We start from the raw sequence: 56239 nt of genomic DNA, 5'->3' as shown, positions 1-56239 counted from the left end.
CACCTCGACGATGCTGCGCCAGCTGTTGTGGCGGACGCGGCCGTCTGTCGCCGCCCAGATCATTTCGCTGAAGCCGCCCGGCTCGCTCTCCATGATCGCAAGCCAGCCCTGCGCGTTGCGAATGGTGCCCTCGATCTTGGCCCGGTTGCGGACGATCCCGGCATCCGCCATCAGGGCGGCGACCTTCGCCGCGTCATAGCGGGCGATCAGCTCCGGCCGGAAGCCGTCGAAGGCATGGCGGAAATTCTCCCGCTTGCGCAGGATGGTGAGCCAGGACAGGCCGGCCTGGAAACCGTCCAGGATCAGTTTCTCGAACAGCGCCCGGTGGTCGCGCTCGGCGACGCCCCATTCGGTGTCGTGATAGGCGACATAGTCCGGCGTCTCGCCCGGCCAGGGACAGCGGCAGACTCCGTCGGCATGTGTCCGCGCCCGGCCTTCCGTCGCAACGGGACCTGCCGCCGGTTCCCCCACCGCCATGCGCTATCGTCCCCCAGAGCCACTGCCGGCCGAATCGCTGCCGGCATCGCCGGGCCGCAGCACCGATTGCGGCAGATAGGCCGGCTGCACCGGTTCCAGGACCGCCTCGCCCGCGGTCAGCCGGCCGCCCTGCTCGAGGCTGGCGCGCAGCTTGTCCAGCCGCAGCAGGGCGAGGCCCCGGCCGTCGCGGCTGGACGCCATCTGGCCGGCATCCTGGCCGTCCAGCACGATCGGCGTGCCGGCCGGCGGCAGCGCCGGCCCGCCGGCATGGCGGATGCCCCACAGCCGCTTCTTCACCAGCGCCCGGTGCTTGGTCCGGGCGGTCAGCTCCTGGCCGACGAAGCAGCCCTTGTGGAAATCCACCCCGTGCAGCTCCTCGAAATTGCTTTCCAGCAGCAGGCCGCGGCCGGATTCGATGTCCTGCTCGCCATCCGGGACACCAAGGGCCAGGCGGAAGCGGTCGTAATCCTCCGGCGCGGCGTCGATCGCGCCCAGCAGGTCGCGCCTGTCCGCCGGCACGATGGCGCGCCAGCCGAGGTCCGGCAGGCGCGGGTCCCGATAGGCCAGGGCTGTGCCGCCGGGCTCGGCGGGCGCCTCCGCCGGCACCTCGCCATCCGCCGGGAACAGCGCCAGCACGGCCAGGTCTTCCCGCCGGGCCAGGGTCACCTTGGCCCGCAGGCGATACATCGTCAGCCGGCGCAGCAGTTCGTCGGCATGCGCCGCCGCGCAGTCCAGGAACAGCCGCTCGCCGTCGGTCGCAAGCAGCATGTCGTACAGGAACTTCCCCTGCGGGGTGAGCAGGGCGGCATAGAGCGCGCCGTCGGCCAGGCGCCCGACATCGTTGGAGAGCAGCCCCTGTAGGAAGTCGCGGGCCTCCGCCCCGGCCACCTCGATGACGGCGCGCTGCGGCAGGTCCGTGATGCGTAGCCCGGTCATGCTCCACCTCCGTTCGGCATGCAGCTGAAATAGGCGACCGTCCGGTCAGGACAACAGGGGGCCGCCCGGCCGGCCGCAACCGGCCGGAGTTGGCAATATCCCTGTGCCCGCCGTATAAGCCCGCGAACGGCCATGTTCCACCATTCCCCGTCACGTTTCAGCCGGTATCCGGCAACCGGTCCGGCATGCACCGGCCTCGCCGCCGGCCTGCCGCGGCCTTCGGTCCCGGCCGGGAGGTCCGCCCCGCAGAGATGAAGGTCCTGTTCATCACACATACGCGCATCGGCGACGCCGTCCTGTCGACAGGCCTGCTGGACCTGCTGCGCCGGCAGTATCCGCGCCTGCGGGTGACGGTGGCCTGCGGCCCGGCCTGCACCGGCCTGTTCGAGGACATGCCGGACGTGGAGCGGGTGATCGCGATGCCGAAGCGGCCCTGGGGCGGCCACTGGTTCCGGCTCTGGCGCCAGGTGGCGGCGACCCGCTGGTCCCTGATCGTCGACCTGCGCGCTTCGCTGATCTCCTGGTGCCTGCTGGCGCGGCGGCGACGCTCCCACTGGGTGCCGCCCAGCGGCGGCCACAAGCTGCAGCAGATGGGGATGCTGTTCCGCCAGCTGCAGCCGCCCGCCCCACGGCTGTTCCCGGCCGCCCGCCACCGCACCGCGGCGGAAGCGGCGATGACGGTGGCCGGGTCGGTGCCCGCGCCGGTTCTCGCTCTGGCGCCCACCGCGAACTGGGGCGGCAAGGTCTGGCCGGCAGAGCGGTTCGTCGCCGCCGCAGAGCGTCTCTGCGCACCCGGCGCGCTGCTGGACGGCATTGGTGCCATCGCCGTCTTCGGCGGCCCGGGCGAGGAGGCGATGGCCCGCCCCGTGGTCGAGGCGCTGCGGCAGAAGGGTTTCACCGTCCTGGACCTCTGTGGCCGCCTGGACCTGCTGTCCGCCTATGCCGCCCTGGAGCGCTGCGCCTTTTTCATCGGCAACGATTCGGCACTGATGCACATGGCCGCCGCCGCCGGCATCCCGACCCTGGGCCTGTTCGGACCCAGCCGGGAGGAACAGTACCGCCCCTGGGGGGCGCATGGCGCGGCGGTGCGCACGACCCTGTCCTATGACGAGATCCTGCGCCAGCCGGGCTATGACTATCGCCGCGCCGACAGCCATATGGAGAGCCTGAGCGTGGAGGCCGTCGTGACGGCGGCGGAGCGCCTGGCGGCGGACCTGGTCGACAGCGACTGGCAGCCGCCGGCACCCGAAGCGGCAGGGGCGCGGCCATGAGCGGCGGGCCGCGGCTTTCCGCCCTGGTGGTCTGCCACAACGAGGAGCGGCAGCTGGCCGACTGCCTGGGGCCGCTTGCCTTCGCGGACGAGATCGTCGTGGTGCTGGACCGCTGCACCGACGGCAGCGAGGCGATCGCCCGCGCTGCCGGCGCGCGCTGCATCGCCGGCGCCTGGCCGCTGGAGGGCGATCGCCGCAATGCCGGCATCGACGCCTGCAGCGGCGACTGGATCGTCGAGGTGGATGCCGACGAGCGGATGCCGCCCGACCTGGCGGCGGAGATCCGGCGCACCATCGCCACCGCCGCGCCCGGCTATTTCCTGCTGCCGTTCGACAATTATGTCGGCAGCCGGCTGGTGCGACACGGCTGGGGCGCCTCCTGGGGCGTGATGGCCGCGCCGCGCCTGTTCAGCCGGGGTGCGAAGCGCTGGGGGCGGGAACGGGTGCATCCCTCCCTCACCCTGCAGGGACCGAAGCGCTGGCTGACCGCCCGGATGATCCATCATGTGGACCGCGACATCTCCGACATGCTGCGCCGGCTGGACAGCTATACCACCGCGCGGGCGGCGGACCTGCGCGACAGCGGCGACATCGGCAGCTTCGGCCGCGCCCTGCGCCGCATGCCGACCCGCTTCCTGAAATGCTTCGTCGGGCGGAAGGGCTACCGGGAGGGCTATTACGGCTTCCTGATCGCGGTGATGGCGGCGCTCTACCCGATGCTGTCGCATCTGAAGGCCCGGCTGGAGCCGCAGTCGGAGGCCGCGCAGCGTCAGGTCAAGAGCCGGGGGGAGGGCTAGCTATGCGCATCCTGCAGGCCATGGCCGGTGCCGAGCGCGGCGGCGCCGAGATGTATTTCGAGGCGCTGGCCGCGGCGTTCGAACGGCTCGGACTGCAGCAGCGGGTGGTGATCCGGCGCAACCCGGAACGGCTCGCCCGGATGCGGGCCGAAGGGCTTTCGCCCGTGCAGCTGCCGTTCGGCGGGCCGCTGGAACCGTTCACGCGGATGGCGCTGAGCGTCCAGCTCGCGCGGTTCCAGCCCGACATCGTGGTCACCTGGATGAGCCGGGCCAGCGCGAAGATGCCGCCCACCAGCGCCTTCCATATCGGCCGGCTGGGCGGCTACTACGACCTGAAGTACTTTGCCGGCTGCGATCTCCTGGTCTGCAACACGGTCGACCTGGTCGATTTCTGCATCGATGGCGGCTGGTCCCGCCGCCGGGTGCAGTATCTGCCGAACTTCGTCAGTCTGCGGCCTGCCGCACCGGAGGACCGCGCCCGGCACGGCACCCCGGCGGAGGCGCCGCTTCTGCTGGCGATGGGCCGGCTGCACGAGAACAAGGCCTTCGACGTGCTGCTGCACGCGATGCCCCAGCTTCCCGATGCCTGGCTCTGGCTGGCCGGGGAGGGGGCGCTCGCGGACGAACTGGCCGCGCTGGCGACGGAACTCGAGGTGGCGGACCGGGTTCGCTTCCTGGGATGGCGCGACGACAAGGAGGCGCTGCTGGCGGCGGCCGACATGGTGGTGGTGCCGTCGCGGGTGGAGCCGTTCGGCAACGTGATCCTGGATGCCTGGGCGGCGGAGCGGCCGCTGGTGGCCGCCGCGGCAAGCGGCCCGGCCGCGCATGTCACCGACGGGGAGAATGGCTTGCTGGTGCCGATCGACGATGCCGATGCGCTGGCGGCGGCGGTGCGCCGGCTGCTGGCGGAGCCGCAGCTGTGCCGCGACCTGGTGGCCGGCGGCCAGGCCAGCTTCACCGAGGGCTATACCGAGGCCGCCGTGACCGGCCGCTGGCTCGACCTGTTCCGCGCGGTGCTGCGCTGATGTGCGGGATCGCCGGCATCATCGCCGCGCCGGGGACGGAGGTGAACCTGGACGCGGTCTACGCGATGCGAAAGGCATTGAAGCATCGCGGGCCCGACGGCGACGGCCTGTATGTCAACGGCTCGATCGCCCTGGCACAGACCCGGCTGGCGATCATCGACCTGGCGACCGGCGACCAGCCACTATACGCGCCCGGCGGCATCGCCCTGGTCGCCAATGGCGAGATCTACAACTATCTCGAACTGAAGCAGGAGATGGCGGAGGCGCATTTCGCCACCGCCTCCGACTGCGAGGTGCCGCTGCATCTCTACCGCCGCGAGGGGCCGGACTTCGCGGAGCATCTGCGCGGCATGTATGCGATCGCCCTGCACGACGCGGCGGAAGACCGGCTGCTCCTGTCGCGCGACCCGTTCGGCATCAAGCCGCTGTACTATGTGGCCGGGCCGGCGGGCCTGGCCTTCGCATCGGAGCCGGGCGCCCTGCTGGATGCCGGCCTGGCGCCCCGCCGCATCGTGCCGCGGTCGCGGGACGAGCTGCTGCAGCTGCAGTTCACCACCGGCCGCGACACGATCTTCGAGGGGATCCAGCGCCTGCTGCCGGGGGAGACCCTGGTGGTGAGCCGGGCGCGCATCGTCGAGCGCCGCCGGATCGATCCGCTGCCGGCCCTGCCGCCGGTCCAGATCGGCGAGGCGGCGGCCCTGGCGGAGCTGGATAAGGTCCTGCTGGAGAGCGTCACCCTGCACCAGAGATCGGACGTGCCCTACGGCATGTTCCTCTCCGGCGGGGTCGACAGTGCGGCATTGCTGGCGGCGATGGCGCGGGTCAACGACCGGCCGGTCCTGGCCTATACCGCCGGCTTCGACCGTGGCGAGGTCAATGACGAGCGCGCCCATGCCCGCGCCGTCGCCGGCGCGCTGGGCGCGGAACATGTCGAGGTCGAATTCGGCGAGCAGGACTTCTGGGACCTGTTGCCGCGCATCGCCGCGGCGGTGGACGACCCGGCGGCCGACTATGCCGTGCTGCCGACCTGGAAGCTGGCGGAACGTGCCGCGCAGGACGTCAAGGTGGTGCTGAGCGGCGAGGGCGGCGACGAGATCTTTGCCGGCTATGGCCGCTATCGCAGCGCAATCCGGCCCTGGTGGCGCGGCGGACGGGCGATGCGGCCGCGCGGCATCTTCGACGGCCTGGGCGTACTGCGGCAGGAACCGACCGGCTGGCGCGACGGCATCGTCGCGGCCGAAAGCCTGTCGGGCGGCAAGGACCGCAACCGGCTGCAATCGGTGCAGGCGGTGGATTGCGCCGACTGGCTGCCCAACGACCTTCTGACGAAGCTCGACCGCTGCCTGATGGCGCACGGGCTGGAGGGGCGCACCCCCTACCTGGATCCGGCCCTGGCGGCCTTCGCCTATCGCTTGCCCGACGGGCTGAAGATCCGCGGCCGGCTGGGCAAGTACCTGTTGCGGGCCTGGCTGGACAAGGCGGTACCGGTGGCCGGCGCCTTCACCCGCAAGCGCGGCTTCACCGTGCCGGTCGGCAGCTGGATCGCCGCCCGCGGCGACCGGCTCGGCCCCCTGGTGGCGGCACAGCCCGGGGTGGCGGAGGCCTGCCATCCGGACGCCGTGCGGCGGCTCTACGGCGCTACCGGCAAGCATGCCGCCTTTGCCTGCTGGACCCTGCTGTTCTATGCCCTGTGGCATCAGCACCACGTGGTCGGCCGGCCAGCGGAGGGCGACGTCACCGCGATGTTGGAATAGGGTCCGGCCCCACTGCACCGGGATTCGACCGGACCGGGATTCAGAAGGGGAGAGAGAAGATGGGCGACAGCTTCCGTGCCATCGTGATCGAGGATGTCGAAGGCAAGCAGAAGGCGGCGCTGAAGGACCTGACCCTCGCCGACCTGCCGGACCATGACGTGCTCGTCGACATCGCCTATTCGACGCTGAACTACAAGGACGGGCTGGCCGTGTCGGGCAAGCGCATCGCGCGCTCGGTGCCGATGGTCGGCGGCATCGACCTGGCCGGCACGGTGGCGGAATCGCGAAGTGCCGACTGGAAGCCCGGCGACAAGGTGATCGTCAACGGCTACGGCCTGTCGGAAAGGCATTGGGGCGGCTATGCCCAGCGCCAGCGCCTGAAGCCGGAATGGCTGGTGCCGCTGCCCGCGGCCTTCGACATGCGCCAGGCGATGGCGATTGGCACGGCGGGCTATACCGCCATGCTGGCGGTGATGGCGCTGGAGGATGCCGGCCTGACGCCTGAGGCGGCCGGCGATCGCGAGGTTCTGGTCACCGGCGCCGCGGGCGGGGTCGGTTCGGTCGCGATCGCCGTCCTGTCCAAGCTCGGCTACAAGGTCGCCGCCGCGACCGGCCGGCCGGAGACGCACGACTATCTGGGCGGCCTGGGTGCCACCAGCTTCGTCGCGCGCGAGGAACTGGCGGAGGATGCCAAGCCACTGGAAGGCGAGCGCTGGGCCGGAGCGGTCGATTCCGTCGGCTCCAGGACCCTGGCCAAGGTGCTGGCGCAGACCGCCTATGGCGGCGCGGTGGCGGCCTGCGGCCTGGCCGGCGGGGCGGACCTGCCGACCACGGTGATGCCCTTCATCCTGCGCGGCGTGAAGCTGCTGGGCATCGATTCCGTGATGGCGCCGCAAGCGTTGCGCCGCCGCGCCTGGGAGCGGCTGGGCAAGGACCTGTCGACGGAAAAGCTCGCCGCGATCGGGTCGGAGACAGCGCCGCTGACGGCTGTGCCGGAGCTGGCCGGCAAGATCCTGAAGGGCCAGGTCCGCGGCCGGGTCGTGATCGACGTCAACGCCAGCTGAACGGGTCGGCCGCAGGTCGCAGCCGGTCGTCACTCCGCGTGCAGGATGCCGTCCGGCCGGAACGACCGGAAGGCGAAGGCGAAGGTGACGTCGTGCACCGCGTCGGCCAGGCTGCCATCGGCCTGCCGGCGCTGCACGACCACATTGCCGACATCCTGGCCCTCGGCCACCAGCCCGGCATCCAGGGCCGATGCCTGGCCCGGCTCCCAGCTCAGCACCAGTTCGCCGGCTTCGATGCGGCCTTCCGCCTGCAGCCGGGCCAGCGGCCAGGCCTGGTTCCCGACCGCCACCACCCGGGCCAGGGGCGGCACCGGGTCCTCGTAATAGCCGTAGGGGAAATAGGGCTCCGCCCGGCTGTCATAGCCGGCATAGGGGTTGCGGCCATAGGCCCGGCCGCTGCCCTCGGGCGGCCGCATCACCAGCCCGTCCGGAAAGCGCTCCCGGAAGCGGGCGAAGGACTCGATCCGCACCGGCAGCATGTCGAGTCGGGCACCTGTCAGTTCGCCGACGATCGCCTCGCCCAGGAACTGCTGCCACCAGCTTTCCGTCTGGCGGTCGTACATCACCATGTCGGAATGCCGCAGCAGGCCGCTGACGCCGAAATCCAGCACCCGCGTGCCGCCGGGTCCGGGAAGCCTGCGGTCGAAGGCGATCGCCGCGTTGCAGAGCGGGCAGTAGGTGACCGTGACCGGCACGCCGGCCAGGCTGTCATTGGCGATCTCGTGCCACATCAGCACCTGCAGGGGATAGGCCTTGGCCGCCCCGTCGATCTCCAGCGCGATGACCGGTTCCCGGTCGGCCAGGAAGCCCGCCCCGGCGACGGGGACGAATGCCGGGTCGTCGATCGCGGGAATGCCGTCCTTCGGCGGGCCGCCGAACATGATCTCCCGCAGGTCGATGGCGCTGCGGGAGAAGTCGGTCTCCGGCCAGGCCTGGCCGAAGCGCTGCGCGACATAGCGTTCGCTGTTCTGGGCCGCGGCCGGTGCGGCAGGGGCGGTCAGCGACAGGAGCGCGGCGATGGCGGCCAGCGCGGGCAGCACGGCATGGCGGAACTGGAAACGCGGCAAGGACACCTCCCTGGTCTGCGCACCGGACGGCCGGTAACCGACAGGGAACAGTGTGCGGCTGCGCGATCGCCCGCGCCATCGCGGGGGCGGCCGGCTCACGCGGCCGTGAGGCAGGTTCGCGCGCTTGTGTCCGGCGGGCGGGTCAGCCGGCCTTCAGCCCTTCCAGCCCGGCGCCATAGGCCAGGAAGCCGCCGTTGCGATAGTCGGCCTTGCCGTACAGGAACGGGCTGCCGTCGGGATTGGTGACGGTGCCGCCGGCGGCGGCCAGCACGGCATGGCCGGCCGCGGTGTCCCATTCCATCGTCGGGCCGAAGCGGGGATAGAGATCGGCGCCGCCTTCCGCCACCCGGCAGAACTTCAGGGAGGAGCCGGCGGGCACCAGGTTGCGCACCTGCAGGCCCGACAGGAAGGCATCCGTCGCTTCGTCCCGGTGGCTGCGGCTGGCGACCACGTCCAGTGCGTCCCGGTCGGCGCGGCGTACGGCGATGGTCTCGCGCTCGCCGTCCTTCTCGCGGCTCGCGCCCTGGCCGGCCACGCCGGCATAGAGCAGGTCCTGTGCCGGCAGGTAGACCACGCCGAGGACCGGCCGGCCGTTCTCCACAAGCGCGATGTTCACCGTGAACTCGCCGTTGCGGTTGATGAACTCGCGGGTGCCGTCCAGCGGGTCGACCAGCCAGAAGCGGCCGGCCGGCGGCGGCGCACCGTCACGGGCGACGGCCTCCTCTGCCACGATCGGGGTTTCGGGAGCGCAGGTGCGCAGCGCCGCCAGGATGATCGCCTCCGCCGCCTCGTCGGCATCGGTCACCGGGCTGGAATCCGACTTCTGCCGGGCATCGAAGTCGGAGGCATAGACCGCCATAATCGCCTCTCCCGCGGCGCGTGCGGCATCGGCGATCAGCGGGCAGAGGGCGGTCGCATCGAGAGGGGGCATGGCAAAGACATTCCGGTCGGCAGGGGGAGGGCGCGTTATGGCTGCCTCCGGTGATGGCGGTCAAGGCGGCGGGGCGCCCGGGGGTCCCGTTGCGGTCATTCTGGCCGGCGGCCGGGGGGAGCGCATGGGCGGCCAGGACAAATGCCTGCTGGAGGTCGGCGACCGCACCATCCTGGCGCGCATCCTCGACATCCTGCGTCCGGATGTCGACGAAGTGCTGATCAGCGCCAACGGCTTCCGCCCCCGCTTTGCGGCCTATGGCTGCCCGGTGCTGCCCGACTCGCCGGACCTTGCCGGCCAAGGCCCGCTGGCGGGCCTTGCCGCCGCCGCCGCAGCCCGTCCGGACCGCGCGATCGTCAGCGTGCCGGGCGACGCGCCGTTCCTTCCTGTCGGCCTCGCTGCCGCGCTGCTCGACGCCGCCACCGACCGGCCTGTCTTCCTCCGCTATGCCGGCGACGATCATCCCACCATCGCGGCCTATCCCGCCGGCACCCTGGACGGCCTGCCAGCCTGGCTCGCCGATACCGGCCGCCGCGCGGTGAAGGCCTGGCTGGAACAGCTGGGCGCGCTGCCGCTGGACTGGCCGCAGGGTCCGAAGGAGGAGGTGGCCGACCCGTTCCTCAACGTGAACCGCCCGACCGACCTCAATGTGGCGCGGAAGATGGCCTTGCCCTTGCCGGCCGGCCCCGGCAGGGGATCGGCCTGATCGACCGGCGGTGCGCCTGCCCTCCTACACCGCCCCCTGCAGCGCCGGCGCGGACACCGCGCCCAGCCGGGCGGAGATCCGCGCCGAGACCCGGCCCAGATCGTCCAGCGCACGGTGGCGGACGCCGGTGAACTCGGCCGCGCCGTGGCAGGCGAGGGAGATGGCGGCGATCACCTCGCCGCGGCGGTCGCGCACGGGCACGCCGATGGCGAAGATGTCGTCGATATTCTCCTCCAGGCAGGTGGCCCAGCCTTCGCTGCGGGCGATGCGGACCTCCTCCGCCAGGCGCGCGCGCTCGGTATTCGTGGCGCGGGTCAGGCGCGGCATCGGCAGGTTGTCGAGCAGCGGCGCCAGTTCCTCGTCGGAATAGCAGGAGAGGGCTGCCTTGCCGAGCGCGGTGGAATGCAGGTGGGCGCGCTTCCCCGGCGGGGTGTAGGTGGCGATGTTCCGCCCGGGGATCGACAGGATGTAGACGAATTGGTCGTCGTGGATGACGCCCAGATAGGCCGCCATCTCGTAGTCGCGGCTGACCTGCTGCAGTTCCTCGAAGGCGGAATCCGCCAGGGTGCGCTGCGCCAGATAGCCCTGGCCCGCCTCGAACAGGCCGAAGCCGATGCGGTAGCGCATGGTGCGCAGGTCCTGCTCGACGAAGCCGTGGTTGCGCAGGGTGGTCAGCAGGCGGTGGACGATGCTGGGCGCCATGCCCAGCTCGCGGCCCAGTTCCCGCACCCCCATATCGCCGCCGGTGGCGCCGAGCGCCTGGATGATGCCGAGCGCCTTGGAAAGCGACTGGTTGGGGTCCAGGCCGAAGTCCCGTTCGCGGGACGCGGCATCCCTGGATGAACCTTCCTTCGCCGTGCCAGCCATAGGCGCCCCCTTCAATCCTGCCGTCGAATGCCCACCATGTTCCGATGCACGCTGTCGATCGCCGGATCCTCGAAAGGCCGTCCGGACAGGGCCGGGCGCCGCCGGGTTCTGCGCCCGACCTGTGTATTGCAGCACAGTGACGTACCGCGGTGCAACATCCCTGGGTATGGGCGGGCGAGAGCCGTCAGGCGGGGCGGCCGAGATGGCGCAGCAGGGGTTCCAGGTCCGGGGATTGCGAGACGCCGGAGAGGACCAGCCGGTCCAGCCCGACCTCCTGGTATTCCGCCATGCGGGCGCGAACCTGCTCCGGCGTGCCGCTTGCGGCATGGCGGGCGACGATCTCGTCGCTGACCAGCCGTTCCACCGCAGGCCAGTCCTCTGCCGCATAGGCCTTGGCCAGGGCGGCCTGGTCGAGGCTGGAGCCGCCCAGTTCGATGTTCCTGGCATGGTGCGCGCCGCGCAGGATGAAGCCCAGCATCCGCTTCAGGCCGGCATGGGCGGCGGCCTCCTGCTCCGCCACCGCGGCATAGAGCAGGCCGATGCGGCGGATCCGCCGGCCGGCCTTCGCCTCGCCTTCGGCGACTGTTTCCAGGCAGCTCTGCAGGAAAGGCACCGACGCCGCGGCGCTGATCAGCACCGCATCCGCCGCCTCGCCCGCCAGTTCCAGCATCTTCGGGCCGGACGCGGCCAGCGCCACCGGCACCGCGCAGGCGCCGGTTTCCAGCCGCCGGCCCCGCACCGAAAAGGCGGTGCCGTCATGATGCACCGTCTCGCCCGCGAACAGGCCGCGGGTGACCGCGATCGCCTCGCGCAGGGTGGCGAGCGGCTTCGGTGCCTCGACGCCTGCGGCCTCCAGGTCGCGCGGCGCGCCGACACCCAGGCAGAGGGTCACCCGGCCGGGGAACATCTCCTCCAGGGTGGCGGCGGCCATGGCGGCATAGACCGGGTGCACGGTGTAGGGGCTCATCGCCATCAGCGCGATCTTCAGGCTGTCGCTGGCGGAGAGCAGGGCGGCGGCCCGCGCGATCGGCTCGCGCTGGAACAGGTGGCAGGCGAGCCAGACCGTGTCGATGCCGTTGCGCTCCATCACCGGGAGTATCGCGCGGACCTCCGGCCAGGGCTCCTTGCCCTCCAGGCTGATGTCGATCATGGCGCCCCCGTTTCCCCCTCTGCCTGCAGCCGGGCGATCAGTGCCTCGACCTCTTCCGCGGCACATACGGGCACGTCGGACACGTCCATCGGCCCGTCCTTCAGGCCCGTGGAGGTCAGGATCGCGACCACGATCCCGTCCAGCTTCTCCCCGCGGGCGATCACCTCCGCCCCGGCGGCGAGGCCCGCCGCACCGGAAATCTCCTGGTAGTAGCCGTGCCGCGCAAGCCGCGCCTGCATCTCTGCCATGCCGGCCTCGCTGCAGGTCAGCGCCCGGCCATGGCTTTCCTGCAGCGCCACGATGCCGCGATAGCCGCCGACGGTGCAGGCGATGCCGGCGGCGGCCGACGGTTCCGGCGCCACCTCCATCGCCGCGGCATTGGAGCCCGCCGCCCGGGCCAGCGGCCCGCGCGCGGCCGGTTCCGCCGACAACAGCTGCGGCACCCGGTCCGCCAGGCCCAGCAGGCGCAGCTCGCGGAAGCCCTTGGCGAGGCCGTAAAGCAGCTCCGCATAGCCGGTCGGCACCAGCACCGAATCCGGCACCCTGCGGCCCAGCTGCAGGAACAGCTCGTAGGCGATGGTCTTGTAGCCCTCCGGCCCGTAGGGATTGCCGGTATGGAAGCGGGTCAGGTTGCTGGCCGGCATGAAGCCCGTCGCCGCCACGATCCGCCGCAGCACCGGCCAGCGGTTGTCGGCGTCGGTCAGCACCACATGGGCGCCCAGCGCCGCCAGCAGGCGGCGGAACGACGGCTGCGGCCCCTCCGACGTCACCACCACGCAGGGCAGGCCGGCGCGGGCGGCGAAGGCGGCCGCCGCCGCGCCGTGATTTCCGGAGGAGGCGACGGCGATCCCCGGTGCGCCGGACAGGATCGCCGTCGACACGGTGCAGAGGTTCAGCCGGTCCTTGTGGCTCCAGGTCGGGTTGCGGCTCTCGTCCTTCAGGAGCAGCCGGCCGGTGAAGCCCAGCGCCCGGCCCAGATCGTCGGCCGGCACCAGCGCGGTGCCGCCCTCGCCCAGGTCGAGGCCGGGGGCGAGCGGCGGCAGCAGCGGCGCCCAGCGCGCCAGGCCGGGCAGGGGCGGCTGGTCGAACAGGGCCGGATCGACCCTGTCATAGGCATAGTCGATCTCCAGCGGATACTGCATCTCCGCGTCGGAGGTCGCCGGGCAGCCTTCGGTCAGCACCGGCAGCAGCGGGAACAGCTTGCTGCGATCGCCCAGCGAGCGCTGGCCGATGGCCAGGCTGGCGCCCGCCATTGCCGATGCCGCTCCCGTTCCCGCTGCCGCCGCCATGCTCAGGACCCCAGGTGGGGGATGACTTCCTCGGCGAACAGCTGCATCTGGTCCAGCAGCTCCTCCACCGTGTTGACGGCGAAATAAAGCCCCAGCAGATGGGTCACCCCGGCCGCCTGCAGCTTCTTCGCCTTCTCCACCACCACGTCGGGGCTGCCGATCAGGTTGATCTCCTCGTGGCTGACCTTGCCCTGGTCCTTCAGGGTCGACTTGCCGAGCGAGACCAGGTGCGCGTGCATCTGGCTCTGCTGGAAGCGGGCGACTGCCTCCTCCTGCGTCTTGCCGACATGGACGACGAACTGCGGTGCGATCTCGACCTTCATCGGGTCGCGGCCCTCCTCCGCCATGAACTCGCGCAGCTGGCCCACCATGGCGGCCAGGCGCTCGGCCTGCATGCCGGCCGGGATCCAGCCGTCGGCATGCTTGGCCACCCGGCGCAGATGGTTCTGGTTGTTGCCGCCGAAATAGATCGGCAGCTTTTCCTGCGCGGTCTTCGGATACAGCTCCACGTCGCGGAACTGGTAGTACTTGCCGTCGAAGCTGGCCACCCGCTCCGAGAACAGCAGGTTCAGCGCCCGCACCCCTTCCTCGACCATGTCGCCGCGATGCGCGCCCGAATCCGGCCAGAGCGCATCGAACTCCTCGCGATAGGCGCCGACGCCGACGCCGATCTCCACCCGGCCGCCGCTGAAATGGTCCAGGGTGGCGATCTGCTTTGCCGTCACCACGATGTCGCGGCGCATCGGCAGCACCAGGATGCCGGTGCCGAAGCGCAGGGTCTTGGTATGGGCGGCCAGATAGGCATAGGTAACCAGCGGCTCCCAGAACCGCGGCGGCACCGGGAACTCCTCACGCACATAGTGCTGCGTGGTCATGTGGTCGTTGCCCCAGACCGAGTGGTAGCCCAGCTTCTCGGCATGCTGGGCGATCCGCACCAGGGTTTCGGGGGAGGAGAAGGGGATCGGATAGGTGAGACCTTCCATCCCCGTGGGCAGGCCGGCGCTGACGATCATCGGGCAGGTTCCTCTATGCTGAAGTGGATGCGGGGGCCCGGCGGGTCTCGGCGCGCAGCGCCGCCGTCGCCTCCGGATCGGGAGTGAGGTCGTCGCGCAGCACGACGCCGTAGTCGCTGCGTGCCGCGGCGGCGGAGACCATGCCGGTGCGGACGTCCTCCGCCACCAGGGCGGGATCGCGCAGGAACGGATCGCCGATGCCGCCGCCGCCCGGCATCTCGATCACCAGGCGCTCGCCCTTCGGCACGGTCTGCTGGCCCTTGCCGCGCAGGCGGGTGCCGGAGGCCAGCCGCAGGATGCCGCGCGCCCCGTCGCGGCCGCCGTCGCGGCCGCGCGGCGGAAAGTCGACCCGGTCGTAGTTTGCGCTGATCGCGAACGGCGCGGTGTCCAGGGTATCCACCTCCATCACCTGGCCCAGTCCCCCCCGATGCAGGCCGGCGCCGCCGGAATCGGTGCGGTATTCCTTGCGCAGCACGATGATGGGGGAGCCGGCCTCGGTGATCTCGATCGGCACGTTGCGCACGCCGGAAGGGAAGGCGGTCGCCGACAGCCCGTCCTTGCCGGGCCGCGCGCCGGTGCCGCCGGAATGGAACGACATGACGTTGAAGCTTTTCGCGCCGGCGACCTCCTCCGGCGGCGCGTCGACCCGGCCGGGCCCGCCCATGGCGAACAGGTTCCACAGGCAGGAGGTGCCCTCCGCCGGCACCGGCAGCGGCCGCCCGTCCCGGTAGCGCGCCTGCGACAGGCAGCCGAAGGTGACGTCGGGCAGCAGCTGCCCGGTGATGTGGCGGGTCGCCACCGGCAGCGGATGCTCGGCGCTGAGGATGGTGCCGGGCGGCGCGGTCACCTTGATTGCCGACAGAAGCGCGGCGTTGTTCGGCACCGTCGGCGCGACGATGCACTTCACGCCGAAGCTGGTATAGGCCTCGGTATAGCAGAACGGCACGTTGATGCCGAAGGCGGAGGGGCCGGAGGTGCCGGTGAAGTCGACCTCGATATGGTCGTCGGCCACCGTCAGGCGGGCATGGATGTCGATCGGCCGGTCATAGCCGTCCACCCGCATGTGGGTGGTGAAGCTGCCGGGCTCGATGGCGGCGATCGCCTCCTTCACCGCCAGGTCGGTGCGCTCCAGGATATGGGCGCCGAGCCCGTCCAGGTCGTCGATCTGGAATTCCTGCATCATCGCGACCAGCCGCCGCCCGCCGATATCGTTGCAGGCGGCCAGCGAATAGAGGTCGCCGATCACCTGGATCGGCTCGCGCACATTGCCGCGGATGATCTCGATCATCGTCTCGTTGACGGTGCCGGCATCGGCGAAGCGCATCAGCGGGATCAGGATGCCTTCCTCGTAGACCTGCCGCCCGTCCGGGCCGATGCCGCGGCCGCCGATATCGACCACATGGCTGGTGCAGGCGAACAAAGCCACCGGCCGGCCGTCGCGGAAGGTCGGGGTGACCACCGTGAAGTCGTGCAGATGGCCGGTCCCCTTCCAGGGATCGTTGGTGATGAAGGCATCGCCCTCGCGCATTGTCTCCAGCGGGAAGCGGTCCAGGAAATGCACCACCGCGCGGGCCATGGAGTTCACATGGCCCGGCGTGCCGGTGACCGCCTGGGCGAGCATCTCGCCGCGCGTGTTGAAGACCCCGGCGGAGAGGTCGCCCGCCTCCCGGGTGGAGGTGGAGAAGCCGGTGCGCATCAGGGTCTGCGCCTGCTCCTCCACCACCGAGATCAGGCGATCCCACATGATCTGCTGGTGGATCATCGCCAGCGGATTGTTTGCTGGCACAGTGCTCACATTGCTCATGCCTTTGCTCCCCGTTCGAGGACGATATGGCCGAGGCCGTTGATGGTGGCGGTGAAGCGCGGGCCGACGACGGTCGTGGTCTCGTCCTCGACGATGAGGCAGGGACCGGCGACCGAGGCGCCAAGGGACAGGCTCTCGCGTAAGTAGACGGGCACCTCGCCGCGCTCGGCACTGGCCGGGTCGACGAGCTTCGCCGTCCGGACCGGCGCCGGCGCCGGCGCCGGTACCGTGGGCGGGCAGGGCTCCGGCGGCGGCACCTCCGTCGCCAGCCGCAGCGACCAGCCGATCGCCTCGACCGCGAGGTTGGGGATCGAGCGGCCGAACTGCTCCTCGTAGCGGGCGACGAACAGGGCGGCGAGCCGCGCCTCGTCGCCGGCGGCGAAGGGTTCCGCCGGCAGCGGCACGACGATCTCGTGGCCCTGCCCGGCATAGCGCATGTCGGCGGTCCAGGTGGCGACCAGGGGCGCATCCGGCGCGCCGGCGCGGACCACCGCCTCGGCCGCCTGGTACATCTCCGCCCGCAGCGCGTTCATCGCCGCCGCATCGAACCCTGCGTCGATCGGCATGAAGCGGCTGCGCGCGATCTCGTAGGCGACCGGCGCGATCAGGAAGCCGACGGCGGAGCCGACCCCGGCGCCGCGCGGCACCACGATGCGGTCGATCGACAGCTTCTCCGCCAGCCGCACCGCATGCAGCGGCGCCGCGCCGCCGAACGCCACCATGGTGCGCTCGCCCAGCGCGCTGCCCAGCTCGATCGCATGGACTCGCGCGGCATTGGCCATGTTCTCCTCCACCACCTCGGAGATGCCGAGCGCGGCCTCCACCTGCGGCAGGTCCAGCGGGGCGCCGATCGCCGCCGCGACGGCGTCGGCGGCGCGGTCGCCATGCAGGGTGAAGCTGCCGCCGGCGAAATGCTCCGGGTCGATGCGGCCCAGCACGACATCGGCATCGGTGACGGTGGCGGCGGTGCCGCCGCGGCCGTAGCAGGCCGGCCCGGGCTGCGAGCCCATGCTCTGCGGCCCGATCTGGATCCGCGACAGTTCGTCGATGGAGGCGACGGAGCCGCCGCCGGCGCCGATCTCCACCATGTCGATCACCGGGATGCGGATCGGCAGGCCGCTGCCCTTCAGGAAGCGGTATTCGCGGGCCACCTCGAAATTGCGGGAATAATGCGGCTCGCCGCCGTCGATCAGGCAGATCTTCGCCGTCGTGCCGCCCATGTCGAAGGACATGATCCGCCCATAGCCGCATTGCCGCGCGACATGGGCGGCCAGGATCGCGCCGCCGGCGGGGCCGGATTCCACCAGCCGGATCGGGAAGCGGCGCGCCGTCTCCACCTCCGTCAGGCCGCCAGCGGAGGTGATCATGTAGAACGGGCAGGCGATGTCGCGGGCGCGGATCTCGTCCACCAGCCGCTTCAGGTAGCTCGCCATCACCGGCTGGATATAGGCATTGGCCGATGCGGTGGACCAGCGCTCGTATTCGCGGATCTCCGGGCAGACCTCGCTCGACAGGGTGATCGCCATCCCGGGCAGCGCGGCCTGCAGGACCTCGCGTGCCCGCTCCTCGTGCGCGGCATTGGCATAGGAATGCAGGAAGCAGATCGCCACCCCGCCGACCTGTTCCGCCTTCAGGGTGCCGGCGATGCCGGCCAGGGCCGCCTCGTCGAGCGGAACCACCACATTGCCGCGGGCGTCCATCCGCTCCGGCACCGGCAGGCGCAGTTCCCGCGGCACCAGCGGCGCCGGGCGCTCCATCATCAGGTCGTACTGCTCGAAGCGGTTCTCGTAGGCCATGGCGATGGAATCGCGGAAGCCCTCCGTCACCAGCATCGCGGTACGGGTGCCCTTGCGCTCGATGATCGCGTTGGTGGCCAGGGTGGTGCCGTGGATGATGATGGCGAGGTCGCGCGGATCCAGCCCGGCGCGGCCCAGGATCAGGTCGATCCCCTCCAGCACGCCGCGCTCCGGCGCATCCGGGGTGGTCAGCACCTTGGCCGCCACGCTCCTGTCGCCGTCCTGCAGGGCAAGGTCGGTGAAGGTCCCGCCGATATCGACCGCCAGGCGTGCCGTTCCGCTCATTCCGTTTCCCCAGGAAGCACTTCGGTTTCTTCGCTCAGATTGCCGCCCAGATAGGCGTGGCGGATGCGCGGGTCGGCCGCGACTTCGGCGGCCGGCCCCTCCATGAACTTGCGCCCCATCTCCAGGACGATCGCGGTGTCGGAGACCAGCAGCGCGCCGTGCACGTTCTGCTCCACCACCAGCACCGTGACCCCGGTCGCGGCGATGCCCTTCACCACCGCGAACACCTCGTCCTGCATCTTCGGCGACAGGCCGAGCGAGGGTTCGTCGAGCAGCAGGAGGGAGGGTTCGGACAGCAGCACCATCGCCGTCTCCAGCACCTGCTGCTCGCCGCCCGACAGGTTGCCGGCGCGCTCGCCCAGCTTGCTGCGCAGCACCGGGAAGGCGGTCATCACCTTCTCGATGCGCGCCGCATGGACGGCCCTGGCGAGGGTGTAGCAGCCGAGCTTCAGGTTTTCCGCCACGGTCATCAGCGGGAAATTGCAGCGCCCCTGCGGCACGAAGCCGATGCCGCGCTGGAAGCGCAGCCAGGGATCCAGCGCCTCGATCCGCTCCCCCTTGAAGGTCAGGCTGCCGCCCAGATGCTGGCAGGAGCCGTAGACCGCGCGCATCAGGGTCGACTTGCCGGCGCCGTTGCCGCCGATCAGGGTGGTGATCGAGCCGCCGGCCAGGACGAAGGAGACGTCGTGGACGATGGCATTGCCGCGATAGCCGGCAGTCAGGCCGTTTGCCTCGAGAACCGGGGACGTGTCAGGCGCGGATGCCAAGATAGGCCTCCAGCACGCGCTCGTCGGACTGCACCGCGGCGGGATCCCCCTCCATCGTCTTCGCGCCCTGCACGAAGACCAGGATGCGCGAGCAGAGCCGCATGATGAACTCGACATTATGTTCGACGATCACGAAGGTCTCGCCCGCTGCGTGCAGCCGCAGGATCACCTCCTCGATCTCGCGGATCCGGGTCGGGTTCACCCCGGCGACGGGTTCGTCCAGCACCACCAGGCGCGGCCGCGGCATCAGCGCGGCGGCCAGTGCCACCAGCTTCTTCTGGCCGTAGGACAGGATCACCGCCGGCGCGTCGCGGTAGCGCTCCAGTCCGATCATCGCGATCAGCTCCTCCGCGCGGGCCTCCGCCGCGTCCACCGCGCGCCGCATCGCCGCCGTGCGCAGGAAGTCGGCGACCCAGCCGACCTGCTGGAACGGGCGCGCGGCCTGCAACAGGTTCTCGCGCACCGACATCTGGTCGTAGAGGCGCACCGCCTGGAAGGTGCGGATCAGCCCGGCGCGGGCGATCGCGTCCGCCGGGCGGCCGGTGATGTCGGCGCCGTCCAGCAGCACCCGGCCGGCATCGGGCCGCTGGAAGCCGGAGATGCAGTCGATCGTCGTGCTCTTGCCGGAGCCGTTCGGCCCGATGATGCCGGTGATGGTGCCGTCGGCGATCGCAAAGGAGACGCCGTCGACGGCGCGCAGCCCGGCGAAGTTCTTGGTCAGGCCCTCGACCGCCAGAAGGGGGGGCGCGGTCATTGCCGCAGCTCCAGGCGCAGGCGGCGGTTGCGGCGTTCCCGCAGCCAGCCGGCGAAGCCGGCGGGGGCGACGGAGACCACGGCCAGCAGGATCAGGCCGTAGACCACCATCCGCAGGTCGCCGGAGACGCGCAGCAGTTCCGGCAGCAGCGACATCGCCGCGCCGGCGGCCAGCACCCCCCAGAAGCTGCCGCGGCCGCCGACGATCACCATGATCAGGAAGGCCTGCATGTAGAAGAAGTCGAAGATCAGCGGGTCGATGATCCGCACATGGAACACCAGGATCGCCCCGGCCATCCCGGTGAACACCGCGGATATGAAGAAGCCCAGCAGCTTGTAGGGGGTGGGGTTGATCCCCTGCGAGCGGACCAGCGGCTCGTTCTGGCTGATCGCCCGCATGGTGGCGGCGATGCGCGAGGTGAAGAAGGCGTAGAAAAGCGCCAGGGTCGCGACCAGGAAGGCCAGGGCGAGATAGTAGAAGCCGGTCGGACCGTCGATCGGCACCCCGAAGAAGACTGGCGGCGGCAGGCCCGGCATGCCCATCGGGCCGCGGGTCACCGACATCCAGTCGCGCGCCACCAGGAAGGTCAGCAGCGAGAAGACCAGGGTCACCACGACGAAGGAATGACGGTTCAGGCGCAGCGCCGGATAGCCGATGACCAGCGCCACCAGGCCGGCGAACAGGCCGCCCGCCGGCAGCGCCAGCCAGAAGCTCCAGCCCAGGTCCACCACGGTGACCGCGGTGAAATAGCCGCCGATCCCCCAGAACGCGGTATGGGCGAGCGACAAGAGCCCCAGCAGGCCATAGACCACGTTCAGCGACAGGGCGGCGACGATGAAGACGAACACCGTGACGCCGACGCCGGCGACATAATTCGACACGCCGAGGAGCGGCAGGACGGCCAGCAGCACGACCGCGCCCGCCGCCGCCATTGGCACTGGAACCGCCGGCCGCATCATCCCACCCGCACCCCGCCGCGGCTGAAAAGCCCGTTGGGGCGCAGGACCAGCACCGCGATCATGACGATGAAGCCGGCGGCTTCCTGCCAGATCGCCGGGAAGAAGCCGCCGATCCAGCTCTCCAGGATGCCCAGGCCGATCGCTGCGGCGATCGCGCCGCCGATGCTGCCCATGCCGCCGATGATGATGATCGCCAGCGCCTTGATCACCAGGAACTGGCCCATATGCGGATGCACCAGCTGGACCGGGGCGATGGCGGCGCCGGCGATGCCGCAGAGCGCGGTGGCCAGCACCACCGCGTTGCGGGCGACCCGCACCGGCTTCAGGCCGACCATCAGCGCCGCCTCCCGGTTCTGGGCGACGGCCCGCATCGCGCGGCCGAGCTGCGTGCGGTTCAACACCAGGAACAGCACCAGGAAGGCCGCCACCGCCAGGATCGCCGCGGCGACCCGGGTCCAGGCCAGGCGGATATCGCCGATCTGGATGCCGGCGAAGCCGAACTGGGTCTGCACCATCATCGGCGTCGCGGTGAAGGCATATTGCATGCCGTACAGGATCACGATCGACAGGCCCATCGTGATCAGGATGCTGCGCTCGAACTCGCCGCGCTCAAGCCGCGACAGGAAGACCTCGTAGGCGACGAGGCCCACCGCGACGGCGGCGATCGTGGCGACGATGACGCCGGGGATATAGCTGAGGCCGAAGCCGGGCAGGGCGAAGGCCATCGCATAGGCGCCCACCATGAGGAACTCCCCATGGGCGAAGTTGACGATCTCCAGCACGCCGAACATCAGCGCCAGGCCCGCGGCGATCAGGGCATAGATCAGGCCGAGGGTCAGGCCGTTCGCCGTCAGCTGAAGGAAATAGATCCAGTCCATGTGGTGATGCGTCGATCCGGAATGGTGACCCGACAGACCGCAATCACGGGACGCGCGCTGTTCGGCCGTTCGGCCGCGCCTGTTCTTCGGGCCGATTGGGCGGAATGTCGGACAGGCACAGGGCGACTGCCCGCAATCCATACGCAAGTCGCGACGTCGTGATGGCGAGGTCTGACCACATATTTTTGGCTCACGGCGAAGCACATGCCAACATAAAAATGGTGTATCGCCGATTATTTTGTCAGTATAACTCGTGCGAACCGGACTCACCCAGTGTTCCGATAGGAGGAACAGATGAAAATACTAGCGCCTATCCTGACTATTGCTTGCGCGTTGGGCGTTCCGCTTGCGGCTGCCCAGGCGGCCGATCCGATCAAGGTGGGCGTCAGCGCCCCCTATTCCGGGCCGGCGGCCGCGCCGGCGGAGTGGGAGCGATGGGGCATCGACCTGGCGGTCAAGGAGATCAACGAGGCCGGCGGCGTGCTCGGCCGGCCGATCGAGATCGTGGCCGAGGACAATCGCTGCAACCCGTCGGAGGCGGCCAACGCCGCCAACAAGCTGGTGGCGGAAAAGGTGGTCGCGATCCTCGGTGCGCACTGCTCCTCCTCCACCCTGGCCTCGATGCCGATCATCGAGCAGGCCGGCATTCCGATCCTCACCGGCGTTTCCTCCAGCCCGAAGATCACGGAGCTGAGCGGCACCGGCGGCAACAAGTGGACCTTCCGGCTGAACCCGTCGGATTCCGCGATGATGAGCACGCTCGTGAACTACATGGGCGAGAAGAAGCTGTTCTCGAAGGTCGCGATCATCGCCGAGGATACCGATTTCGGCCGCGGTGGAGTCGCCGCCTTCACCCCGCTCGCCGAACAGGCGGGGATCGAGATCCTGTCCACCGATTTCGTCGCCCAGAACACGCCGGACTATACGCCGGTGCTGACCCGCGTTTCCCGCGCCAAGCCGGATGCTATCGCCACCTTCCTGCTGGCGGCCGACCAGCTCAGCCTGCTGCGCAGCGCGATGCAGCTGGGCCTGCAGATTCCCTATACCGGCCGCGCCGAGCTCGGCGGCAAGAACATGGAGATCATCGAGGCCGGCGGCATGGACGGCTCGGTGAGCGCCTGGACCTATTCCAACGAGATCGACGACCCGCAGAACAAGGCGTTCGGGGAGAAGATCAAGGCCGAGCACGGCGTGCTGCCGGTGCTGCAGACCTGGGCCGGCTATGACACGATGCGCATGGTCGCCCAGGCCATCAAGGAGGCCGGCAGCGACGACCCGGCGAAGATCCGCGACGCCCTTGAGAAGATCCAGTTCCGGACGGTGATGGGACCGGTTGTCTCCTTCGACGACCACAACCAGGCCGGCGAAGTGGTGATCATCCTGGGCGTGAAGGACAAGAAGGTGTCGATCCTGGATATGGTGAGCGCAAAGTAGCGGACTGCGATCCGCTGCAGAAAGGCCCGGCCGGCAGGACGCATGGCCGGGCCTTTCCCGCGCGGCGGGCGGCAGGTGGGGCAATGAAAGGGAAGATGCGTATCGTGAGTGCTGTGGTGGGAAAGGCGGACCGGCCGTGACGACTGACGGGCCGGCCGGTGCGCAGACGGTTCTGGCGATCGTGGGCGGCAGCGGCGCCCTGGGCGGCGGCCTGGCCCTGCGGGCGGCGCGTGCGGGCATCCCGGTGATCATCGGCTCGCGCACGGCGGAAAAGGCGGCGGAGGCTGCTGCATCCGTGGCCGCGGCGGTGCCGGGCGCTGCGGTGCAAGGTGTGGAGAATGTGGCAGCCGCCAAGGCCGGCGACATGGTGCTCGTCGCCGTGCCGTTCGCGAGCCAGGCGGAGACCCTGGCGGCGATCGCGCCGCATGTCGCGGGCAAGATCGTGGTGGATACGACTGTGCCGCTGGTGCCGCCCAAGGTCGCCAGGGTGCAGCTGCCGCCGGAAGGCTCCGCCGCGGCCTGCGCGGCGAAGGCGCTGGGGCCCGAGGCGCGGCTTGTCACTGCCTTCCACAATGTTTCCGCCCAGAAGCTGCGCGGCGAAGGACCGGTCGGCTGCGACGTGCTGGTCTTCGGCGATGAGCCGGAGGCGCGCGCGGCGGTGATCGAGCTGGCCGACCGGATGGGCCTGCGCGGCCTGCATGGCGGCGTGCTGGACAATGCCGCGGCGGCGGAGGCGATGACCTCCGTGCTGATCGCCGTCAACAAGCGCTACAAGGTGGCGGAGGGGGCGGGTCTCCGCATCACCGGGATCGGCGGGACCTCGGAGGACTAAGCGCCCGATGGCCGGTGCCTTTCCAGACATCCCGCTTTGCCCGGCGCCGCGTGCCGGGGCCGCCTGGGCCCTGGTGCCGGTGAAGCGCCTGGACCGTGCGAAGAGCCGCCTGGCGCCGCGCCTGTCGCCGGCGGGCAGACAGGCGCTGCAGCGGGCGATGCTGGCGCAGGTCCTGTCGGTGCTGCGGCGGGCTTCCGGCCTGGACGGCATCGCCGTCGTCACTGCCGACCCGGCGGTGGCGGCGATCGCTGCGCGGTTCGGCGCCCGGCAGCTGCCGGAGCGGCGTGAGGGTCTCAATCCCGCATTGTCGGACGGCGCCCATGCCCTTCGTGCTGCCGGTGCCGGTTTCGTCGCGGTCGTCCCGGCGGACCTGCCGGAACTGGATGCTGCCGACATCTCTGCCGCCCTGGCGGAGGTGCGACGCAGCCATGCGACCCTCGTGGTGCCCGACGCCGCCGGCAGCGGCACCAACGGCCTGGTCTTTCCGGCGGACCGGCCGCCCCGCTTCGCCTTCGGCGCCGGCAGCTGCCGGCACCATCTGGCGCAGCCGGGTACATGCCGCCACCCGCTTGCAAGCCTTGCGCGGGATGTCGACCTGCCCCGCGATCTCGCGGCCCTCGACCTGTCATTCCTGGGGCTTAACGCATGGCGGATGCAGGATGCCGTGCCGCCACCGCCTCCCATAGCCGAAGTGATGAGTCAGTCCCGATGAGCGACCTGCCGATCGAAGCCTGGATCAGCCGCCTGACCTCCGGCGGCCGGCTGCAGCCGGACGAGCTGGAGGCCCTGGCCGGCCGCGCGCCGCTGCCGGCGCTGCTGGTGGGGGCGGCGGCGATCCGCGACGCCGGCCATGGCGCCAACATCTCGGTGTCGCGCAAGGTCTTCGTGCCGCTGACCCAGCTCTGCCGCGACGTCTGCGCCTATTGCACCTTCGCGCATCCGCCGAAGGCGGGCGAGGCGGTCTACCTGGACCGCGAGGCTGTGCTGGAGATCGCCCGCGCCGGCGCCCGTGCCGGCTGCGACGAGGTGCTGTTCACCCTGGGCGACAAGCCGGAGGTGCGCTATCGCGCGGCCCGGGAGGCGCTCGACGCGCTCGGCCATGCCAGTACCCTCGATTATCTGCACGAGATGGCGGCGGCGGTCCTGCAGGAGACCGGGCTGCTGCCGCATATCAATGCCGGGGTGATGACGGAGGCCGATATCGCACGGCTGCGCGGCGTCTCCGCCTCGCAGGGCCTGATGCTGGAGACGGGGTCCGACCGGCTGTCCGCCCGCGGCGGGCCGCATTGGGGCTCGCCTGACAAGCAGCCGGCCGCCCGCCTGGCCACCATCGCGGCCGCCGGGCGGGCGCGCGTGCCGTTCACCAGCGGCATCCTGATCGGCATCGGCGAGAGCCGGGCCGAGCGCCTGGCCTCCCTGCTGGCGCTGCGGGACCTGCATGACGCGCACGGCCATATCCAGGAGGTGATCGTCCAGAACTTCCGCGCCAAGCCGGGCACAAGGATGGCCGGCGCGGCCGAGCCGGATCTCGAGGAACAGCTCTGGACCATCGCGCTGGCCCGCTTCGTCTTCGGGCCGGCAATGTCGATCCAGGCGCCGCCCAACCTGCGGGCGGAGGGGCTGGCGGCGCTGATCGGCGCCGGCATCAACGACTGGGGCGGCGTCTCCCCCGTCACCCCGGACCATGTGAACCCGGAGGCGCCCTGGCCGGCCTTGTCCCGCCTGGCGGCGGAGACCGCGGCTTCGGGTAAGACGTTGGTGCCGCGGCTGACGGTCTATCCGGCCTATCTGCAGCGGGCGGAGGCCTGGCTCGATCCGGCGGTCCGCAGCGCCGCGATCGCGCGCGCCGATACCGAGGGCTTCGCGCATGAGACCGGCTGGCGGGTCGGCCATGGGCGGGAGATCGTGCCGCTGGAGACGGGCATGCCGGCCCTGCCGCGCGACACCGCCCTGTCGGCCGCCATCGACAGGGCGATGGCCGGCCGGGCGCTGGAAGAGGCGGAGATCGTCACCCTGTTCCGTGCCCGCGGCCCGGCGGCCGCGGCGGTCCGCGACGCGGCGGACGCCCTGCGGGCGGAGCGGGTCGGCGGCACGGTCGGCTATGTCGTCACCCGCAACATCAACTACACCAATGTCTGCGGCTATCGCTGCCGCTTCTGCGCCTTTTCCAAGGGCAGGCTGGCGGAGAATTTGCGCGGCCGGCCCTACGACCTGACCCTGGAGGAGATCCAGCGCCGCACGGTGGAGGCCTGGCAGCGCGGCGGCACCGAGGTCTGCATGCAGGGGGGCATCCATCCCGACTATACGGGGGAGACCTACCTGGAGATCGTGCGTGCGGTGAAGGCGGCGGTGCCGGAGATGCATGTGCATGCCTTCTCGCCGCTGGAGGTCACGCAGGGCGCGCGTACCCTGGGGCTGTCGGTGGCGGAATTCCTGTCCGCCCTGAAGGAGGCGGGGCTCGGCTCCCTGCCCGGCACGGCGGCGGAGATCCTCGACGACGAGGTCCGCGCGCGGCTCTGCCCGGACAAGATCCGCACCGATGCCTGGCTGGAGGTGGTGGAGACGGCGCACCTGGTGGGCCTGCGCACCACCGCCACGATCATGTTCGGCCATATCGAGCGCTACGTGCACTGGGCGCGGCACCTGTTGCGGCTGCGCCGCCTGCAGGAGCGCACCGGCGGCCTGACGGAGCTGGTGCCACTGCCCTTCGTGCATATGGAGGCGCCGATCTACCTGTCCGGCGACGGCGCCCGGCAGGGCCCCAGCCTGCGGGAGGCGATCGCCATGCATGCCGTGGCCCGGCTGGCGCTCAACCCGGTCCTGCCCAACATCCAGGCGTCATGGGTGAAGCTGGGCGAGGCGGGGCTGGCCGCGGCCATGCGCAGCGGCGCCAACGACCTGGGCGGCACCCTGATGGACGAATCGATCAGCCGGGCGGCCGGCGCCGACCACGGCCAGGAGCTGCCGCCGCAGCGGATGATCGAGATCGCCCGCGGACTTGGCCGCATGCCGCGCCAGCGCAGCACCCTCTATGGCGATGTGCCGGACCGGCAGTGCGAGCGGGCGCTGCAGGCGCCGCCCCTGACGGCGGTGGTCAACGCCCCGGCCGGCCGGCACGCCCGCACCGGCGGCGCCCAAGCCCGCGGGGCGGGGGGCGCCGGCGGCCTGGGGGGCGGGGACTGAGGCAGTCCTGGTTCGGGCAGCATCGCGTCGTTCCCGGGCTTGACCCGGGAACCCATTCCGCAAACGTGCGGGCGTCCGGAAGGCTGGCGGAATGGATCCCAGGCTCAAGGCCTGGGATGACAGTTACTGGGACACTCGTCTTCGCCCTCGGCTGACCCGCCCTAGGACAGCCCGTTGCGGCAGTTGCGGGGACACTATACATAATCGCCGGCACCGCGGCCGGCTGACCCGCCCTAGGACAGCCCGGTGATGCGGCCGTCGGCGCCGAGGCCGATGCGCTCCGCGGCGGGGTGCCGGGGCAGGCCGGGCATGGTCATGATGGTGCCGCAGATCGCCACCACGAAGCCGGCGCCGGCGGACAGCCGCACCTCGCGCACCGGCACCACATGGCCCGTGGGCGCGCCCTTCAGGGCCGGGTCGGCGGAAAGGCTGGACTGGGTCTTGGCGACGCAGACCGGCAGCCCGCCGAAGCCCGCCTCCTGCAGTTCGGCCAGCATGCGGGCGGCGGCCGGCTCCAGCGCGATGTCGGCGGCGCCGTAGATCTCCCGCGCCAGGGTGCGCAGCTTGTCCTCCAGCGGCATCGCGTCGGGGTAGAGCGGCTTGAACGCCGACTGCCCGCTGCCGGCCAGTTCCGCCACCCGCCGGGCCAGATCGGTGGCGCCGGCCCCGCCGCGGGCCCAATGGTCGGATTCGATCGCCTCGACCCCCTCGCCCTCGCACAGCTCGCGCAGGCGGCGGCGCTCCGCCTCGCTGTCGCCGGAGAAGCGGTTGATCGCCACCACCACGGGCACGCCATACTTGCGGACATTGGCGACATGTCGCGCCAGGTTGGCGAAGCCCCGCTCCAGCGCGGCGACATCCTCCCGGCCCAGCTCGTCGCGGGCCAGCCCGCCATGCATCTTCAGGGCGCGGATCGTCGCCACCACCACCGCGGCGTCGGGCGCCAGGCCGCCCATCCGGCACTTGATGTCGAAGAACTTCTCCGCCCCCAAGTCGGCGCCGAAGCCGGCCTCGGTGACGGTGAAGTCCGCCATCTTCAACGCCGCCCGGGTGGCGATCAGCGAGTTGCAGCCATGCGCGATATTGGCGAAGGGGCCGCCATGGACCAGCGCCGGATTGCCCTCCAGGGTCTGCACCAGGTTGGGCTGGATCGCGGTGGCCAGCAGGGCGGCCATTGCACCCTCGGCCTGCAGCTCGGCGGCGGTGACGAAACGCTTGTCGCGGCTCCGGCCCACCACCATGCGCCCCAGCCTGGCCTGCAGGTCGGCGCTGTCGGCGGCCAGGCAGAATACCGCCATCACCTCCGACGCGACGGTGATGTCGAAGCCGCTTTCCCGCGGCGTCCCCCCGGTCGGCCCGCCAAGGCCCAGGACGATGCCGCGCAGCGCCCGGTCGTTGATGTCCATGCAGCGCCGCCAGGTGATCCGCTGCGGGTCGAGGTCCAGCGCATTGCCCCAGTAGAGATGGTTGTCGACCATCGCGGCGAGCAGGTTGTTGGCGGCGCCGATGGCATGCAGGTCGCCGGTGAAATGGAGGTTGATCTCCTCCATCGGCACCACCTGGGCATAGCCGCCCCCGGTCGCGCCGCCCTTGACCCCGAAGCAGGGGCCGAGGGAGGGCTCCCGCAGGGCGATCACGGTGCGGTGGCCCAGGGCGTTGAGGCCGTCGCCGAGCCCGATCGTGGTGGTGGTCTTGCCCTCGCCCGCCGGGGTCGGGGTGATCGCGGTGACCAGGATCAGCCGCCCGTCGGGACGGGGCTGCAGGTCGCCGAGATAGCCGGCGGAGAGCTTGGCCTTGTCCCGGCCGAACGGCAGCAGGGCCGAATCGGGAATGCCGGCAGCCTCCGCCACCTCCTGGATCGGCCGGATCCGGTGCGCCTGTGCGATCTCAAGGTCGGACAATTGTGCCTTGTGCTGGTCCTGCTGCGGCTGCGCCATGAACGGCCCCCTCCTTCTGTCCCTGTTCTTCCGGCCGGCCCCCCGGGCGGACCGACCGGTCGCGCCACCGCCGGCCGCGGCGCCCGGATGAATTTGCCGGCGCCTGACGGTAGACTTTCGCCTCGCTGGTCGAACGCTTAGCAGCCGAAGCGCCCGGCGGCGAGGGGGAGGCCGGCATCCCGGGCGGCGGATGACCGGGCAATGGCCGGGGCACGTCAGGACCCTGCGGCGACACAAAAGGGCGAGCGAGGCGGCATGACAAGTTTGAAGCTGGCCGGGCTGATGTGCTCCAGGCTGTGTCACGATCTGGCCGGGCCGATCGGTGCGCTGCAGAACGGCATCGAACTGATGGCCGAGGATGACGACCCGGATCTCCAGGCGCAGGCGATGGATCTTGTCGCGATGGCCTCCGATCAGGCCGGCCGCAAGCTTCGGTTCTATCGCCTGGTGTTCGGCGCCGGCCTGGCCGGCGGCGAGGACCTGCCGTCCGAGGAGTGCCGTGCCGCCCTGGCAGGCCTGCTCGATGGCGGCCGCATCCAGCTCGACTGGAGCCTTTCGGATGGCGTCTGGCCGCGCCAGCTGGGCCGCCTCGTGCTGGCCTTGACCCTGATCGCTTCGCAGGGGATGCCCCGCGGCGGCCGCCTTGCCGTCGCCCCGGGCGACGGTCAGGCGACGGAGCCGGGCGGCGTGGCCGTCACCTGCGCCGGCGAAGGCGCCGCCCTGGACCAGGGCGCGGCCGGATTTCTCAGTGGCGAACGGGCGCTGGACGATGCCGCCACCCCAGGTGACGCGGTGGCCTGCCTGGCCTATGAACTGAGTGGGGAAACCGCACGACCGGTCACAATCGAGGCCGCCGACGGGGGATTCCGCCTTCGCCTGTGACGTTTCGGGCGGGGAGGGAGGACAGGCCGGCAAGGGGCTTTCGCGTTTACCGTGATTTAAGAGGTTTCCGCGATAGTCCGCACATCCGGAATGGGGACTGGCGAGACATGGACGAACTCCTGCAGGAATTCCTGACCGAAACGAACGAGAGCATTGCCCTGCTCGACGTTGAACTGGTCAACCTTGAACAGAACCCGGACAATCCGGGCCTGATCGACAACATTTTCCGATTGGTCCACACGATCAAGGGCACCTGCGGCTTTCTGGGGCTGCCCCGGCTGGAAAAGGTCGCGCATGCCTCGGAGAATGTCCTGGGCAAGGTGCGCGACGGCGAACTGGCCGTCAGTCCGGCTGCGGTCAGCCTGGTGCTGGCATCCATCGATCAGATCAAGTCGCTGCTGAACAGCCTTGAGATGACCGAAAAGGAGCCGCCCGGCGACGATTCCGCGCTGATCGGCAAGCTCAACCACCTGGCGGAAACCGGCGAGGTCCCGGGCGCCGCGGCGGCGCCGGCAGCCGGTGCGGCGGATGCGGCTGCCGAAGAGGCGCCGGCCAAGCCTGCCAAGGCCGCGAAGAAGCCGGCCGCGAAGAAGCCGGCCGCCAAGGCCAAGAAGGCGGCGGCGGAAGCCGAGCCTGCCGAGGAGGCGGAAGAGCCCGCGGGGGGCGACCTCGCCAAGTTCGACCCCGAGCTGGGCCGCGAGCTGCTGCCAGGCGAGGTGAGCCTGGCGGAGCTGGACGCGATCTTCGAGGCGACCGAAGCGGCGCCGGAGACCGCACCGCCGCCGGCCGCCGCGCCGGTGGCCGCCAAGACCGGCCAGGTCGAGGAGGGGCAGGAGCGCGGCGAGTCCGCGATCGCCAACCAGTCGATCCGGGTCAACGTCAACCTGCTCGAGAACCTGATGACCATGGTCAGCGAACTGGTGCTGACCCGGAACCAGCTGTTGCAGATGGTCCGCGGCCAGGAGGGTTCCGCCTTCACCGTGCCGCTGCAGCGCCTGAGCCATTGCACCAGCGAGCTGCAGGAAAACGTCATGAAGACGCGGATGCAGCCGATCGGCAATGCCTGGGCGAAGCTGCCGCGCATCGTCCGAGACCTGGGCATGGAGCTGGGCAAGAAGATTCAGCTCGACATGCACGGCCAGGACACCGAGCTGGACCGGCAGGTTCTGGACCTGATCAAGGACCCGCTCACCCACATGGTCCGCAACTCCGCCGATCACGGCCTGGAGATGCCGGATGCCCGCCGGGCTGCCGGCAAGTCCGAGACGGGCCATGTCCGCCTGAACGCCTTCCACGAGGGCGGCCATATCATCATCACCGTCGCCGACGACGGGAAGGGCCTCTCCACCGAGGGGATCCGCCGCAAGGCGATCGAGAAGGGCCTGGTGTCCGAGGCGGAAGCCGTCTCCCTGACCCAGGCGCAGATCCAGCAGTTCATCTTCAAGCCCGGCTTCTCGACCGCCGCCAGCGTGACCAGCGTCTCCGGCCGCGGCGTCGGCATGGACGTCGTCCGCACCAACATCGAGAAGATCGGCGGCACGATCGAGCTGCGCTCGGAAGAGGGCCGCGGCACCACCTTCACCATCAAGATCCCGCTGACCCTGGCGATCGTCTCCGCGCTGATCGTGGAATGCGCCGGCGAGCGCTATGCGATCCCCCAGCTGTCGGTGGTGGAACTGGTGCGCACCGCCTCGAACTCCGAGATGCGGATCGAGCAGATCCAGGACACGCCGGTGCTGCGGCTCCGCAACCGCCTGCTGCCGCTGGTCTTCCTGTCGAAGGTGCTGGACCTGGCGGCGGCGGTCGAGAAGCGCGAGGCCTTCGTGGTCGTCGTGCAGGTCGGCAGCGCACAGTTCGGCATCGTGGTCGACGGCGTCTTCGACACCGAGGAAATCGTGGTGAAGCCGGTGGCGCCGGTGCTGCGCGACATCTCCGTGTTCGGCGGCAATACCATCCTCGGCGACGGCAGCGTGATCATGATCCTCGACGTGAACGGCATCGCCAGCCTGCTGGAGGATATGCAGATGGAGGAGAAGCTGGCCGAGGAGGAGGAGGAGCGCCATCGCGCCACCACCGACGAGTCGACCTCTCTCCTGCTGTTCCGTGCCGGCGGCGCGGAGCCCAAGGCGGTGCCGCTGGGCCTCGTCGCCCGGCTGGAGGAGCTGCCTGTGGAATCGATCGAGCATGTCGACGGTCGCGACATGGTGCAGTATCGCGGCGCGCTGATGCCACTGCTGCGGATGCGCCACGACGTCGCGGTGCGCGACAGCGGCCGCCAGCCGGTCCTGGTCTTCGCCGATGGCGAGCGCACCATGGGCCTGATGGTGGACGAGATCCTCGACATCGTCGAAGCCGGGCTGAAGGTGGAGATGGCGTCGGAGATCGACGGCATCGTCGGTACCGCGGTGATCGCGGGCAAGGCGACGGAGCTGCTGGACCTCGGCTACTACCTGCAGCTCGCCTTCGGCGATTGGTTCAACACCCGCCGCGAGAAGGCCTTCGGTACGCAGGAGGCGACCCGCCGGATCCTGCTGGTCGACGACAGCCCGTTCTTCCGCAACATGCTGACCCCGATCCTGGGGGCCGCGGGCTACAACGTGACCGCGGTCGGCAGCGCGGACGAGGCGCTGGCCCTGCGGAACAAGGGGCTGACGTTCGACATCATCGTCAGCGATATCGAGATGCCGGGCATGAACGGCTTCGATTTCGCCGCGGAGGTGCGCCGCAGCCCGGACTGGCAGTCGGTGCCGCTGATCGCGCTGTCGTCGCATGCCACGCAGCACGACTTCGAGCAGGGGCGGACGGTCGGCTTCTCCGACTACATCGCCAAGTTCGACCGCGATGCGCTGCTGTCGGTGCTGTCGCACACGCTCGGCGAAGCGGCCTGAAGCGCGCGCTCTGGGGAGATAACAGATGTCTGAAGATAAGAGCCGTCAGGTCAGCATCCGCTCGAACGCGCCCGCGGTGGCGGGCGAGCGTGCGGTCCAGTCGCTGGGCGGGGCGCGGGATTTCGTCACCGTCACCATCGCCGACCAGGTGTTCGGCATCCCGGTCCTGGAGGTCCGCGACGTGCTGCGGCCGCAGGACATGACCCGGGTGCCGCTGGCCCCGCGCGAGGTCGCCGGCGTCCTGAACCTGCGCGGCCGCATCGTCACGGCGATCGACGTGCGCTGCCGCCTGAACCTGCCGCCGCGCGACGAGGGCGAGAAGGGCATGAACGTGGTGGTCGACTTCCACGGCGAGCCCTATGCGCTGGTGTTCGACAGCGTCGGCGAGGTGCTGAGCCTGCCGGACGATAGCTTCGAGCGGACGCCCCCCACCCTCAACCCGCGCTGGCGGGAGGTTTCCGACGGCATCTATCGCCTGGACGGTCGACTGCTGGTGGTGCTGGAGGTGGAGCGGCTGCTCAACTTCGCGAAGTCGAACGTCGCCGCCTGACCGGCGGCGTGCATTCGTCGCCGTCAACCAGACTTCCGGAATGCTGCGGCATGCGGTATTGCCGGACTCGTGCGTGAAACGCCCCCTGCAATGAGGGTCCGAGGGCGATGAAGACCTGCCTGGTCGTAGACGATTCCCGCGTCATCCGCATGGTGGCGCGCCGCATCCTCGAACAGTTCGGCTTCCGCGTCGTCGAGGCGATCGACGGCAAGGAGGCGATGGCGGCCTGCGACTCGGCGATGCCGGAAGCAATCCTCCTCGACTGGAACATGCCGGTGAAGTCCGGCATCGATTTCCTGCGCGAACTCCGCGCCCGTCCGGGCGGCACCGACCCGGTCGTGGTGTTCTGCACCACGGAGAACGACATGGAACATATCCAGGAAGCGATGGCCGCCGGTGCCGACGAGTACATCATGAAGCCGTTCGATCGCGAGATCCTGCAAGCCAAGTTCCAGCAAGTGGGACTGCTGTAAGTTGGCCGTCGGCGCGCAGGGCATTCCGCCGGGTGGCCCCTACAGAGTCATGCTGGTGGATGATTCCGCGGTTATCCGCGGCCTCATGGCCCGCTGGATGAAGGACGAGGCGGCTGTCGAGGTCGTCGCATCGGTCGGCGACGGCTCGCAGGCGCTGCGCCAGGTCGCGCAGATCCGGCCGGAAGTCATGGTGCTGGACATCGAGATGCCGGTGATGGACGGCCTGACCGCGCTGCCGCAGCTCCTGCAGGCGATGCCGGGGCTGAAGGTCATCATGGCCTCCACCCTGACCGAGCGGAACGCCGAGATCTCGCTGAAGGCCCTGGCGGCGGGCGCCGCCGACTACCTGACCAAGCCGAGTTCCACCCGCGACGCGGGCACCATCTCCGACTACCAGCGCGACCTTCTGGACAAGATCAAGGCGCTGGGCCAGGCGACCCGGGCCAGCCAGCCGCGGCGTGCCTTCGCGCCGCCCGGCAGCGCCACGCCGGCCGGACGCGGTGCCGCGCCGGCGACGGCGCGTGCCGCCGCGCCGGCGGCCGATGCCCGGGGCGCCCCGGGAACGACCTCGGCAACGGCTCCGGCAAGGTCGCGACAGGGGCTCTACGGCGGCGGGCCCATCACCCTGCGTCAGCACCGGGTGACCGTGCCGCGGGTGCTGGCGATCGGCAGTTCCACCGGCGGGCCGCAGGCCCTGTTCACCCTGTTCCAGGACCTGAAGAACGATCTCAAGCTGCCGGTGCTGGTGACCCAGCACATGCCGCCCACCTTCACCCGCATCCTGGCGGAGCATCTGACCCGGATCTCCGGCCTGAACGCATCCGAGGCGCGCGACGGCGAGCCGCTGGAACGCGGCCGGATCTACGTGGCGCCCGGCGACTGGCACATGGTGGTGGCCGGAGGCAGCAGCGCGCCGGTGCTGCGGCTGAACCAGAATCCGCCGGAGAATTTCTGCCGGCCGGCGGTCGATCCGATGTTCCGCAGCCTGGCCGAGCAGTTCGGCGCGGCGGTGCTGGCGGTGGTGCTGACCGGCATGGGCCAGGACGGGCTGGCGGGAGGACGTGCCCTGGCGCAGCAGGGCGCGACCCTGCTGGCGCAGGATGAGGCGACCAGCGTGGTCTGGGGCATGCCCGGTGCTGTCGCGTCGGCAGGCATCTGCAGCGCGGTCCTGCCGCTGCCGGAGATCGGTCCGGCGGTGCGCAAGGTGATGACGGGAACGAAGCCGTGACCCCCGCCGATTTCGACCTGCTTGCAGGGATCCTGAAGGACCGTTCCGGCCTTGTCGTCCAGCGCGACAAGCTCTACCTGCTGGAAAGCAGGCTGGTGCCGCTGGCCCGGAAGCGCGGCCTGGGCGGCCTGCCGGAGCTGGTGGCGGAAGTCAGGAAGAGCCGCAACGAGGCGCTGCTGTCGGCGATCACCGATGCGATGACGACCAACGAGTCGTTCTTCTTCCGCGACACCAAGCCGTTCGACACCTTCCGCGAGGTCACCCTGCCGGCGCTGCTGGAGAGCCGCGCGTCGCGCAAGTCGTTCCGCATCTGGTCGGCCGCCTGCTCCACCGGGCAGGAGCCCTATTCGCTGGCGATGATCCTGAAGGAGCAGGGGCCGAAGCTGGCCGGCTGGCGCATCGACATCGTCGCTACCGACCTGGCCGCCGAGGTCCTGGGGCGCGCCAAGGAAGGCCTCTACACCCAGTTCGAGGTACAGCGCGGCCTGCCGATCCAGATGCTGATGAAGTATTTCAAGCAGGAAGGCGACCGCTGGCGCATCGACGCCGGGATCCGCCAGATGGTGCAGTACCGCACCTTCAACCTGCTGGACGAGTTCACCGCGCTCGGCAAGTTCGACGTGGTGTTCTGCCGCAACGTGCTGATCTATTTCGACCAGCCGACGAAGGGGAAGGTGCTGGGCCGCATGGCGCGCTGCATGACCCCGGACGGGCATCTCTACCTCGGCGGCGCGGAGACCGTCCTCGGCATCTCCGACGCCTTCAAGCCGGTGACCGGCCAGCGCGGCCTCTACTTCCCCGCCGCAGCCTGAGGGCCGCAGACCCCGCCCTTTGCGGTGGGTGCTTCCGGCGCCTGCCGTTGCTCCCGCGTGTCTCCTTCAAGCGCATCGGACCCGCCATTCCGGCGGCCTGCCCTTGTGGTCGGCGCCATGATCGGGCAAAAAATGATTACCGGATCATTTATCATTTTTCTTGCCGTCCGGGTTTGCCGCCGGCTAGTGTGACCGCGGTATGCAGCCGGCGGCAGCGTCGCTGCGGGAGGACGATGCCATGGACTACGATCTCAAGATCACGGGCGGGACCATTGTCGACGGCACCGGTGCGGCCGGCTATCGCGGCGATGTCGGCATCGCCGGCGGCAAGGTCGTCGCCCTGGGCAAGGCCGACGGCGATGCCCGCCAGGTGGTGGAGGCGGATGGCCGGGTGGTGTGCCCGGGCTTCGTCGACATCCACACCCACTACGACGCGCAGATCATGTGGGACCGGATGCTGTCGATTTCGCCCTGGCACGGGGTGACCAGCGTGGTGATGGGCAATTGCGGCTTCGGCGTTGCGCCCACCCGCGAAGACCATCGCGACATGATCGTCCGCACCCTGGAAAAGGTGGAGGGGATGAGCGTCGAGGCCCTGCGGGCCGGCATGGGCCGGGACTGGGGCTTCGAGACCTTCCCCGACTATCTCGACCGCATCGAGGCCGGCGGCACGGCGATCAATGTCGGCGCCCTGCAGGGCCATACCCCGCTGCGGCTGTTCGTCATGGGGCCGGAGGCGACCGAGCGCCAGGCCAACGAGGACGAGATGGCGCGGATGCGTGCGCTGATGGCCGACGCGCTGAACGCCGGCGCGCTGGGGCTGGCGACCTCGAAGCTGGCCGCGCATGTCGGCTTCGAGGGGCGGCCGGTCGCCAGCCGGCTGGCCAGCATGGAAGAGATCATGACCCTGGCCGGCGCGGTCCGCAGCCATGGCCGCGGCATGATCCAGTCCACCCTGGGCCCCGGCCTGCTGCTGGACGAGATGGAGGAGGTCGCCGCCGCCGCCGGCAGCGCCGTCTGCTGGACCGCGCTGCTGGCCGGCTCCGCCTTCGGCAAGTCCCGCTTCCGCGACCAGTTGGAGAAGACCCGCGAGCAGCAGGCCCGCGGCGTGCAGCTCTATCCCCAGGTCACCCCGCGGCCGCTGAACTTCGAGTTCCAGTTCAAGGCACCGGCGATCCTGGAACAGATGTCGTTCTTCAAGCCGGTCGCGGCGGCCGATTTCGACGGCAAGTGCCGGATCTACCGGGATCCGGACTTCCGCGCTGCTTTCCGCGAGCGCTGGGACACCGCCTGGCCGTCGCTCGCCCAGGCCTTCGGCATGATGGTGATCTCCGAATGCGCCACCGAGGCGGCGCTGGAGGAGCGGCGGGTCGCCGACATCGCCGCAGAGCGCGGCGTCCATCCCGTCGACCTGGCGCTGGACCTGGCGCTGGCGAGCGGCCTGGAAACCCGCTTCCGGATGCCGATCGCCAATCATGACGAGGACGAGGTGGCGGACCTGCTGGTGCAGCCCGGCGTAGTGCTGGGCCTGTCGGATGCCGGCGCCCATGCCAGCCAGCTCTGCGACGCCTGCCAGGCGACCGACCTGCTGGGCCGCTGGGTGCGGGAGAAGCAGGTGCTGAGCCTGGAACGGGCGGTGCAGATGCTCACCGCCGACCCGGCGAAGGTGTTCGGCCTCAGCGACCGCGGCCGCCTGGCCGAGGGTTGGGCCGCCGACATCGTCATTTTCGACCCGAAGACCGTGGCCGCCGGGCCGCTGCGCCGTGTGCGCGATTTCCCCGGCGGCGCCGACCGCCTGATCTCGGAGGCGGCCGGCATCGACACGGTGATCGTCAACGGCACCGTCCTGCGCCGCGACAACCGCGATGTCGTCGGCGCGGACGGGCCGCTGCCGGGCCGGCTGCTGCGGCACGGCCGGGCAGCCTGACCACCTTCCCGCGCCGGCAGCAGGCCGGCGCGGGCAAGCCGGCCTCCGGCCGCGCCACAGCGCGGCCCGGGAGCAATGAAAAGGAGCGGAGGAAACCGATGGGCAACAACATTACTGGCCGGCTCGGCCTCGCCATGGCCGCGGCCGGCGTGGCAGGCCTGCTTGCCGGATCCGTGCAGGCCGACGGCATGGAGCTGAAGCTGGCGGACCGGCTGCCGCAGGACCATTACATCGCCCGCTATGCCACCAACTACTGGATCGAGGAGGTGGAGAAGGCGACCGACGGCGCGGTGACGATCAAGCGCTATCCCAGCCAGCAGCTCGGCAAGTCGAAGGACATGCTGACCCTGACCGAGGCCGGTGTGGTCGACATGGGCGAGTATGTGCCCGGCTATCTGGGCGACAAGATGCCCCTGTCCAGTGTCGCGGAACTGCCCGGCATGGTGCCCTCGGCCTGCGCTGCGTCGCTCGCCTACCAGGAACTGGCCGCGCCGGGCGGCTTCCTCGACGAGAACGAGCTGAAGCCGCTGGGCATCCGCCTGCTCTACGTCGTGGGCCTGCCGCCCTACCAGCTGTTCACCTCCAAGACGGTGGAGGGGCTGGACAGCCTGTCCGGCCTGAAGATCCGCTCCACCGGCGCGGCGATGGATTCCGGGCTGCGCCAGCTCGACATCGTGCCGATCCGGATGAGTGCGGCGGAACTGACCGAGTCCTATTCCCGCGGCACGGTGGACGGCACGGCCTTCCCCGCGGCCAGCATCTTTTCCTATGACCTGCAGAAGCAGACCAAGTTTGCCACCAAGGATCTGAGCTTCGGCAGCAGCATGACCTTCTACGGCATTTCGCAGAAGGTCTGGGACAAGCTGTCGCCGGAGGTGCAGAAGGCGATGGTGGAGGCGGGGAAGAAGACCACCCTGCGGGCCTGCGAGCTGATCGACAAGGACGATGCGGCGGCGCTGGAGCGGCTGCAGTCCGACGGCGCGACCCTGGTCACCTTCGACGCGGCCAACAGGAAGGCCTTCATGGAGCGGCTGGAGCCGGTGGCCGAGGAATGGGCCAAGGGGGTCGACCAGAAAGGCCGTCCCGGCAGCGAGGCCCTCGAGAAGTTCAGGTCCGCGGTCGACGCGAACAGCTGACCGACCGTTCGGCCGCTCCCGCGGATTGCGGGGGCGGGCGCCTCTGCGGGGCGGAAGGTCATCCATGCCGACAGAACTTGCCTATACCGAGGCCGAGCGCGGCGGCGTGCCGGTCGCCGAGCTGCGGCTGTCTTCCGACAGCGGCGTGAACCCGCTGTCCAGCGGCACTGTGGCGGCCTTCCGCCGCCATTTCCGCGACCTGGACCATGCCGATGCGCCCTATGCGGTGGTGCTGTCGGCGGAGGGACGCTGCTTCTGCGCCGGGGCGGATGTGAAGGAATTCCGGGACATCACCCAGGACGGCTTCCGCCGCTACATGACCGACATCCTGGCGATGTATGCGGAGATGGCGGAGTTGCGGAAGCCGATCATCGCGCTGGTGCATGCCGATGCCCGCGGCGGCGGCATGGCGCTGGCGCTGTTCTCCGACTTCGTGATCGCGGCCGACGAGGCGCAGTTCGCCCTGCCGGAAGTGCATCGCGGTCTTGCCGGCGGCGGCTACCTGATGCCACTCCTGGTGGGAAAGCAGCGCGCGACCGAGATGGTGATGCTGGGCCGCAGCTATTCCGCCGCCCGCATGCTGGATCTCGGCCTGGTGTCGGAGGTTTGCCCGGCGGTGGAGATCGCAGGCCGCACGGATCGCCTGTGCGCGGAACTGGGCGCCCTGTCCGGCGGCGCGCTCGCCGTGGCGAAGCAGTCCCTCGCCGGGGGGCTGGGCCTGGGGCTGCGGGAGGCGATGGCGAAGCATGTCGAGGCGCAGTCGGAGGCCTTCCGGCTGGCCCGCGAACGGGGGCAGATGTGAGCCTGGCCGCACCGGAGGATCCGCAGACCGCCGCCTGCCTGGAAGCGCTGCGCCAGACGCGGGATGCCGACACCCTGCCGGCCCTGTTCCGCTCCCGGGCGGCGCGGCTGGGCGAGGCGCCGTTCCTGCTGTTCCGCGACCGTTGCCTCAGCTGGCAGCAGGTCGGCGCCCTTGCCACCGCCTGGGCCGGGGAGCTGCGGCGGCAGGCGGCTGCCGTTTCCGACGACGTCGATGACGCAGGCGGCGGTATCGCCGCCCGGGTCGCGGTGGCCCTGCCGAACTGCGATTCCCTGGTGGTCCTCCTGCTGGCCTGTGCCAAGGCCGGGCTGGTCTTCGTGCCGGTGAACCCGGCCCTGACCGCGGAAGAGATGGCGACGGCGCTCGGCGTGGTCTCGCCCACGCTGATCGTCACCACGGCGGGGCTTGTCCCGAAGCTGTCGGCGGCAGCCGCGCAGGCCGGCTGCGGCCCGCTGCCGGTGGTGGCCGTCGACGATGCGGACCTGACCCTGCCCGACCTGCCGGACCCGGTCCCGGAGCGGGCCGGACCTGATGAGGAACCGGATCCCGGGCAGCCGCTGGCCATCGTCTTCACCTCCGGCACCACCGGTGTGCCGAAGGGGGCGGTGCACAGCCATCGCACCTATGTCACGGCGGCGGAGATCGCGGCCTTCCGGATGCGCCTCGATGCCGCCGACCGGCTGCTGGTGATCCTGCCGCTTTTCCACCTGAACGCGCTGTTCTATTCGGTCGGCGGCACCATCGTCTGCGGCGGCCGGCTGGTGATCGAGGAGCGCTTCCAGGCCGGCGGCTTCTGGCAGGTGGTGGCGCGGCACGGCATCACACAGGTCAACATGATCGCCGCCGTCGGCAATATCCTGCTGAAGCGCGACCGGTCCGAATTCCCGGGCAATGCCACCCTGCGCAAGGTCTCCGCCGCACCGGTCACGCGGGAGGTCGCCGATGCGCTGCGCGACAGCTTCGGCATCGCGCATGTGGTGGAAAGCTATGGCATGACGGAGGCACCGGGCATCGCGCAGGTCGACTTCTTCGACCGCGATCATCGCGCCTGCCTTGGACGACCGATCGTTCATCCGCTGACCAATGCCCCGGTCAGCCAGATCCGCATCGTGGACGAGGCCCGGCGGGACCTGCCGGCGGGGGAGGTCGGCCGCATCATGATCCGCGCCAGCACCATGATGCAGGGCTATTTCCGCCGCCCCGACCTGGCGGACAGGATCGACGGCGAGGGCTGGTTCCTGACCGAGGATCGCGGCCGCCTGGATCCGGACGGCTATGCCTATTTCTGCGGCCGTACCGCCGACCTGATCCGGACCCGCGGCGAGAATGTCGCCGCCGCCGAGGTCGAGGCGGCGATCCTGACCCATTCCGCGGTCAGCGAGGTCGGCTGCATCGGCATCCCCTCCGACATGGGGGAGGAGGATATCCTGGCCGTCGTTGCCCTGCGGCCGGGTGCACAGGTGCTGCCGGCGGAGCTGGCGGCGCATTGCCGGGCGCGCCTCAGCCGGCACAAGGTGCCCCGCCTGTTCGTCTTCCGCGACGCCTTGCCGAAGACCCCGACCCAGAAGGTCGCGCATCACCGCCTGCGGGCGGATCCGGATTTGCTGGCGGATGCCGTGCCGGTCGAGCCGGCAGTCGTGTCGTGAGCGCCTCGCCCAGCTCTGGCCCGGGCCGGTCGGCCACACCGGTTTCGGCGGCGGAGCGGCCTCTGGTCGCCGTCGAGGCGGTCCTGGCGAACATGACCTCGGCGGCGACCCTCGCCGTGATGGTGATCGTGGTCGCCGACGTGGTCGGCCGCTATGCCTTCAACCAGCCGATCGGCTGGGTCTACGACCTGGTCTCGATCTACTACATCAACCTGGTGCTGTACTTCATGGCGTCGGAGACCCTTCGGGTCCGGGGCCATATCGCACTGGACCTGCGCCTGCGCTTCCTGCCGCGGCCGCTCTGGCGGGGCTTGCAGGCCATCGCCTGGATCGCGGTGGCGGCGGCGATCGCGGTCTCCGCCTGGCGGGTCTCCGCCGATGCGGTCGGCAGCTTCACCGCCGGCGACGTCCATCCCGGCCTCTACGAATGGCCGGTCTGGGTGGAGAAGGCGATCGTCGGCCTGGGCCTGATCCTCCTGGTCTGCCGCATCGTCCTGCGGATTTTCCTGCTCGGCCTCGGCAAGGGCGAGGGCCCCAGGGAGGGCCAGGGCGCGGCGCGGCAGGACGATGACATAGACAGCTGGGAGCTGCGGCTGTGAGCGGATTTGCCGTCCCCATCGTTGCGGGCCTGCTCTGCCTGCTGCTGATCCTGCGCATCCCGGTCGCCTTCGCGATCTTCCTGTCCGCCTCCCTGGGGCTGTGGATGGTGGCCGGCCCCGACGTGCTGATGGGCATCCTGCAGACCACCCCGGTCTCCGCCGTGGCGAGCTACGAGTTCGTCACCGTGCCGATGTTCCTGCTGATGGCGGAGTTCGTGATCATCAGCGGCATCGCGGACGGCATCTTCCGCGCCGCGGCGGCCTGGGTGGGCCGCGCGCCGGGCGGGCTGGCGATCGCCGCCGCCCTGGCCGGCGCCGGTTTCGGCGCGATTTCCGGCTCCAGCACCGCCGCCGCCGCCACCCTGTCGGCGACCTCGGTGCCGGCGATGCTGCGGGAAGGCTACGAGCCGCGGCTCAGCTATGGCGTGGTGGCGATCTCCGGCACCCTGGCGATGCTGATCCCGCCCAGCGTGGCGATGGTGCTGTACGGGCTGATCGCGGATGTCAGCATCGGCGCGATGTTCGTGGGCGGCGTGATCCCCGGCATCCTGGTGGCCCTGACGATCATCGCCACGGTGCTGATTCTCGTCCGCATCGATCCGGCCCGGGCGCCCCGGATCCAGCACTATTCCATGGGCCAGCGGATCGCCGCCCTGCGGGTCGCCGGGCCGATGGTGTTCCTGTTCATGGGCGTCACCGGGATGATCTATTCCGGCGTCGCCACCCCGACGGAGGCCTCCGCCCTGGGGGCGCTGGGCGCCTTCGCCATCGCGCTCGTGATGGGGCGGATCACCGGCGCGGGCATGATGAACGCCGCCTATCAGGCGGGAAAGACCACCTGCATGGTGCTGCTGGTGGTGATGGCGGCGCATGTCCTGGCCTACTTCCTGGTGCTGACCAGCGTGACCGACGACCTGGTCGCCTGGGTGACCGGCCTGGGCCTGCCGCCCTGGGGCGTGCTGATCGTCATCTACCTGATCTACCTGGTGCTGGGCTGCTTCCTGGACCTGGCGGCGATCCTGGTGCTGACGGTGCCGATCGTGCTGCCGCTGGTGACCGCCTTGGGCTACGACCCGATCTGGTTCGGGGTGATGATCATCGTGATCGGCGAGGTCGGGCTGGTGACCCCGCCCGTGGGCCTGAACGTCTTCGTCGTGGCCCGGGTCACCGAACAACCGGTGGGAGAGGTGTTCCGCGGCGTGGCGCCGCATGTCCTCGCCCATCTCGTCGCCATCGCCCTGCTGACCATCTTCCCGGAACTTGTGCTCTGGCTGCCCCAGACGATGAACTAGCTGGGAGCAAAAATGACGATTCCTCCCCTGCATGGCGTGACCGTGCTGGACTTCTCCACCCGCCTGCCGGGGCCGCTGGCGACCCTGATGCTGGCCCAGGCCGGTGCCCGGGTGATCAAGGTGGAGCGGCCGCCGCATGGCGACGAACTGCGGGCCTTCGCGCCGCGCCGGGACGGCATGTCGGTGCATTTCCAATGGCTCAACCGCGGCAAGGAGAGCGTCGCCCTGGACCTGAAGGCGGAGCCCGACCGCGCGGCGCTGGAGGAGATGCTGGCCGGCGCCGATGTGCTGGTGGAGCAGTTCCGGCCCGGCGTGATGGCGCGCCTGGGCCTGGGCTGGGCGGAGCTGTCCGCCCGCCATCCCCGCCTGATCTACTGTGCGGTGACAGGCTACGGCCAGGCGGATCCGCGCTCGATGACCGCCGCTCATGACCTGAACTACCAGGCGGCGGCAGGACTTGTGGGATCCGCGCCGCCCGGGCCGGACGGCCGGCCCGGCCTGCCGCCGGTCCTGCTGGGCGATATCGCCGGCGGCAGCTACCCTGCGGTGATGAGCATCCTGCTGGCGCTGATGCAGCGCCAGGCCAGCGGACGGGGGCAGTTCCTGGACATCGCGATGAGCCGGAATGTCGAGGTCTTCACCTTCTGGAACGCCATCCAGGGGGCGATGACCGGGCAATGGCCGCAGCCCGGCGGCGGTCGGCATACCGGCGGCTCGCCGCGCTACCGGGTCTATGCCGCACGCGATGGCCGGTACCTCGCCGTGGCGGCACTGGAGGACCGGTTCTGGCAGAATTTCCTGGACGCCATAGGCCTCGACCTGCCGCCGGGGCGGGATGCGGAGGCGCCGGAGGAGGTTGCCGCCGCGGTGGCGTCGCGGCTGGCGGAGCGCGATGCCGCGGACTGGCTCGCCCTGTTCGGCGACAGGGATCTATGCTGCAACCTGGCGCCGGACCTGGCGGAGGCGGTGGCGGCGAACGGCGCTGGCCGGCAGGCGGTGGACGGCATGCCGGCGATCCCGCTGCCGCTGGCGCCGCAGTTCGCCGGCCCGGCCGATGAAGCCGCGCCGGAACTGGGCGCGCGCGACGGATTGCAGGCGGCCGGCGGGGCGGCAGAGGGGCGGCGATGAAGAAACCGAGACTGACCCGCGCGCAGAAGGCGGTGGAGAACCGCCGGCGGCTGATGCGGGCGGCCGCGGAAGTGGTTGGCGAACATGGCTATGGCGATGCCTCGATCTCGCGGATCGTGGAGCGCGCCGGCCTGGCCCACGGCACCTTCTACCTGTATTTCGAATCCCGCCAGGACCTGTTCGACCAGCTGCTGCCGGAGGTCGGGCAGGAGGCCCTGGCCTTCATCCGCGACCAGGTGGGGGAGCCGGAGGACTTCCTGACCATGGAGGAACGCGGCATGCGGGCCTTCTTCGATTATGTCGCCCGGAACCCGTCCTATTTCCGGATTTTCACGGAGGCGCAGGCCGCCTCGCCCATCGCCTATGAGCGCTATACCGCAAACCGGACCGGGCGCTTCCTGGACAGCATCACCGCCGCCTGGCGCAACGGCGAGGTACAGGGCTACAGCGAGCGCGAGCTCGGCGTCCTGACCCAGATCATGCTGGCGGCCCGCACCTACCTCTACCACCAGTATGGCGAGGGCGGCGACGGCAGCGCGAAGGTGCCGGACTGGGTGATCTCCGCCTATATGCGGTTCGTCAGTCGGGGCATCGGCGCGGCGGCGGAGAAGGTGCCGGCAGCGGAAGGCGATACCGCAGCCCGCCCCCGCACCAGGCGCACCGTCGCGGGAGACTGAGGGTGCTCAGATGGGCGAGATGGAGCGGTGCCGGGCATAGCCCTTCGGACGCCGCCGCGCCGGCGCATCCTCCAGCGCACGGATCAGGCAGGCCCGGGTGTCGCGCGGGTCGATCACCTCGTCGATGTGGAAATGCTCCGCCGCCCGCAACGCGCCCAGCCGTGAGCGGCTCTCGGCGATCAGCTCCTGCCGCCGCGCCTGCGGGTCGGGGGCGGCCTCGTAATCGCCGCGATAGGCGACATCGACCGCACCCTCCACCGACATCGCGCAGATCTCCGCCGTCGGCCAGATGAAGCTCGCCTCGGCGCCGAAGCTCGGCTGCCCGCCGTTCATCATGATGAAGGCGCCGCCATAGCCGCGGCGCAGCACCACGCTGAGGCGCGGCACCGTCGCACAGCCCAGTTCGTAGAGCATGCGGGCGCTGCGCCGGCCCAGCCCCGACCGTTCCGCGGCCGAGCCGACGACATTGCCCGGCACGTCGATCAGGTAGACCAGCGGCAGGCCGAAGGCGTCGCAGACGGCGATGAAATGGGCCGCCTTCTCGCAGGCCGGGGTGTCGATCATGCCGGCCGTGATCTTCGGCTGGTTGGCGATGAAGCCGACCGGTCGTCCGCCCAGGCGGGCGAAGCAGACGACGATGTTCTTCGCCCAGGTCGGGCGGATCTCCATGACGCTGTGGCGGTCGGCGACCGCCTCGATCACCGGCCGCACGTCGTAGCCCCGCCGCAGGTTGGCCGGCACCAGGGTCAGCAATGCCTCGTCCCGCCGGTCGGCCGGATCGTCGCAGGCGGCCTGCGGCGCCGCCTGGCCTGCATTCGAGGGCAGGTAGGAGAGGTAGCTGCGGATTGCCGCGAGGCAGGCTTCCTCGTCCGGGACGGCCAGGTGCGCGATGCCGGAGGTATCGGCATGCATCCTGGCGCCGCCCAGCGCCTCGATGTCGATCTCCTCGCCGATCGCCGCCTTCACCAGGGCCGGTCCGGCCATCCCCAGGGCGGAGCGTTCGCGCACCATGACGACGAAGTCGGCCATGGCCGAATAGTTCGTCGGCCCGGCAAAGGCGGGGCCCATGATTGCCGCGATCACGGGCACCCAGCCCGAGAGCTCCGCGAACAGGTCGAAGACCGGGGTGCCCTGCGCGAAGGTGCGGGAATCCTGGCCGTCCTGGATGCGGTGGCCGCCGCCGTCATGCAGCATGATGAAGGGCATGCCGGAATCGCCGGCGCGGCGCATGGCGCGGAGCATCTTCTGGCGCCCGACATGGCCGATGCTGCCGCCCAGCGCGGTGTAGTCGGAGACGCAGAGCATCACCGGCCGGCCGTCGATCCGGGCGGTACCGGTGATCAGCCCGTCGGCGGGGGCGACCAGCTCGGCATCGCCATGCTGCAGCGGCCGCACCAGGCTGCCGACCTCGCGAAAGCTGTCCGGGTCGGCAAGGGCGGCGATGCGCTGGCGGGCGGTCTGCTTGCCCCGCCGTTCCTGCCGGGCGACCGCCTCGGGCCTTGCCGCATCGGTCAGCGCGTCCCGGCCGGCACTCAATTGCGCCAGCAGGTCTGTCATGGCCGGCGACTGGGGCGCTTCGCCGCTCACCGCGATACCGCCTCTGCCGGAGGCTCGGGCGCATCGGCGGCTGCATCGCCGAAGGCGCCGGCGGCGGCAGCTGAGTCGATCCGGGCCTCGTCATAGCCCAGCAGCCCGGTCAGCACCTGCATGGTCTGGGCGCCCAGCTCGGGCGCCGCGACAGGGGCAACCGCCGGGGTTCGGTGCAGGCGGGCCGGCAGGCCGACATTCGGGATGCTGCCCAGCCGCGGATGCGGGATCTCGCTCAGCAGCCCGCGTGCGGCGATCTCCGGCGCCGCCAGGGCTTCCGCCACGGTGCGGATCGCGCCGGCGGGCACGCCGGCATCGTGCATGCGCTTCAGCAGGCCGTCGCGTTCGCCCGCGGCCAGCGCCTCCGCCACGATCGGCATCAGGACGGCACGGTTGTCGCGCCGGGCGGCACTGGTCGCGAAGCGCGGGTCTGCCGGCAGGTCGGGCCGGCCCAGCACGTCGGTGGCCAGCCGCTGGAAGGTGCGGTCATTGGCGCAGGCCAGGTAGATCGGCCCGGTACGGGTTTCGAAGGTGCCGACCGGGCAGGCGGTGGGCTGGGTATTGCCGAAGCGGGTGGGGATCTGCCCGGTCCCCAGATGCGCCATCGAGAAATTGCCCAGCATGCTGACCGCTGTCTCGATCAGGGTCGCCTCGACAAGCTGGCCCCTGCCGTCGCGCTGCCTCGCGATCAGGGCGGCCATGATGGCATTGCTGGCCATCATCGCCGTCGACATGTCCATGATCGACGGGCCGGCCCGGACCGCCGGCTGGTCGGGAAAGCCGTTCATCGACATGAAGCCGCTCTCCGCCTGGGCGATCGGGTCGAAGCCGATGCGGCCCGCGGCTGGTCCCTCGCGGCCATAGGCGGAGATGGTGCAGTAGACCAGGCCGGGATTGCGGGCGGAGAGGGTGTCGTAGTCCAGGCCCAGGCGGGCCATCACCCCGGTGGAGAAGTTCTCGACCAGCACGTCGGCGCGGTCGGCGATCTCCTGCGCGATCTGGCGGCCGCCGGCGCTCTTCAGGTCCAGCGCCACGCTGGACTTGTTCCTGTTGGTCCAGAGGTAGGGCAGGCTCTCGCCATCCAGGCTGGGCGGATAGTGGCGGAAGCCGTCGCCGCCCAGCCCCTCGATCTTTATGACTTCGGCGCCCAGATCGGCCAGGATCTGGGTGCAGTAGGGACCGGCGATGAAATGGGTGAAGTCCGCGACCCGGATCCCCGAAAGCGGCGCGGGCGCAGAGGCGGAGCGCGGCGCGGCCGGCGGCAATGTCGGGCGTTCGGTGTCCTGGCTCATGCTTCCTTCCCCGTGGCGGGTCCTTTGCGGCCGCTCGATGGCGCGGATCATACCGGCGGGGGGTGCCGCCGACAAATAAAATGATTTATGACCCATCAATCATTTTTTGCGACAAGCCAGTGGATCGGGCACATCGCTGACCGGAACGTCAATGCAAGGAGGACAGGCCATGGCAGAAGGCAGGAGCGGGGAAGCGGGAGGGCTGGTGCTGGTGACCGGCGCGGCCGGTGCGCTGGGCCGGGCGGTCTGTGCCGCGTTCGCCGCGCGCGGCGATGACGTTGCCGCGCTGGACCGCGATGCCGCGGCGCTGGAGGCGGCCTTTCCGGGTGGCGATATCCGCAAGGTCGCCGTCGACCTCTCAGATGCCGATGCCACCGCCGCGGCGGTGGCGGACCTGAGCGATGCGGCGGGAACGCCGGTGCGGGTCCTGGCCTGCATCGCCGGCGGCTTCGGCATGGGCCCGCAGGTGGAGGAGGAGGATCCGGCGGAGCATCGCCGGATGATGGAGATGAACTTCTTCACCGCCCTGCATGCGATCCGCGCGGTAGTGCCGGGCATGCGGAAGGCGGGGCAGGGCTGCATCCTGACGATCGGCGCGCTGGCCGCCCTGTCCGGCAAGGCGCAGATGGGCGCCTACTGCGTGTCCAAGTCGGCGGTGATGCGGCTGACGGAAAGCCTGGCGTCGGAACTGCGCGGCAGCGGCGTCCGCGCCAATTGCGTGCTGCCCAGCGTCATCGACACGCCGGCCAACCGGTCGGCGATGCCCGATGCCGATCCCGGCCAGTGGGTCCGGCCGGAACAGATCGCCCGCACCCTGACCTTCCTGGCGCATGCCGACGGGGATGCGGTGCACGGCGCCCTGATCCCGCTGGACGGGGGGCACTGACGGGACTTGACGGGACCGGACTGACGGCGCAGGCCGCGCGGCGCTGCCGCGGGGCCTGTATCGCTGTACCGGCGGTCGCTCAGGCGGCCGCGGTGCGGGGGTCGCGCATCACGTAGCCACGGCCCCAGACGGTCTCGATATAATGTTCGCCGGCATTGGCCTGGGCGAGCTTCTTGCGCAGCTTGCAGACGAAGACGTCGATGATCTTCAGCTCCGGCTCGTCGATGCCGCCATAGAGATGGTTCAGGAACATCTCCTTGGTCAGGGTCGTGCCCTTGCGCATCGAAAGCAGCTCGAGCATCGCATATTCCTTGCCCGTCAGATGCACGTCGCGGCCGCCGACCTCCACCGACTTGGCATTCAGGTCGACGGTGATGTTGCCGACCCGGATCACGGACTCGGAATGGCCGCGGGCGCGGCGGACGATGGCGCGGACGCGGGCCACCAGCTCGTCCTTGTTGAACGGCTTGGTGAGATAGTCGTCCGCCCCGTAGCCCAGGCCCTTCACCTTCTTGTCCGGCTCCGACATGCCGGACAGGATCAGCACCGGCGTGTCGATTCGTGCCGAGCGCAGGCGGCGCAGCACGTCATAGCCGTTCAGGTCCGGCAGGTTCAGGTCCAGGATGATCAGGTCGTAGTCGTAGAGCCGCCCGAGATCGAGCCCCTCCTCACCCAGGTCGGTGGTATCGACAGCGGCGTTCTCGGCTTTCAGGATGAGTTCGACGCTGGTTGCAAGGGCCCGATCGTCTTCAACGAGGAGAATGCGCATTGGTGTTTCCCCCAGGATGCCGTCTTCGCTATGCCTTAAGTATTAACGCAATTGGTTAACATCGCACTAAGCCCTGTCGTTCAGAATGATGCGATCGCACCGGCGGCAGGCGCCGGTGCTTTCCTGGCAGGAGGCCCCCGATGAGCCTGGACCGGCTGGCCGACGATATCGGACGGATCGCACCGCTGCGGCTGACCGGCCGCGTGGCCGCAGTGCAGGGCCTGCTGCTGGAAATCGCCGGCATCGGCCGTTTCCTGGGCATCGGCGCGCGGCTCACCGTGGCCCGCCGGGGGGCGGAGCCGGTGTCCTGCGAGGTGGTGGGCTTCCGCGGCGACCGCGCCCTGGCCCTTCCGTTCGGCGGGCTGACCGGGGTCGGGGTCGGCAGCGAGGCGCGGCTGGTGCAGCAGGATGCCGCCGTCTCTCCCGACATGGCCTGGCTGGGGCGGGTGGTGTCCGGCACCGGCCATGCGCGCGACGGCGGGCCGCCGCTGGCCACCGGCCCGCGTCCCTACCTGGTGCATGGCGACCCGCCGCCGGCGGAGATGCGCGACCGGATGGGCGCGAAGATCGACCTGGGAATCCGCGCGCTGAACACCTTCGTCACCTGCTGCCGCGGCCAGCGGATGGGCATCTTCGCCGGCTCCGGCGTCGGCAAGTCGATGCTGATGTCGATGCTGGCGCGCTATTCCGGCGCCGACATCATCGTCATCGGCCTGATCGGCGAGCGCGGGCGCGAGGTGCAGGACTTCCTGGCCGACACCCTGGGGCCGGAAGGGCTGGCGCGCAGCGTGGTGGTGGTCGCCACCTCCGACGAATCGGCGCTGCTGCGGCGGCAGGCGGCGTTCATGACGATGACGGTGGCGGAATTCTTCCGCGACCAGGGGCTGGACGTGCTCTGTCTGATGGACAGCGTCACCCGCTTCGCCCAGGCACAGCGCGAGATCGGCCTGGCGGGCGGCGAGCCGCCGGCGACCCGCGGCTATCCGCCGACGGTCTTTTCCGAGCTGCCGCGCCTGCTGGAACGCGCCGGGCCCGGCATGGGCGGCGGCTCGATCACCGGCCTGTTCTCGGTGCTGGTGGAGGGCGACGACCATAACGAGCCGATCTCCGACGCGGTCCGCGGCATCCTGGACGGCCATATCACGCTGGACCGATCGATCGCCGAGCGCGGCCGCTTCCCGGCGATCAACATCCTGCGCTCCGTCTCCCGCGCCCTGCCGGGCTGCAATTCCGACGACGAGAACGTCCTGGTCGGCCGGGCGCGCCGGCTGATGGCGACCTACGAGGACATGGCCGACATGATCCGCATCGGCGCCTATCGCCGCGGCTCCAACCCGGAGGTCGACGAGGCGATCGCCTATCGCGACCGGCTGGAAGCCTTCCTGACCCAGGGGGTGAGGGAACAGGCGCAGCTCGAGCAGGGCTACGCCGAACTGCAGCAGATCCTGGGCTGACCCGGTGCGCGGCCTGCCGACCCTGATCCGCCTGGCGCGCCACGAGCTGGACGAGCGGCGTCGCGTCCTGGCGGAGGTGCAGGCGCGCCAGGACAAGCTGCGCATGGATGCCGCGATCCTGGAGGCGCGGCTGGAGACCGAAGGGGCGATGGCACAGGAGGCCGGGCCGATGGCCTTCGCCTATATCGACTATATGCGCGCCGCCCTGGTGGAGCGCGACCGCTTGAACCGCGAGGCCGACGCCTTGCAGCCGGAGGTGGACAAGGCGCTGGAGGTGGTGCGCCAGGCCTTCGAGGAGGTGAAGCGCCTGGAGATGGTGGAGGAGGCCGAGCGGCTGGCGGCGCGCCGCAGGGCGGAGGCCGCGGAACGTGCCGCCCTCGACGAGATCAGCCTCGAACGCTACCAGCGGCGGCGCCGCGTCGAGCGGGACGGGGAGTAGCGCTCCCGGCTGGCGGCGACAGGACCTGCTGCAGCCCGTCTGCGGCCAGCGCCGCGATCCCCGGCGGCGCGGTGCCGATCCATTCCAGGCCCAGCTGCCGCACCAGGTCGACTCCTTCGGGACGGACATGCACCACGCCGTCCCGGTGCAGGCTGTCCGGCATCAGGCAGGCGCCCACGCCGCCCGCCACCAGGGCCAGTGCGCGGCCGTCGTCGCCGGTGCGGGCCACCACCTGCGGCCGCACCTGCCAATCGTCCAGCAGCCGCGAGGCGGCCTGCAGGAATTCGCAATGGGTGCGAACGATCAGCGGGCGGCCATGCAGGACGGCGGGGGTCACCGGTCCCGCCGGCCGGTCCGCGGCGGCGAAAGCGAGCGCCAGACGGTCGCCGGCCAGCCGTTTCTGGCCATGCCCCGGGGCGGGTGGCTCCAGCCGGGTGAGGATCGCGTCGTAGCGCCCCGCCGCCAGGCGCTGCCGCAGATGGTCGCCGCCGGCATCCTCGGTCCGCCAGGCCTGGTCCGGTGCGGCGGCACGCAGCGCCGACAGGGTCGCGGCGACCAGGTCCGCCGGCAGGCTGGGTAGCAGGCCCAGGGTCCGCGGCGCTGCCTGCGCCGCCGGCAGGGCGGCGGCGCGCAGCCGCTCGGTTTCGCGCAGCACCGCGCGGGCATGTGCCAGCACCCGCTGTCCTTCCGTCGTCAGGGCGGTGCCGCGGGCCCGCCTGTCGAACAGCCGCACCCCCAGCTCCGCCTCCAGGCCTGCGATGGCGGCGGAGAGGGTGGGCTGGGTGACGTATGCCCGCCGCGCACCGGCACTGAAGCTTCCGGCATCGGCAATTGCGCAGAAATAGCGGATCTGCTTCAGGTCCATCCATAGACGATATCTATGGATATTCATCGGAGCAATCGAAGTCACCTGTGTCCGGCCGCATGCCAGGATGACCCCCGTGGATCAACCGGCGGGAGAACGGCGATGATGGATGCGGCGGAGAGCGACCGCCTGCGGCGCATGGTGGAGACCGTCACCGGCCTGCCCGGCTTCACCAACGGCATCGGCACGGAAGTCGTCGCGGTGGCGCCAGGCGCGGTGACGATGGCGCTGCCGCGGCGCGACGACCTGCTGCAGGTGCAGGGCCATTTCCATGGCGGGGTGATCTCCGCCCTGGCCGACCATGCCGCGGGCGCGGCGGTGACCACGGCGATGCCGCCGGGCCGATTCGCGGTCACCGTCGACCTGCATGTGAACTTCCTGGCGCCGGCACAGGGTGCACGGCTGCTGGCGCAGGCGGAAGCGGTCCATGTCGGCGGCACGATCGGCACCGCCCGCGTCGATATCCTGTGCGGCGATCCGGGGGCGGAACGGACCTGCGCCATTGCCACCGCCACCCTGCGCGGGGTCGACATGCCGGCAGCCGGGCGGGCGGCCCCGAAGTCCTGACCATAGGGGCGTGACCCCGAGAGGGTCACCTCCGGGGGGGCGCCGGGGTCAGCGCCGCCGCAGGGATTCCAGCAGGCCTGCCGCGGCTTCCGCATAGGCCGCGGCGGCCTGGGGCAGGTCGCTGCGGCCGGCGCAGGCCATCGCCCCTTCGGTGACCGCCCCCAGAAGCAGCCGGGCCAGCGGTTCCACCGGCTGCCGGGCCACCAGGCCCTGCTCCATGGCGGCGGCAAGGCCGCGGGGAATGCCGCCGCCGAAATAGGCCTCGTCGATCTCCCGCCAGCGCCCCCAGCCCAGGACCGCTGGCCCGTCCTGAAGGATCACCCGCGCCCGCTCTCCGTCCGCACAGGCGGTGAAATAGAAACGGATCGCGGCCGCCATCGCCGCCAGGACATCCGGCGCGCCGCGGGCGGCCGCCGCCACCTCCCGCGCCAGGTCGGCGGAGACCGCCTCGAATACCGCCTCGAACAGGGCCGCCTTGCTGGGGAAGTGATGATAGACGGCGCCCTTCGCCAGGCCCACCTGCGCCGCCACCTCGTCCATGCTCGTCGCGGCAAAGCCCTGCCGTCCCATCAGCCGCCGGGCCGTCGCGAGGATTGCCGCACGGGTCGCAGCCCGCCGTTCCGCCTGTTTCGCCATCCCCCCCTTGTAGCAGGAAGCCGTCGGCCTCGGAATTGACGAACCGACTGTTGGTCGGTAAGTTAAAACCGACTTGCGGTCGGTTATATGAGGAAGCCATGCCGGATCAGCGGGAAAAGGCCGCGCGCTTCGCCGCGCTGCATCGGGAGGGCTGCTTCGTCCTGCCCAATGCCTGGGATGTCGCGAGCGCCGCCATCTGCCTGGAGGCGGGCTATCCGGCGGTCGGCACAAGCTCGATCGCGATCGCCTTCACCCAGGGGCGGCGCGACGGCGAGCTGCTCGGCCGCGACGGCATGCTGGAGTTGGCAGGCCGCATCGCAGCCGCGATGCCCTGTCCTGTCACCGCGGATCTGGAGGCCGGCTATGGCACCGCCCCGGAAGCGGTGGCGGAGAGCGTGCGTCGCGCCGTCGCGGCCGGGCTGGTCGGTGCGAATATCGAGGACAGCGACCCCGCCGACCATCGGCTGATCGACGCCGGCCTGGCCGAGGCGCGCATTGCCGCCGCGGTCGCCGCGGCGCGGGAAGCGGGCCTGCCCGACTTCGTCGTCAATGCCCGGACCGACCCGTTCTTCCGCGGCATGCCTGCGGAAGAGGCCTTTCCGGAAGCGGTCCGCCGCGCCAATCGCTACCTGGCGTCCGGTGCCGCCTGTGTCTTCGTGCCGGGGCCGGCGGACGCGGAGACGGCCGCCGCCCTGGCCGCGGCGATCGACGGGCCGCTGAACCTGATGGCCGGCGGCCGCGGCCCGACCGCACCGGTGGCGGCCCTGACGGAAGCCGGCGTGCGGCGGATCTCGCTGGGAGGCAGCCTGATGGGCGCGGCCTATGGCGGTGCTCTCGCCGCCCTGCGCGGGATCCGGGAGGAGGGCAGCTTCGCCTACGAAGGCCCGGCCCGGGAGCCGTTCCGCAGCCTGGTGCGGTTCATCTACCGAAAGGAAGATCGAAATGCCTGATCCCGAACGCGTCGATGCCTTCGCCCGCCTGGTGGAGGTGGGCGACTTCATCGCCGCCATCGAGGGCTTCTATGCCGAAGATGCCTGGATGCAGGAGAATGCGGATCCGCCGCGGCGGGGCCGCAACAACCTGATCGCGCACGAGCGCAGGGTGATGGCGGCCTTCCCGCAGGTGACCGCCCGCCGCCTGGGCCCGGCACTGATCGCCGGCGACACGGTGGCAATGCGCTGGCGCTTCGAGATGCGGCCCGCCGAGGGCCCGCCGCGGCGCTTCGAGGAAGTCTCCTGGCAGCTCTGGCGCGACGACCGCATCGCCGAGGAGCGGTTCTTCTACGACCCGCGGCAGATGGCGGGCTGAGGGGCCGACGCCGACAACTGCCCGGCCGGTCAGGCAGAGATCGTCCGCTGCGCCGCGCCGGGCTGCGGCAGGTCCAGCAGGGCCTCTCGCCCATGCTGGAACACCAGCCGCCCGGTCATGCCGGTGATCGCCAGGGCCTCATCGAAGATGCCCTGAATATCGCCCTGCCAGGCCTTCGGCACCAGCCGGTCGGTGCGCAGTGCCAGGTCCAGCCGCTTCTGCCGCACCAGGCCGTCGATCTGCATCGTCCCGGTGGTGGAAAGGTCGAGGGCAACGACGAAGCGGGAGCCGGGATCGCCCTCCTCCTGCTTCTTCCGGCGGTCGCGCATGTAGACGGTGAGCTGGCGCAGCTTCTCGCCGTCGGCATAGGGCAAAGCGAGCATCCGCCAGTCGCCGTCCAGCCGGTCGTCCAGCAGCATGCTGAAGAAGGCGAGGTCGTCGGCCAGCTGTGCGCCATGCGGGCCGCGCTCGAGGCTGCGGCCGGCCTCCGGCCCCAGCCAGCCCTGCAGGCCGCCGCCGCGCAGCGCGCTGAGGAAGGCGATGAAGGCGGCGGTGAAGCCGGAATTCGGTCCGGGGATCGGGCCGCTGCGCAGCGCAGTCGCCAGCCCCGGCTGCTGCGCTGCCAGCTGTGCCATCGCGGCGTCCAGCGCCGGCCAGCCACGGCCCAGGGCCTGCGCCGCCGCCATCGGCATGGCCGGCAGGGCATCCGCCGGGGTCAGGCTCATCGTCACCGACAGGCCGCCGGACCAGGGCTGCCCGGTCTGCAGCAGGAAGGTGCCGGCAGAGGTCTGTACCAGGGTGCCGCCGGACGGCCCGGGGCCCAGGACACGGCCGTTCAGCACCAGGGCGGCGGAAGTGTCGACCGGTGCCGGGGGGGCGGCCGCTGCGGCCGAGCCGGGCAGGGCAGCGGCCGGCATCGTCCCGGCAGGCAGTGTGCCGGCACTTCCGGGAACCGGGCCCCCGGGACCTCCCCCTCCGGGGGGGCCTCCCTGCGCCGCAGGGTTCTGGCCGACAACCCGGACCATAGCGGCGAAGCCCTGGCCGGCAGGCCAGGACCCGGTGCCGCCCGCGGCGGGCGCAAGGAAGGTGGCATCCAGCCGGTGGCCGGCGGCGATCGCGGGCGTGCCGCTGCTGCCGGTGGCGGCCAGGCCGAACCGGGCCATGGCCTCCGGCGTCAGCGCCTCCGGCCGAACCAGGGCCATCGCCGCGCCGGAACCCTGCGCCGCGCCACCGGGCAGCAGCGCGAAGGTGACGCCGCCGCGTGCCGCTGCCGGCGTCGGCACCAGGCGCAGCAGAACCTCCTGGCCCAGTGCCGGACCGCCCTGGCCGACCTTGGGCCCGTCGGCCAGCAGGTAGATGCCGGAACCGGTCCGGACGATCGGCTGGCCGGTGCCATCCTGGG

Annotated in this window: 50 protein-coding genes and 1 pseudogene (1 of these 51 cut by a window edge); 30 read left to right on the top strand and 21 right to left on the bottom strand. The window is 70.7% G+C overall.

Annotated elements, in window-relative coordinates; translation table 11 throughout:
- Positions 1–477: the 5' portion of a DNA-3-methyladenine glycosylase I gene (locus ACFOGJ_RS11275; RefSeq protein WP_379900314.1), read on the bottom strand. 162 nt of this gene lie to the left of the window's left edge; the window shows 477 of its 639 coding nt (coding positions 1–477); its start codon is at positions 475–477; the stop codon falls past the left edge of the window.
- Positions 478–480: 3 nt separating this feature from the next.
- Positions 481–1437 carry a CAF17-like 4Fe-4S cluster assembly/insertion protein YgfZ gene (gene ygfZ, locus ACFOGJ_RS11270; RefSeq protein ID WP_379900464.1) on the bottom strand — a complete coding sequence of 319 codons (957 nt, stop codon included), beginning with the start codon at positions 1435–1437 and terminating at the stop codon, positions 481–483.
- Between the two features lie 227 nt (positions 1438–1664).
- On the opposite strand from ygfZ, the gene ACFOGJ_RS11265 reads away from it, so the two are divergent.
- Genes ACFOGJ_RS11265 through acuI form a run of 5 tightly spaced genes read left to right on the top strand, consistent with a single transcriptional unit; the run spans position 1665 to position 7324 of the window.
- On the top strand, positions 1665–2684 hold the full coding sequence (locus tag ACFOGJ_RS11265; protein ID WP_379900312.1) for a glycosyltransferase family 9 protein: 1020 nt from the start codon (positions 1665–1667) through the stop codon (positions 2682–2684).
- Complete coding sequence (locus ACFOGJ_RS11260; RefSeq protein WP_379900310.1) at positions 2681–3481, top strand: glycosyltransferase family 2 protein; 801 nt, start codon at positions 2681–2683, stop codon at positions 3479–3481. Before ACFOGJ_RS11265 ends, ACFOGJ_RS11260 begins: the two co-directional genes overlap by 4 nt.
- Positions 3482–3483: 2 nt before the next feature.
- Entirely contained in the window at positions 3484–4506 is a 1023-nt protein-coding gene (locus ACFOGJ_RS11255) for a glycosyltransferase (protein ID WP_379900308.1), read from the top strand.
- A complete protein-coding gene (asnB, locus tag ACFOGJ_RS11250; RefSeq protein ID WP_379900306.1) occupies positions 4506–6260 on the top strand; it encodes an asparagine synthase (glutamine-hydrolyzing) in 1755 nt (584 codons plus the stop codon). The genes ACFOGJ_RS11255 and asnB overlap by 1 nt, the downstream gene beginning before the upstream one ends.
- Before the next feature lie 59 nt (positions 6261–6319).
- Positions 6320–7324, top strand: coding sequence for an acrylyl-CoA reductase (NADPH) (acuI, locus tag ACFOGJ_RS11245; RefSeq protein ID WP_379900304.1), 1005 nt, complete (start codon positions 6320–6322; stop codon positions 7322–7324).
- 29 nt (positions 7325–7353) lie between these two features.
- On the opposite strand, the gene ACFOGJ_RS11240 is transcribed toward acuI, so the two are convergent.
- The gene (locus ACFOGJ_RS11240; protein ID WP_379900302.1) at positions 7354–8391 is read right to left on the bottom strand and encodes a DUF3179 domain-containing protein; all 1038 of its coding nucleotides are present in this window, start codon (positions 8389–8391) and stop codon (positions 7354–7356) included.
- A gap of 142 nt (positions 8392–8533) precedes the next feature.
- Positions 8534–9322 (bottom strand): 3'(2'),5'-bisphosphate nucleotidase CysQ, encoded by a 789-nt coding sequence (cysQ, locus tag ACFOGJ_RS11235; RefSeq protein WP_379900300.1) that lies wholly within the window; start codon positions 9320–9322, stop codon positions 8534–8536.
- Here cysQ and ACFOGJ_RS11230 point away from each other — a divergent pair.
- On the top strand, positions 9321–10028 hold the full coding sequence (locus ACFOGJ_RS11230) for an NTP transferase domain-containing protein (RefSeq protein WP_379900298.1): 708 nt from the start codon (positions 9321–9323) through the stop codon (positions 10026–10028). The genes cysQ and ACFOGJ_RS11230 overlap by 2 nt on opposite strands.
- 24 nt (positions 10029–10052) lie before the next feature.
- Here the strand turns inward: ACFOGJ_RS11230 and ACFOGJ_RS11225 are convergent, their stop codons facing one another.
- The 10 genes from ACFOGJ_RS11225 to ACFOGJ_RS11180 form a co-directional block, all read right to left on the bottom strand.
- On the bottom strand, positions 10053–10895 hold the full coding sequence (locus ACFOGJ_RS11225; protein ID WP_379900296.1) for an IclR family transcriptional regulator: 843 nt from the start codon (positions 10893–10895) through the stop codon (positions 10053–10055).
- A 184-nt stretch (positions 10896–11079) separates the two neighbouring features.
- Positions 11080–12045, bottom strand: a complete 966-nt coding sequence (locus ACFOGJ_RS11220; RefSeq protein WP_379900294.1) for an LLM class flavin-dependent oxidoreductase — start codon at positions 12043–12045, stop codon at positions 11080–11082.
- Positions 12042–13298, bottom strand: coding sequence for a threonine synthase (locus ACFOGJ_RS11215; RefSeq protein ID WP_379900292.1), 1257 nt, complete (start codon positions 13296–13298; stop codon positions 12042–12044). Before ACFOGJ_RS11215 ends, ACFOGJ_RS11220 begins: the two co-directional genes overlap by 4 nt.
- 38 nt (positions 13299–13336) lie before the next feature.
- The gene (locus ACFOGJ_RS11210) at positions 13337–14347 is read right to left on the bottom strand and encodes an LLM class flavin-dependent oxidoreductase (RefSeq protein WP_379900290.1); all 1011 of its coding nucleotides are present in this window, start codon (positions 14345–14347) and stop codon (positions 13337–13339) included.
- A 13-nt stretch (positions 14348–14360) separates the two neighbouring features.
- Entirely contained in the window at positions 14361–16151 is a 1791-nt protein-coding gene (locus ACFOGJ_RS11205; protein ID WP_379900288.1) for a hydantoinase B/oxoprolinase family protein, read from the bottom strand.
- A complete protein-coding gene (locus ACFOGJ_RS11200; protein ID WP_379900286.1) occupies positions 16148–18232 on the bottom strand; it encodes a hydantoinase/oxoprolinase family protein in 2085 nt (694 codons plus the stop codon). The genes ACFOGJ_RS11205 and ACFOGJ_RS11200 overlap by 4 nt, the downstream gene beginning before the upstream one ends.
- Complete coding sequence (locus tag ACFOGJ_RS11195) at positions 18229–18999, bottom strand: ABC transporter ATP-binding protein (RefSeq protein WP_379900284.1); 771 nt, start codon at positions 18997–18999, stop codon at positions 18229–18231. The genes ACFOGJ_RS11200 and ACFOGJ_RS11195 overlap by 4 nt, the downstream gene beginning before the upstream one ends.
- Positions 18983–19753 (bottom strand): ABC transporter ATP-binding protein, encoded by a 771-nt coding sequence (locus tag ACFOGJ_RS11190; RefSeq protein ID WP_379900282.1) that lies wholly within the window; start codon positions 19751–19753, stop codon positions 18983–18985. Before ACFOGJ_RS11190 ends, ACFOGJ_RS11195 begins: the two co-directional genes overlap by 17 nt.
- Positions 19750–20685 carry a branched-chain amino acid ABC transporter permease gene (locus tag ACFOGJ_RS11185; protein ID WP_379900280.1) on the bottom strand — a complete coding sequence of 312 codons (936 nt, stop codon included), beginning with the start codon at positions 20683–20685 and terminating at the stop codon, positions 19750–19752. The genes ACFOGJ_RS11190 and ACFOGJ_RS11185 overlap by 4 nt, the downstream gene beginning before the upstream one ends.
- A gap of 23 nt (positions 20686–20708) precedes the next feature.
- The gene (locus ACFOGJ_RS11180; RefSeq protein WP_379900278.1) at positions 20709–21590 is read right to left on the bottom strand and encodes a branched-chain amino acid ABC transporter permease; all 882 of its coding nucleotides are present in this window, start codon (positions 21588–21590) and stop codon (positions 20709–20711) included.
- A gap of 378 nt (positions 21591–21968) precedes the next feature.
- Here ACFOGJ_RS11180 and ACFOGJ_RS11175 point away from each other — a divergent pair, with 378 nt between their 5' ends.
- The 4 genes from ACFOGJ_RS11175 to cofH all read left to right on the top strand — a co-directional run bounded on the left by ACFOGJ_RS11175 (position 21969) and on the right by cofH (position 27039).
- Positions 21969–23024 carry an ABC transporter substrate-binding protein gene (locus tag ACFOGJ_RS11175; protein WP_379900276.1) on the top strand — a complete coding sequence of 352 codons (1056 nt, stop codon included), beginning with the start codon at positions 21969–21971 and terminating at the stop codon, positions 23022–23024.
- A 136-nt stretch (positions 23025–23160) separates the two neighbouring features.
- Entirely contained in the window at positions 23161–23856 is a 696-nt protein-coding gene (npdG, locus tag ACFOGJ_RS11170) for an NADPH-dependent F420 reductase (RefSeq protein ID WP_379900274.1), read from the top strand.
- Between the two features lie 7 nt (positions 23857–23863).
- Positions 23864–24568 (top strand): 2-phospho-L-lactate guanylyltransferase, encoded by a 705-nt coding sequence (cofC, locus tag ACFOGJ_RS11165; RefSeq protein ID WP_379900272.1) that lies wholly within the window; start codon positions 23864–23866, stop codon positions 24566–24568.
- The gene (gene cofH / locus ACFOGJ_RS11160; RefSeq protein WP_379900270.1) at positions 24565–27039 is read left to right on the top strand and encodes a 5-amino-6-(D-ribitylamino)uracil--L-tyrosine 4-hydroxyphenyl transferase CofH; all 2475 of its coding nucleotides are present in this window, start codon (positions 24565–24567) and stop codon (positions 27037–27039) included. Before cofC ends, cofH begins: the two co-directional genes overlap by 4 nt.
- A 233-nt stretch (positions 27040–27272) precedes the next feature.
- On the opposite strand, the gene ACFOGJ_RS11155 is transcribed toward cofH, so the two are convergent.
- Positions 27273–28976 (bottom strand): formate--tetrahydrofolate ligase, encoded by a 1704-nt coding sequence (locus tag ACFOGJ_RS11155; RefSeq protein WP_379900268.1) that lies wholly within the window; start codon positions 28974–28976, stop codon positions 27273–27275.
- A gap of 255 nt (positions 28977–29231) precedes the next feature.
- Between ACFOGJ_RS11155 and ACFOGJ_RS11150 the strand changes: the two genes are divergently transcribed.
- The 14 genes from ACFOGJ_RS11150 to ACFOGJ_RS11085 all read left to right on the top strand — a co-directional run bounded on the left by ACFOGJ_RS11150 (position 29232) and on the right by ACFOGJ_RS11085 (position 45034).
- Positions 29232–29858, top strand: a complete 627-nt coding sequence (locus ACFOGJ_RS11150; protein ID WP_379900266.1) for a histidine phosphotransferase family protein — start codon at positions 29232–29234, stop codon at positions 29856–29858.
- A 107-nt stretch (positions 29859–29965) separates the two neighbouring features.
- Entirely contained in the window at positions 29966–32746 is a 2781-nt protein-coding gene (locus ACFOGJ_RS11145; RefSeq protein WP_379900264.1) for a hybrid sensor histidine kinase/response regulator, read from the top strand.
- Positions 32747–32771: 25 nt separating this feature from the next.
- The gene (locus tag ACFOGJ_RS11140; protein WP_379900263.1) at positions 32772–33296 is read left to right on the top strand and encodes a chemotaxis protein CheW; all 525 of its coding nucleotides are present in this window, start codon (positions 32772–32774) and stop codon (positions 33294–33296) included.
- A 107-nt stretch (positions 33297–33403) separates the two neighbouring features.
- Positions 33404–33769, top strand: coding sequence for a response regulator (locus ACFOGJ_RS11135; protein ID WP_379900261.1), 366 nt, complete (start codon positions 33404–33406; stop codon positions 33767–33769).
- A gap of 49 nt (positions 33770–33818) precedes the next feature.
- Complete coding sequence (locus tag ACFOGJ_RS11130) at positions 33819–34997, top strand: protein-glutamate methylesterase/protein-glutamine glutaminase (RefSeq protein WP_379900462.1); 1179 nt, start codon at positions 33819–33821, stop codon at positions 34995–34997.
- Entirely contained in the window at positions 34994–35809 is an 816-nt protein-coding gene (locus ACFOGJ_RS11125; protein WP_379900259.1) for a CheR family methyltransferase, read from the top strand. The genes ACFOGJ_RS11130 and ACFOGJ_RS11125 overlap by 4 nt, the downstream gene beginning before the upstream one ends.
- Positions 35810–36047: 238 nt before the next feature.
- Entirely contained in the window at positions 36048–37736 is a 1689-nt protein-coding gene (locus tag ACFOGJ_RS11120; protein WP_379900257.1) for an N-acyl-D-amino-acid deacylase family protein, read from the top strand.
- Between the two features lie 98 nt (positions 37737–37834).
- Positions 37835–38872 (top strand): TRAP transporter substrate-binding protein, encoded by a 1038-nt coding sequence (locus tag ACFOGJ_RS11115; protein ID WP_379900255.1) that lies wholly within the window; start codon positions 37835–37837, stop codon positions 38870–38872.
- A gap of 64 nt (positions 38873–38936) precedes the next feature.
- Positions 38937–39674 carry an enoyl-CoA hydratase/isomerase family protein gene (locus ACFOGJ_RS11110; protein WP_379900253.1) on the top strand — a complete coding sequence of 246 codons (738 nt, stop codon included), beginning with the start codon at positions 38937–38939 and terminating at the stop codon, positions 39672–39674.
- A complete protein-coding gene (locus ACFOGJ_RS11105) occupies positions 39671–41338 on the top strand; it encodes a class I adenylate-forming enzyme family protein (RefSeq protein ID WP_379900251.1) in 1668 nt (555 codons plus the stop codon). Before ACFOGJ_RS11110 ends, ACFOGJ_RS11105 begins: the two co-directional genes overlap by 4 nt.
- Positions 41335–41937 carry a TRAP transporter small permease gene (locus ACFOGJ_RS11100; RefSeq protein ID WP_379900249.1) on the top strand — a complete coding sequence of 201 codons (603 nt, stop codon included), beginning with the start codon at positions 41335–41337 and terminating at the stop codon, positions 41935–41937. The genes ACFOGJ_RS11105 and ACFOGJ_RS11100 overlap by 4 nt, the downstream gene beginning before the upstream one ends.
- A complete protein-coding gene (locus ACFOGJ_RS11095) occupies positions 41934–43229 on the top strand; it encodes a TRAP transporter large permease (protein WP_379900247.1) in 1296 nt (431 codons plus the stop codon). Before ACFOGJ_RS11100 ends, ACFOGJ_RS11095 begins: the two co-directional genes overlap by 4 nt.
- A 12-nt stretch (positions 43230–43241) precedes the next feature.
- A complete protein-coding gene (locus ACFOGJ_RS11090) occupies positions 43242–44357 on the top strand; it encodes a CaiB/BaiF CoA transferase family protein (protein ID WP_379900245.1) in 1116 nt (371 codons plus the stop codon).
- Entirely contained in the window at positions 44354–45034 is a 681-nt protein-coding gene (locus tag ACFOGJ_RS11085; protein ID WP_379900243.1) for a TetR/AcrR family transcriptional regulator, read from the top strand. Before ACFOGJ_RS11090 ends, ACFOGJ_RS11085 begins: the two co-directional genes overlap by 4 nt.
- 6 nt (positions 45035–45040) lie before the next feature.
- Here the strand turns inward: ACFOGJ_RS11085 and ACFOGJ_RS11080 are convergent, their stop codons facing one another.
- Entirely contained in the window at positions 45041–46621 is a 1581-nt protein-coding gene (locus ACFOGJ_RS11080) for an acyl-CoA carboxylase subunit beta (RefSeq protein WP_379900241.1), read from the bottom strand.
- Positions 46618–47913, bottom strand: a complete 1296-nt coding sequence (locus ACFOGJ_RS11075) for a CaiB/BaiF CoA transferase family protein (protein WP_379900239.1) — start codon at positions 47911–47913, stop codon at positions 46618–46620. Before ACFOGJ_RS11075 ends, ACFOGJ_RS11080 begins: the two co-directional genes overlap by 4 nt.
- Positions 47914–48082: 169 nt before the next feature.
- Here ACFOGJ_RS11075 and ACFOGJ_RS11070 point away from each other — a divergent pair, with 169 nt between their 5' ends.
- Complete coding sequence (locus ACFOGJ_RS11070; protein ID WP_379900237.1) at positions 48083–48799, top strand: SDR family NAD(P)-dependent oxidoreductase; 717 nt, start codon at positions 48083–48085, stop codon at positions 48797–48799.
- A gap of 79 nt (positions 48800–48878) precedes the next feature.
- Here ACFOGJ_RS11070 and ctrA read toward each other — a convergent pair whose 3' ends face one another.
- Entirely contained in the window at positions 48879–49568 is a 690-nt protein-coding gene (ctrA, locus tag ACFOGJ_RS11065) for a response regulator transcription factor CtrA (protein ID WP_379900235.1), read from the bottom strand.
- 140 nt (positions 49569–49708) lie between these two features.
- Here ctrA and fliI point away from each other — a divergent pair, with 140 nt between their 5' ends.
- Together fliI and ACFOGJ_RS11055 are read left to right on the top strand one after the other, a co-directional pair.
- Positions 49709–51022, top strand: a complete 1314-nt coding sequence (fliI, locus tag ACFOGJ_RS11060; RefSeq protein ID WP_379900233.1) for a flagellar protein export ATPase FliI — start codon at positions 49709–49711, stop codon at positions 51020–51022.
- A gap of 4 nt (positions 51023–51026) precedes the next feature.
- On the top strand, positions 51027–51461 hold the full coding sequence (locus ACFOGJ_RS11055) for a hypothetical protein (RefSeq protein WP_379900231.1): 435 nt from the start codon (positions 51027–51029) through the stop codon (positions 51459–51461).
- On the opposite strand, the gene ACFOGJ_RS11050 is transcribed toward ACFOGJ_RS11055, so the two are convergent.
- Positions 51409–52326 (bottom strand): LysR family transcriptional regulator, encoded by a 918-nt coding sequence (locus ACFOGJ_RS11050; protein ID WP_379900229.1) that lies wholly within the window; start codon positions 52324–52326, stop codon positions 51409–51411. The two genes, ACFOGJ_RS11055 and ACFOGJ_RS11050, sit on opposite strands and share 53 nt — an antisense overlap.
- Positions 52327–52428: 102 nt before the next feature.
- Here ACFOGJ_RS11050 and ACFOGJ_RS11045 point away from each other — a divergent pair, with 102 nt between their 5' ends.
- The gene (locus ACFOGJ_RS11045; protein WP_379900227.1) at positions 52429–52893 is read left to right on the top strand and encodes a PaaI family thioesterase; all 465 of its coding nucleotides are present in this window, start codon (positions 52429–52431) and stop codon (positions 52891–52893) included.
- A 48-nt stretch (positions 52894–52941) separates the two neighbouring features.
- Here ACFOGJ_RS11045 and ACFOGJ_RS11040 read toward each other — a convergent pair whose 3' ends face one another.
- Positions 52942–53529 carry a TetR/AcrR family transcriptional regulator gene (locus ACFOGJ_RS11040; protein WP_379900225.1) on the bottom strand — a complete coding sequence of 196 codons (588 nt, stop codon included), beginning with the start codon at positions 53527–53529 and terminating at the stop codon, positions 52942–52944.
- A gap of 98 nt (positions 53530–53627) precedes the next feature.
- Here ACFOGJ_RS11040 and ACFOGJ_RS11035 point away from each other — a divergent pair, with 98 nt between their 5' ends.
- Both ACFOGJ_RS11035 and ACFOGJ_RS11030 read left to right on the top strand, forming a co-directional pair.
- The gene (locus ACFOGJ_RS11035; RefSeq protein WP_379900223.1) at positions 53628–54479 is read left to right on the top strand and encodes an isocitrate lyase/PEP mutase family protein; all 852 of its coding nucleotides are present in this window, start codon (positions 53628–53630) and stop codon (positions 54477–54479) included.
- Entirely contained in the window at positions 54472–54837 is a 366-nt protein-coding gene (locus ACFOGJ_RS11030; RefSeq protein WP_379900221.1) for a nuclear transport factor 2 family protein, read from the top strand. The genes ACFOGJ_RS11035 and ACFOGJ_RS11030 overlap by 8 nt, the downstream gene beginning before the upstream one ends.
- Before the next feature lie 29 nt (positions 54838–54866).
- Here ACFOGJ_RS11030 and ACFOGJ_RS11025 read toward each other — a convergent pair.
- A pseudogene (locus ACFOGJ_RS11025) lies at positions 54867–56239 on the bottom strand (hypothetical protein); the annotation flags it as partial.

The organism is Marinibaculum pumilum, from assembly GCF_042646425.1.
Classification (GTDB): domain Bacteria; phylum Pseudomonadota; class Alphaproteobacteria; order Ferrovibrionales; family Ferrovibrionaceae; genus Marinibaculum; species Marinibaculum pumilum.
The sequence above is the reverse complement of the archived record's forward strand: the minus strand, read 5'-3'. Positions and strand labels throughout refer to the sequence as shown.

Bases quoted from the DNA above. Each gene is read 5' to 3' on its own strand.
- ACFOGJ_RS11255 (WP_379900308.1), top strand. From the start codon at position 3,484: ATGCGCATCCTGCAGGCCATGGCCGGTGCCGAGCGCGGCGGCGCCGAG.
- ACFOGJ_RS11265 (WP_379900312.1), top strand. From the start codon at position 1,665: ATGAAGGTCCTGTTCATCACACATACGCGCATCGGCGACGCCGTCCTG.
- ACFOGJ_RS11150 (WP_379900266.1), top strand. From the start codon at position 29,232: ATGACAAGTTTGAAGCTGGCCGGGCTGATGTGCTCCAGGCTGTGTCAC.
- ACFOGJ_RS11260 (WP_379900310.1), top strand. From the start codon at position 2,681: ATGAGCGGCGGGCCGCGGCTTTCCGCCCTGGTGGTCTGCCACAACGAG.
- ACFOGJ_RS11205 (WP_379900288.1), bottom strand. From the start codon at position 16,151: ATGAGCAATGTGAGCACTGTGCCAGCAAACAATCCGCTGGCGATGATC.
- ACFOGJ_RS11115 (WP_379900255.1), top strand. From the start codon at position 37,835: ATGGGCAACAACATTACTGGCCGGCTCGGCCTCGCCATGGCCGCGGCC.
- ACFOGJ_RS11110 (WP_379900253.1), top strand. From the start codon at position 38,937: ATGCCGACAGAACTTGCCTATACCGAGGCCGAGCGCGGCGGCGTGCCG.
- cofC (WP_379900272.1), top strand. From the start codon at position 23,864: ATGGCCGGTGCCTTTCCAGACATCCCGCTTTGCCCGGCGCCGCGTGCC.
- ACFOGJ_RS11145 (WP_379900264.1), top strand. From the start codon at position 29,966: ATGGACGAACTCCTGCAGGAATTCCTGACCGAAACGAACGAGAGCATT.
- ACFOGJ_RS11180 (WP_379900278.1), bottom strand. From the start codon at position 21,590: ATGGACTGGATCTATTTCCTTCAGCTGACGGCGAACGGCCTGACCCTC.
- ACFOGJ_RS11140 (WP_379900263.1), top strand. From the start codon at position 32,772: ATGTCTGAAGATAAGAGCCGTCAGGTCAGCATCCGCTCGAACGCGCCC.
- ACFOGJ_RS11075 (WP_379900239.1), bottom strand. From the start codon at position 47,913: ATGAGCCAGGACACCGAACGCCCGACATTGCCGCCGGCCGCGCCGCGC.
- ACFOGJ_RS11030 (WP_379900221.1), top strand. From the start codon at position 54,472: ATGCCTGATCCCGAACGCGTCGATGCCTTCGCCCGCCTGGTGGAGGTG.
- acuI (WP_379900304.1), top strand. From the start codon at position 6,320: ATGGGCGACAGCTTCCGTGCCATCGTGATCGAGGATGTCGAAGGCAAG.
- ctrA (WP_379900235.1), bottom strand. From the start codon at position 49,568: ATGCGCATTCTCCTCGTTGAAGACGATCGGGCCCTTGCAACCAGCGTC.
- ACFOGJ_RS11155 (WP_379900268.1), bottom strand. From the start codon at position 28,976: ATGGCGCAGCCGCAGCAGGACCAGCACAAGGCACAATTGTCCGACCTT.
- ACFOGJ_RS11040 (WP_379900225.1), bottom strand. From the start codon at position 53,529: ATGGCGAAACAGGCGGAACGGCGGGCTGCGACCCGTGCGGCAATCCTC.
- ACFOGJ_RS11045 (WP_379900227.1), top strand. From the start codon at position 52,429: ATGATGGATGCGGCGGAGAGCGACCGCCTGCGGCGCATGGTGGAGACC.
- ACFOGJ_RS11230 (WP_379900298.1), top strand. From the start codon at position 9,321: ATGGCAAAGACATTCCGGTCGGCAGGGGGAGGGCGCGTTATGGCTGCC.
- ACFOGJ_RS11070 (WP_379900237.1), top strand. From the start codon at position 48,083: ATGGCAGAAGGCAGGAGCGGGGAAGCGGGAGGGCTGGTGCTGGTGACC.
- fliI (WP_379900233.1), top strand. From the start codon at position 49,709: ATGAGCCTGGACCGGCTGGCCGACGATATCGGACGGATCGCACCGCTG.
- ACFOGJ_RS11130 (WP_379900462.1), top strand. From the start codon at position 33,819: ATGCTGGTGGATGATTCCGCGGTTATCCGCGGCCTCATGGCCCGCTGG.
- ACFOGJ_RS11050 (WP_379900229.1), bottom strand. From the start codon at position 52,326: ATGGACCTGAAGCAGATCCGCTATTTCTGCGCAATTGCCGATGCCGGA.
- ACFOGJ_RS11085 (WP_379900243.1), top strand. From the start codon at position 44,354: ATGAAGAAACCGAGACTGACCCGCGCGCAGAAGGCGGTGGAGAACCGC.
- ACFOGJ_RS11225 (WP_379900296.1), bottom strand. From the start codon at position 10,895: ATGGCTGGCACGGCGAAGGAAGGTTCATCCAGGGATGCCGCGTCCCGC.
- ACFOGJ_RS11035 (WP_379900223.1), top strand. From the start codon at position 53,628: ATGCCGGATCAGCGGGAAAAGGCCGCGCGCTTCGCCGCGCTGCATCGG.
- asnB (WP_379900306.1), top strand. From the start codon at position 4,506: ATGTGCGGGATCGCCGGCATCATCGCCGCGCCGGGGACGGAGGTGAAC.
- cofH (WP_379900270.1), top strand. From the start codon at position 24,565: ATGAGCGACCTGCCGATCGAAGCCTGGATCAGCCGCCTGACCTCCGGC.
- cysQ (WP_379900300.1), bottom strand. From the start codon at position 9,322: ATGCCCCCTCTCGATGCGACCGCCCTCTGCCCGCTGATCGCCGATGCC.
- ACFOGJ_RS11090 (WP_379900245.1), top strand. From the start codon at position 43,242: ATGACGATTCCTCCCCTGCATGGCGTGACCGTGCTGGACTTCTCCACC.
- ACFOGJ_RS11215 (WP_379900292.1), bottom strand. From the start codon at position 13,298: ATGGCGGGCGCCAGCCTGGCCATCGGCCAGCGCTCGCTGGGCGATCGC.
- ACFOGJ_RS11220 (WP_379900294.1), bottom strand. From the start codon at position 12,045: ATGATCGACATCAGCCTGGAGGGCAAGGAGCCCTGGCCGGAGGTCCGC.
- ACFOGJ_RS11190 (WP_379900282.1), bottom strand. From the start codon at position 19,753: ATGACCGCGCCCCCCCTTCTGGCGGTCGAGGGCCTGACCAAGAACTTC.
- ACFOGJ_RS11185 (WP_379900280.1), bottom strand. From the start codon at position 20,685: ATGGCGGCGGCGGGCGCGGTCGTGCTGCTGGCCGTCCTGCCGCTCCTC.
- ACFOGJ_RS11120 (WP_379900257.1), top strand. From the start codon at position 36,048: ATGGACTACGATCTCAAGATCACGGGCGGGACCATTGTCGACGGCACC.
- ACFOGJ_RS11200 (WP_379900286.1), bottom strand. From the start codon at position 18,232: ATGAGCGGAACGGCACGCCTGGCGGTCGATATCGGCGGGACCTTCACC.
- ACFOGJ_RS11210 (WP_379900290.1), bottom strand. From the start codon at position 14,347: ATGATCGTCAGCGCCGGCCTGCCCACGGGGATGGAAGGTCTCACCTAT.
- ACFOGJ_RS11135 (WP_379900261.1), top strand. From the start codon at position 33,404: ATGAAGACCTGCCTGGTCGTAGACGATTCCCGCGTCATCCGCATGGTG.